Below are 55,986 nucleotides of genomic sequence, written 5' to 3'. Positions count from 1 at the left end.
CACCTTCTCCTGCGCCGGCATGGTCGGCGCCACCCCCGAACTCCTCATCCGCCGCACCGGCGGCGACATAGAATCCCTCGTCCTCGCCGGCACCACCGCCCGCGGCGACACCCCCGCCGACGACCACGCCCGCGCCGCCCGCCTCTTCACCTCCGCCAAGGACCGCGAAGAGCACCGCTACGCCGCCGAGATGGTCCGCGACGCCCTCACCCCCCTCTGCGCCCACCTCACCGTCCCCGACGAACCCGAACTGCTCACCCTCCCCAACCTCCTGCACCTCGCCTCCCCCCTGCGCGGACGCCTGGCCGCCGACCGCTCCGTCCTCGACGTCGTCGCCGCCCTGCACCCCACCCCCGCCGTCTGCGGCACCCCCACCGACACCGCCATGGACCTCATCCGCGAACTCGAGGGCATGGACCGCGGCCGCTACGCCGGACCCGTCGGCTGGGTCGACGCCCGCGGCGACGGCGAATGGGGCATCGCCCTGCGCTGCGCCGAGATCGACGGCACCCGCGCCCGCCTGTTCGCCGGCTGCGGCATCGTCGCAGACTCCGACCCCGACGCCGAACTCGCCGAAGCCCGCACCAAGTTCCGCCCCATGCAGTACGCCCTCCACGGCTGACCACCGCCCCCGCACCGGCACACTGGACCCATGCGCGCGAGCCGGCTGCTGTCCCTCCTCCTGCTCCTGCAGGCCAGGCAACGCATGACCGCCCGCGAACTGGCCGCCGAACTGGAAGTCTCGATCCGCACCGTCTACCGCGACGTCGAATCCCTCAGCGCCGCCGGCGTCCCCGTCTACGCCGACCGCGGACCCGACGGCGGCTACCGCCTCCTCAACGGCTACCGCACCCGCCTCACCGGCCTCACCGCCACCGAAGCCGAATCCCTCACCCTCTCCGCCCTGCCCGGCCCCGCCTCCCAACTCGGCCTCGGCGACGTCCTCGCCGCCGAACTCAAACTCATGGCCGCCCTCCCACCCGACCTGCGCACCCGGGCCTCCCGCATCCGCGAACGCTTCCACCTCGACGCCCCCGGCTGGTTCCGCACCCCCGACGACGTCCCCCACCTGCACGCCATCGCCGACGCCGTCTGGAACCAGCGCCGCATCGAAGTGCTCTACCGCCGCTGGCGCCACCCCCAGCAGGTCACCCGCCTCCTGGAACCCCTCGGCGTCGTCCTCAAGGCCGGCTCCTGGTACCTCATCGCCCGCCCCGCCCCCGGCGACCCGCCCCACACCGACACCGCCGACCCCGCCCCGCAAGCCCCCCGCACCTACCGCGTCTCACGCGTCCTGACCCTGCGCGCCCTCCCCGGCCACTTCGACCGCCCCGACGGATTCGACCTCGCCGCCTTCTGGTCCGCCTACGCCGAACGATTCGAAGCCGACGCCTACCGCGAACACGCCACCGTCAAACTCTCCCCCGACGGCCTCACCCGCTCCCAGATCCTCCTCCCACCCACCATGGCCCGCGCCGCCCTCGACACCGCCACCCCGCCCGGCCCCGACGGCTGGGTCCACGCCACCCTCCCCATCGAATCCGTCCGCCACGCCCACGTCGAATTCCTCAAACTCGGCGCCGACGTCGAGGTCATCGACCCGCCGCACCTCCGCGACATGATCGCCACCACCGCCCGCACCCTCGCCGCCCGCTACCGCCCCGACCAGGACTGACCGGCAACCGGACGCACTCCACGCTCACAAGGCGCCAGAGCCCCCGGCGCACAACGCGTGGTCGATCAAGTCGCCGGCCGCGTTCTCCTGCTCCAAGACGCGCTCCAGGGAATCACCGCGCGCCTCCGACATCGACACCACCGCGCTACGCCTCCCGCCACCGGTGACACCGTTCAGGACACGGCCGGCGGCTGGCACACCGGGCACCAGAACAGATTCCGCCCCGCCAACTCCACCGTCGCCACCGCCGTCCCGCACACCAGGCACGGCAGCCCCGCCCGCCGGTACACGTACACCTCACCGCCATGACCGTCCACCCGCGGCGCACGCCCCATCGCCTCCGGCATATGCTCCGCCCGCACCGTGTCGATCCGGCCCGCACGCACCCCCGCCGCCATCAACTCCACCAGGTCGTCCCACAGCGCCGCCCACCGCCGCGCGCCCAACCGCCGCCCCGGCAACCGCGGATCGACCCCCTGCCGGAACAGCACCTCCGCCCGGTAGATGTTCCCCGGCCCCGCCACCACCGACTGATCCATCAACAGCACCGCGATCGGCGTCCGCGTCCGGCTGATCCGCCGCCACGCCGCCTCCGGATCGGCGTCCCCGCGCAACGGATCGGGCCCCAGCCGGTCACGCAGCAGCTTCACACCACCCGGCTCGAGTAGCTCGCAGGTATTAGGACCCCGCAGATCCGCGTAACGCCCGCCGCCCTCCAGCCTCAGCCGAACCATCCCCACCGGAGCCGGCGCCGGCCCCTCCCCCAACGCGTACTTGCCATAGATGCCGAGATGCACATGCAGCGTCCGGTCATCGTCGAACCCCAGCAGCAGATGCTTGCCGTGCGCGTCCGCCGCCGACAGCACCCGCCCGTCCAGCCGCCGCGCCCCCTCGGCGAACCGCCCCTGCGGACTCGTGGCGGCGACGGCGAGGCCGCCGAACATCCACTGATGCTCGGCGGCCAGACGGTGAATCGTGTGTCCCTCGGGCATGGCCCGGAGCATAGCCGCGCCCTAGCGCACCGGCTCCCCGACCTCCCGCATGTGCCCCAGCGCCAACCGGTAGGACTCCACCAGCCCCGTCTCCGCGTACGGCAACCCCACCGCCGCGCAGTGCTCACGCACCAGCGGCCGCAGCCGCCGCAGGCTGCACCGCGGAACGCCCGGGAACAGGTGATGCTCGATCTGGTAGTTCAGGCCCCCCATCAGCCAGTCCGTCGCCAGACCGCCCCGCACGTTCCGCGACGTCAGCACCTGCCGGCGCAGATGCCCCCACCGCTCCCCCGGCTCCGGCATCGCCATCCCCTTGTGGTTCGGCGCGAACACCGCACCCAGGTGCACCCCGAACACCGCATGCTGGAGCGCGACCAACGCCAGCGCCTGCCCCACCGGAAGCAACGCGAACGCCAGCCCCAGATACCCCACCGCGTGGACGAGCAGCAGCCCGCCCTCCAGAACCTGGTCCCGCCGCGAACGCCCCCGCAGGAACAGCAGGCTCCCCAACTTGAGGTTCACGCCCTCCAGCGTCAGCAGCGGAAAGAACAGCGCGGCCTGGTGCCGCGCCACCCACCGCAGCACACCCCGCTTACCCTCCGCCTGCTCGCTCGTCCACGCCAGCACGCCCTCCCCCACATCGGGGTCCTTGCCGACATGGTTCGGATTCGCGTGATGCCGGTTGTGCTTGTCGTTCCACCACCCGTGCCCCATCCCCAGCAGCAGGTTCCCCAGCAGCAGGCCCAGCCACCGGTTCGCCCGCGCGCTCCGCGCGATCTGCCGGTGCCCCGCGTCATGCCCGAGGAACGCCGCCCGCGCCGACAGCACCGCCAGCGGAATTCCCAGCAGGACCGTCCACCAGCTGTCCCCCGCCCACGCGACAGCCGCCCACACCGCCGCGGTCGCCGCCAGATTCAACCCGATCACCCACGCGTAGTAGCCGCGCCGCCGATCCAGCAGCCCGCTGCCGCGGACGCGCCTCGCAAGAGGCGCGAAATCACTTCCGGCCGACCGCTCGGACGGCCGGGACGGAGCGGACAGGGTCGCGGGCATAGAGACTCCATTCACCAGGAGGCGGAACTTCGCGGGGAACGTGCGGAAGAAGACACCTCGAAAGCTACGGAGGGTGAGGCCACCGGGTCGCCCCGCTGCGGAGCCATTCACCGTCTGGCTCCCAGGTCTCGGTACCGCCCCGGCCTCTCACCCACCTAGTCGATCACCCGCGGCACACCGGCCCCTGCCCCAAAGTCCGGACAGGACGGCCATATAGGGTCACAAGTCATGGACGATGACTCTCGGTGGATCGAACTGGACGGTGCCGTCAACGCCCGTGACCTCGGCGGCCTCCCCACGGCCGACGGTCGCGCCACACGGCTCGGACGCGTCCTTCGCTCCGACAACCTCCAGGACCTCTCGGTCGCCGACGTCCGGATCCTCATCGACGACTACTCCCTCAAGAACGTCATCGACCTGCGCAGCGACGCCGAAGTGCACCTCGAAGGCCCCGGCCCCCTCACCCGCGTGCCGTCCGTGACGATCCACCAGCTCTCGCTGTTCGCCGAGGGCGGTCGCCACACCGACGTCGCCGCCGACGTCGCCAAGGCCCTGCCCTGGCAGGAAAGCTCGTCCAACGGCCCCGAACAGGACCGCTCGACCGGCCACTACCTCGGCTACCTCGCCGACCGCGGCGACTCCGTCGTCGCCGCCCTGCGCGTCATGGCCCGCACCGACGGAGCCGCGCTGGTCCACTGCGCCGCAGGCAAGGACCGCACCGGAGTCGTCTGCGCCCTGGCCCTCGACGTCGCCGGCGTCACCCGCGAGGCGATCGTCGCCGACTACGCCCAGACCGGCGAACGCCTCGAAGCCGTCCTGCGCCGGCTGCGCGGCAGCGACACCTACGCCGCCGACCTCGACTCCCGTCCGGCCGACAGCCACCAGCCCCACGCGGTCATCATGGAGAAGTTCCTCGCCCGCGTCGACGAGGAGCACGGCGGAACCATCGGCTGGCTCGCCGGGCACGGCTGGACCACCGAAGACACCGACACCCTCCGCGAACGCCTCCTCGGCTGACCTCGACGCCCCTTCTCGCTTGTGGCTCGTCGTTGAGGTTCTTCCTGTGTCGTGAGGTGTAGGCATCCAGCCCGATGCCTTTACATTGTAATTTGAAGGTTGAAGTAAGAGCGAGGGTCGGACCTTCGTCCGGTGTTCTTCCCGGTCAGGCGAGGACGTCGCGGACGGCCGCCTGGGCGGCCTGGCGGAGGTCGGCGTGCAGGGCCGCGTTCGCTTCCCTGTCGGTGCGGGCCTCGACGATCCGCAGCCCCTCCCCCGCCAGCGCCTTCGGCAGGTCCGCGGCGGCGGCGAGCCGCCGGTACGGGACGCCGTGCGCGGCGGCCACCGCCTCCAGATCCACCTGGTGCGGGGTACCGAAGACCCGCTCGAACGGGCCGTGCAGCGCCGCCTGCGGCAGCAGCGAGAAGATCCCGCCGCCCTGGTTGTTCACCACGAAGATCGCCAGGTCGGGGCGGCGCTCCCGCGGCCCCATGATCAGGCCGTTCTGGTCGTGCAGGAACGCCAGGTCGCCGAGCAGGGCGTAGGAGCGGCCGCTGTGCACCAGCGCCGCGCCCATCGCCGACGACACCAGCCCGTCGATGCCGCTGGCGCCCCGGTTGGCCATGATCCGGATGCCGCGCCGCGGCCGCATCACCTGGTCCAGATCGCGGATCGGCATGCTCGCCGCCGTGAACAGCAGCGACCCGCCCGGCAGCGCGGCGGCCATGTCGCGGGCCAGCCGCGGCTCGCTCACCTCCGGGACGGCGTCCAGGACGGCGTCCACCGCCGCGGCCGCGGCCTGGTCGGCCGCACGCCACGACTTCAGCCACACGTCGTCGCCCGACACCACCGGGATCTCGACCTCGGGCGCCACCTGCGTCGCCGACCGGACCGGATCGGGCCAGTGCGCCAGGTCCGGCGCCAGAACGATGTGCTCCTCCGCCCGGCGCAGCAGTGACAGCAGCGGACGCGACAGACCCGGCTTGCCCAGCGTCACCACCACCTCGGGACGGTGCCGCTCCACGAACTCCGGAACACCCAGCAGGAAGTGGTGCGACGACAACGCGTGGTCGCCGTAGCGGGCGTTGCCGTTCGGCTCGGAGAGCACGGGCCAGCCGGCCATCGACGCCGCCGCCACGTACCGCTTGACGTTCACCGCGCCGTCCCCGACCACCAGGACGCCGCGCCGCGTCGGCGGCACGTGCAGCACCGACCCGGGCGTCGCCGGACGCACCCTCGTCCACGCGCCGGTCGCGTCCCCGTCCAGGGGCTCGCACCACGTCTCGTCGCCGTCGGGGATCAGCGGCTCACGGAACGCCGCGTTCACGTGCACCGGCCCGGGGACGGGCGCCTGCGCCAGCCCCCACGCGCGGCTCACCAGCGACCGCCAGTACGCCACCATGCCCGGACGGTTCTCCGGGACGCCGATCTCGGCGCTCCACCGCACCGCCGTCCCGTACAGCTTCACCTGGTCGATCGTCTGGTTCGCGCCCGTGTAGCGCAGCTCCGGCGGCCGGTCCGCCGTGATCACGATGAGCGGGACGCCGGACTCGTGCGCCTCCACCACCGCCGGATGGAAGTTCGCCGCCGCCGTGCCCGACGTGCACACCAGCGCGACCGGGCGCCCCGACCGCTTCGCCATGCCCAGCCCGAGGAAGGACGCCGACCGCTCGTCGATCCGCACGTGCAGCCGCAGGAGGCCGGCCTCCTCGGCCGCGTGCAGCGCCAGCGCCAGCGGAGCCGACCGCGAGCCCGGCGCCAGCACGACATCGGTCATCCCGCAGCGCTGCAGCTCGTCGACCAGGACGCTCGCCAGTGCGGTCGCCGGGTTCACGGCGCCATCCCGACCACCGCGGGGCCGTCCAGATGGGCCTGCGCGGCCAGCGCCCGGCTCCGCCAGGACCCGCCGGGCACCTGCCAGCGGCGCAGCGCCTCCTCGTCCACCACGGGCCGGCGCACCTCCAGCTCCCCCGCGACCGGACGCAGCGGATCGCGCACGACGTCGCCCTCCAGCAGCGACAGTGTCCCCAGCCCGCACGCGTACCGCAGCTCGGGCAGCGCGGCGGCCAGCGCCACCCCCGCCGCCAGCCCCACCGACGTCTCCACCGCGCTCGACACCACCACCGGCAGCCCGCACGCCTCCGCGACCCGCAGCGACGCCGCGACCCCGCCGAGCGGCTGCACCTTCAGCACCGCCACGTCGGCGGCGCCCGCCGCGCGCACCTTCAGCGGGTCCTCGGCGCGGCGGATCGACTCGTCCGCCGCTATCGGCACGTCCACTTTCCGGCGCACCGCCGCCAGCTCCTCCAGCGTCGCGCAGGGCTGCTCGGCGTACTCCAGCCCCCACCGGTCCAGCGACCGGATCATCCGGGCGGCGCGGTCGACGTCCCAGCCGCCGTTCGCGTCGATCCGGACCTTGCCCTCCGGCCCGAGCGCCGCGCGAACGGCCTCAACCCGGGCGAGGTCGTCGGCGTCGGTCTGGCCGTGCTCGGCGACCTTCACCTTCGCGGTCCGGCAGCCCGACTCGCGCGTCATCACGAAAGCCCGCTCCGGGCCGACCGCCGGGATCGTCGCGTTGACCGGGATGCGGTCGCGGACGGGCGCCGGCCAGCCCTCCCGCGCGGCCTCGCGGGCCGCGGCCAGCCAGCGGGCGCACTCGGCCGGGCCGTACTCGGCGAACGGAGAGAACTCCCCCCAGCCGGCGGGGCCCCGCACCAGGGCGCCCTCCCGCTGCGTCACGCCACGGAACCGCGTCCGCATCGGGATGGAGTACACCCGCACCCGCCGACCCCCTGACCTGCCCGTCTAATCACTGCATTTCCGAATCACTCCGTGCGTTCGGACCCTTAGTAGTACCACGGGAAACGCGACCAATCGGGATCGCGCTTCTCCAGGAAGGAGTCCCGCCCCTCGGCGGCCTCGTCGGTGCCGTAGGCCAGGCGCGTCGCCTCCCCGGCGAACACCTGCTGCCCCACGAGACCGTCGTCGACGAGGTTGAACGCGTACTTCAGCATCCGCTGCGCCGTGGGGCTCTTGCCGTTGACCTTCCGCGCCCACTCCAGCGCCACCGCCTCGAGCTCGGCATGCGGGACGACGGCGTTCACCATGCCCATCCGGTGCGCGGCCTCGGCGTCGTAGTCGTCGCCCAGGAAGAAGATCTCCCGGGCGAACTTCTGCCCGACCTGCCGCGCCAGGTACGCCGATCCGAAGCCGCCGTCGAAGCTCGCCACGTCCGCGTCCGTCTGCTTGAACCGCGCGTGCTCCCGGCTGGCGAGGGTGAGGTCGCACACCACGTGCAGGCTGTGCCCGCCCCCGGCCGCCCAGCCCGGCACCACGCAGATGACGACCTTGCCCATGAAGCGGATCAGCCGCTGCACCTCCAGGATGTGCAGCCGCCCCGCCCGCGCCGGGTCGATCGTGTCCGACGTCTCGCCCTCGGCGTACCGGTAGCCGTCCCTGCCGCGGATCCGCTGGTCCCCGCCCGAGCAGAACGCCCAGCCGCCGTCCTTCGGCGACGGCCCGTTGCCCGTCAGCAGCACGCAGCCGATGTCGCTGGACATCCGGGCGTGGTCCAGCGCGCGGTACAGCTCGTCCACCGTGTGGGGGCGGAACGCGTTGCGCACCTCCGGACGGTCGAACGCCACCCGTACCGTCCCGTGGTCGACGGCCCGGTGGTAGGTGATGTCGGTGAAGCCGAACCCCTCGACCTCTTTCCAGGCATCCGCGTCGAACAGCTCCGAGACCATGTCTTCCTCTCCGTCGGGCGACCGCGCCGCGTGCCGGGGCGCGGCGCTCGGGCACCATTCAACCGGCCCCGCGTTTGAACGCGTTCAGCGGGGTCGTCTACGCTGATGAGATCATGGATCGCCCGCTGCACGCCGTCGTCCTGCCGCCCGGCCCCCGCCTGTTGGACGCCCTGGCCGGCGCCCTCGACGGCGGCCCCGCGATCTGCCCCCTGCCGCCGGACCTGCCCGAGGCCGCGCTGCGCGGCCTTTTGGACGCCCTGGCGCCGGATGTGATCGAGACGGCCGGCGGCATCGCCCCGCACTCCCCCGGCGGCCGGCGCGCACCCCTCGACGCCGGCACTGCCGTGCTCATCGCCACGTCCGGCTCCACCGGCGCCCCCAAGTTCGTCGAGCTGTCGGCCGGCGCGCTGCGCCACTCCGCCGCCGGCACGCTCGCCCGCATCGAGGCCGGGCCCGGCGACCGGTGGCTGTGCTGCCTGCCCACCAGCCACATCTCCGGCGTCCAGGTCCTCGTCCGCTCCCTCGTCGCCGGCACCGACCCCCGCATCGCACCCCGCTTCGACGCCGCCGCCGTGGCGGCCGCCGAGGGGTTCCACGTCTCGCTCGTCCCCACGCAGCTGCGCCGGCTGCTGGACGCCGGCGCCGACCTGGCGCGGCTCGGCGCGATCGTCCTCGGCGGCGCCGCCGCCTCGCCCGGACTGCTGGCCGAGGCGCGCGGGCGGGGCGCCCGGGTGTTCACCACCTACGGGATGAGCGAGACCTGCGGCGGCTGCGTCTACGACGGCACGCCGCTGGACGGCATGCGCGTCGCGCTCGGCGACGGCGGCCGGATCCGCCTCGCCGGCCCCTCGCTGTTCACCGGCTACCGGCTGCGGCCCGAGCTGACCGCCGGGGTCCGGGACGGCGACTGGTTCCTCACCCAGGACCTCGGCGTGATCGAGGACGGCCGGCTCCGCGTCCGCGGCCGCCTCGACGACGTGATCAACACCGGTGGGGAGAAGGTCGTCGCGGGCGAGATCGCCACCGCGCTGTCGCGGCACCCGAAGGTCCGCGACGTCGTCGTGGTCGGCCGCCCCGACCCCGAGTGGGGTGAGCGGGTCACCGCCGTCGTCGTCCCCGCCGCGTCCGGGCTGCCGGAGCTGACCGAGCTGCGCGCGTTCGTCCGCGAGACGATGCCCCCGTACGCGGCGCCGCACGAGCTGGAGCTGGTGGAGTCGATCCCGCTGCTGGCGTCCGGCAAGCCCGACCGGGCCCGGCTCCGCGCCCCCGCGTCCTGACGGCGGCGCCGCACGGGCGCGTCTCCGCCCGCACCGCGCATGGCACGGTGACCACCGGGGCAGAGGACGGATCATGGCGGCAGAGAGCGGCGGGCAGCGGCCCGAAGGGCGGCGGGACGGCGGCGGACCGCAGGACGAGAGCCTGCTGACCGTCGCCCTCGCGTTCGCCGCCAACCTCGGCATCGCCGTCGCCAAGGTCGTCGCCGCGCTGATCACGGGGTCGGCGTCGATGGCGGCGGAGGCCGCGCACTCGATCGCCGACACCTTCAACGAGGTGCTCCTGCTGGTGGGGCTGCGCCGCAGCGGGCGCCCCGCCGACCGCCGCCACCCGCTCGGCCACGGCAAGGAGCGCTACATCTGGACCCTGCTCGTCGCCGTCGCGATCTTCGGGATGGGCGCGCTGTTCTCCTACTACCAGGGCATCGAGACGCTCACCGGGCACCGGGGGGCCGCCGAGTCCGGAGCCATCGTCGGGTACGCCGTGCTCGCGGTGGCGTTCGTGCTGGAGGCGGTCTCGTGGCAGCAGGCCCTGCGGCAGGTCCGGGCCGCCGCGCGGGAGGAGGACCTGCCGCTGCGCGCCTACATCCGCCGCACCGACGAGCCCACGTCGGTCAGCGTCCTGCTGGAGGACTCCGCGGCCCTCGTCGGCCTGGTCATCGCGTTCGGCGGCCTGGGCCTGCACCAGCTCACCGGCTCGGCGACCTGGGACGGCGTGGGATCCCTGCTCATCGGCGTCCTGCTGACCGCCGTCGCGCTCGTCCTCGGCCGGCTCAACCTGAACCTGCTGATCGGCTCGCAGGCCGACCCCCGGCTCGTCGCCGACGTCCGCGTGCGCCTCGGCCGCGCGGACGAGGTGGAGTGGGTCGTGGACATCGTCACCGTGACCTTCGGCGCCGACCGCGTCCTGGTCTGCGCCCGGCTCGACTTCCGCGACTCCCTCACCGCCGCCGAGGTCGAGCGCGCCTGCGTCCGGATGGCCGGCGAGCTGCGCGGCGCGCACGAGGAGATCGACGAGGTGTTCCTCGAACCGGTCCCTCGCGACGACCCTGAGCTGCGCGAACGGGTCATCGCGCGTTATGGTCGGACATTGCGGCCCAAGGATTCGGAGATGTAGTGGCCTTTCTCACGTTGCCACGACCAGGGGCCTTTACGAAGTAAGGTCGGATAGGGCCGGTTCGGACGGTGTGAAACCGCTGGCCGGGGGCACCACGACCGTCTGGATCGCTCCTCCACGATCCCCGGCGGAGCGCCGCCCGGCAACGGAGCCGGGAACAACAGGCCCGTCCTGCGACGTTCCGTTAAGTGCGTGCGCCACGAGCGAACACAATCCGCGCCGCACTCACACACCGAAGGGAGGGGGGTGTCCTCATGCCGCGAAGCGCCGTCGAGACCCCGCTCACGGAGTCGCCGAGCCCCGCGCTCGACGATCTCCTGAAGCGTGGCCGCGCCCACGGGCGCCTCTCGCTCGACGAGGTGAGGGGGGCCTTCGAGACCGCCGGGATCAGCCCGGCCCAGGGCCGCTCCATCCTGCGCGAGCTGTCCGAGGCCGGCATCAGCCTGGCGGGCGAGTCCGACGCCGTCCGCAAGATGGCCGCGGCCGCCGACCACGCCGGCGGGGAGACCGCCCAGGAAAGCTCCGGCGCCCCCGGCGCCGCCAGGAAGCGCGCCGCCCGCAGGGGCACCGCCAGGAACACCGCCAAGGCCGCCGGCACGCCGGTGCGGCTGGGCGGCCAGGCCGACGCCGCCGTCGACGAGGGCTTCGAGGTCACCGAGGTCGAGGCCGAGGAGACCGCCGCGGACCTGGACGACCAGTCGACCACGATGGGCGACTCCGTCCACACCTACCTCAAGGCCATCGGGCGCCGCCAGCTCCTCACCGCCGAGCAGGAGGTCGACCTCGCCAAGCGCATCGAGGCCGGCCTGTACGCCGAGCACAAGCTGGAGAGCGAGGACCTGCCGCCCGCCGTGCGCGCCGACCTGGAGTGGGTCGCCGCCGACGGCCGCCGCGCCAAGGCCCACATGCTGGAGGCCAACCTCCGGCTCGTGGTGTCGGTCGCCAAGAAGTACTCCGACCGCGGCCTGTCGCTGCTGGACGTCGTCCAGGAGGGCAACCTCGGCCTGATCCGCGCCGTGGAGAAGTTCGACTACTCCAAGGGCTACAAGTTCTCCACCTACGCGATGTGGTGGATCCGGCAGGCGATCCAGCGCGGCTTCGCCGACTCGGCCCGCACGATCCGGCTGCCCGTGCACGTCCTGGAGATGCTCAGCAAGCTGAGCCGCGTCGAGCGCGACATGCACCAGCGCTTCGGCCGCGAGCCCACCCCCGAAGAGCTGGCCGCCGAGCTGGACAAGAGCCCCGAGCAGGTCCGCGAGCTGCTGCGCACCAGCCGCCAGCCGATCAGCCTGGACTCCACCATCGGCGAGGACGGCGAGACCCGCATCGGCGACCTCATCGAGGACACCGACAGCCCCGAGGCGTCGGAGCTGGTGGACCGCCAGCTCATGGCCGACCAGCTGCGCCGCACCCTCGACATCCTCTCCCCGCGCGAGGCCAAGATCATGGCGATGCGGTTCGGGCTGTACGACGGGACGCCGCGCACGCTGGACGAGATCGGCAAGGCCCTCGGGCTGACCCGCGAGCGGATCCGGCAGCTGGAGAAGGAGTCGCTGTCCAAGCTGCGGCACCCCAGCAACGCCCGCCCGCTGCTGGACTTCGCCGTCTGACCCGGCCGCCCGCCCGGCACGCGAAAGGGGCCCGCGGAGACCATGGCGGTCTCCGCGGGCCCTTTCGCGCCGCGCGGCGGCGGTCAGCAGCCCCGGACGGCGAACGCCAGGAACTGGGTGGCCTCGCGCTGGTCGAAGTTGTCGTCGGAGCCGACCACCAGCGTGCACTCCCCCGACCTCAGGCGCGGCCCCCACGCCAGCGCCTCCAGGTTCTGCGCGGGGTCGGCGTAGCGGCCGAGGTCGGCGACGAGGCGCTTGCGCGCCGGGCGGAACCGCCCGTCCTGGTCGAGGCGGTCGCGGCGCAGCACGTCCGTGGCGCCCCTCAGGTCGAACTCGTACAGCCGGGCCTTGTATCCGACGCCCTCCAGCCAGGACCGCTCCAGCGCCAGGAACCGGTGGCCGCCGGCGGCGAGGATCTCCGAGACGCCGCTGTCGGCGGCGCCGGTGGGCGGCTCCGGCGCGGCCGGGAGCCGGTCGACGGGGTAGGCGTACTGGGCGGCCACGCGTCCGGCGCGGTCCCACAGGGTGAGGCGGGTCATGGCGCCGTGCCGCACGGTCGGCGGCTCCCCGTCCTCGTACCTCGGGCCCTCGGCCATCGCGGCGATGCCGTGCGGGGTGAGCGTCAGGGCCTCGAAGCCGGCGTTGCGGCGCGGCCCCCGGTGCTCGTCGGTCAGCCGCAGCGACGGCGGGAGGGGCAGCGCCCCGGCGTACCGGCCGTCCCGCCCCGCCCACCGCAGCGACATCGGCGCCACGGGGATCTTCTGGTGCGTATCGTCCGGGCGGTCGCCCTCGCTGCCCCACAGGACACGCCGGGACCGCGGGTCGAAGCGGATCGTCTCCGGATCGACCGAGCCGGGCTTGCCGAACCCGGGGTAGGGGCGGCCGTCCGGGTCCCGCAGCGTGGACACCCCGGTGATGCTGACGCCGGTGAACGCGCCGGTGACGGGGTCGATGGCCAGGCGGCCGGTATAGAACCGGGCCGGATCGTAGCGCCACCGGTCGTCGGAGACCAGGTACCAGGTCCCGGTGCGCGGGTCGCGGTCGATACCCGACAGCCCGCCGACCGTGGTGCCCCTGAACTTCGCCATGTGCGGCAGGCGCCGCTCCCCCAGGAACCGCGTGATCCGCAGCTCCTGCGCCGCGGCCGCCGGCCGGGCCCTGTCCGCGGCCTCCGCGCGGAGCGGTCCGTCCACGGTCGCGGCGCCCGTCACCGCCGCCAGGACGGCGGTCGCCGCCGCCGCCCCGCGCCAAATCGTCCTGTGCCCGTTCACGTTGTCTGCCGTCACCCTTCGCATCCGACCGAGTGCGCTGCGTCGCGCACGCGGCCAGTATCCTTCATCACGGTGGGTGACGGCGGGGTTTCCTCAGTCGGCGCGGCGGAACTCCAGGATGGCCACGCCCATCAGCCCCACGCCCATGCCGAGGACGAGGAGGATCTCCAGCCAGATCGGGACCACCCAGCCTCCCCAGGTGACGCCCGGGTCGAACGTCCGCATCAGCCGCGGCGAGACGTCCAGGTGGGAGAACACCGCGTGCCGAAGCGGGTCGACGGCGTAGGTGAGCGGGTTGAACCTGGTCAGCACGGTCAGCCACGCCGGGAGCCCGCTCAGCGGGTACAGGGCGCCGGACAGGAACATCATCGGCATCATCGCCATCTGCATGAGGCCGAAGAACGACTGCATGCTGGTGATCCGCGCGGCCATCATGACGCCGAACCCGGTGAGCGCGAACGCCCCGACGAACATCAGGCCGAGCAGCTCCAGCAGCAGCCCCGGGTCGTAGGGGACCCCGGCGAGGCCCGCCAGCAGCACGATCACCGCGCCCTGCAGGGTCGCCACCAGGGCGCCGCCGATGCACTTGCCGACGACGATGGCGCCGCGGCTGACGGGGGCGACGAGCATCTCGCGCAGGAACCCGAACTCGCGGTCCCACACGATCGACCCGGCGGAGAACATCGCGGTGAACATCACCGACATCGCGCACACGCCGGGGAAGATGAAGGTCTTCAGATCGACGGTTCCCGCGGGCCCGCCGCCGCTGGCCATCAGGTTGGACAGCCCGGTGCCCATGACCAGCAGCCACAGCACCGGCTGGACGAGCCCGGACACCATCCGCAGCTTGTCGCGCCAGAACCGGATCAGCTCCCGGTGCAGGACGATCTTCACGGCGCGCAGGTCCTGCCGCAGGCCGCGCTCGGGCACCCTGACCCGGACGACCCCGGCGCCCGCCGCCCTCTCGGCCGTGCTCGCCATCGTCACCTCCTCATCGCGCGCATCGCCACGCGCATCCCGTCGCTCGCCGAGGCCTCGGCGTCGCGGATCGTGGTGCCGGTGAAGGACATGAACACGTCGTCCAGGGACGGCCGCGCAACGTTCACCGACCTGATCGGCACGCCCAGCTCGGCGAACAGCCGCGGGACGAACTCCTCGCCGGAGGCCACCGAGAACGCGACCGCACCCTCCGACACGACCGCCCGCAGCCCGAACCGGTCCGTCAGCGCCGCGATCGCGGCCTCGTCGTCGGCGGTCTGGATGCGGATCCGGTCCTCGCCGACACCGGCCTTGAGCGCCTCGGGGGTGTCCAGCGCCACGATCCGCCCCGAGTCCATGATCGCGATTCGCCCGCAGAACTCGGCCTCGTCCATGTAGTGCGTCGTCATGAAGATCGTGATCTCCTCGGCCTCCTGCAGGTGCCGGATGTACTCCCAGATCGACGCGCGGGTCTGCGGGTCCAGGCCGACGGTCGGCTCGTCCAGGAACAGCACCCGCGGGGAGTGCAGCAGGCCGCGGGCGATCTCCAGGCGGCGCTTCATCCCGCCGGAGTAGGTCTGCACCAGGTCGCCGCGCCGGTCCCACAGGTTGACCATCTCCAGCACCTGCCGGATCCGGTCGGCCGTCAGCGAGCGGGGCACCCCGTACAGCTCGGCGTGGAAGCGCAGGTTCTGCACGCCCGACAGGTAGCCGTCGAGCGTCGGGTCCTGGAACACCAGCCCGATGTTGCGGCGGACGTCGTCGCGCTCGCGCACCACGTCGTACCCGGCGACCCGCGCGCTGCCGCCGCTCGGGCGCAGCAGCGTGCACAGCATGTTGATCGTGGTGCACTTGCCCGCGCCGTTCGGGCCGAGGAAACCGAAGACCTCCCCCGGCCGCACGGTGAGGTCGATCCCCCGCACGGCCTCCACGTCACCGAACCTCTTGGTCAGGCCGTCGACCTCGACGGCCGGTCCCCCGTCCGGCATGGGGACCTCCCTCCGCGATGGAGTGAACACCCATATTTTGGGCCATCCAACGGTAGGGATAACCTATTTCTCAGGTCAAGAGAAATAGGACCGGCCAAGAACCCCGAGGGAGCAGACGTGGAGGACCGGCCCGATCCCCTGTGCGCGTCGCCCACCTACCTGCTGTTCGAGACGGGACGGCTGGTGCGGCGCACCTCCGTCCGGATGTTCCCCGATCAGCCGGGACTCCCCTACCTGATGGTTCTGTCGTGCGTGGCGCGGCACGGACCGCTGTCCCAGCGCCAGGTCGCCGGACGGCTGCGCATGGACGCCGGCGACCTCGTCGGCATCGTCGACGCGCTGGAGCGGGCCGGCCACGTCCAGCGCCGCCGCGACCCCGAGGACCGGCGCCGGTACGCGCTCGACGCCACCGAGAACGGGCGGCTTTTCCTCGGCGCGCGCCAGGACGACCGCGCAAGCCTCGACGACGCGCTGTTCGAGGCGCTGTCACCCGACGAGACGCACCTGTTGAAGGGTCTGCTGCTGCGGATCCTCGCCCACCACGACGAACGGTTCGCCGGCGTCCCGGAGCCGCAGCACCGGCGGGAAGGGCCGGGCCGGAACGAGGAGCCGATCCGGCAGGACGGGGCGGGTCAGCGGACCGGTACCGGGATCGCGAGCGGCAGCACGGCCTCGTCGTAGCGGCGCAGGACCAGCCGGGCCGCCGCGCCGTGCGCGCCGACCGGCGCGGCGACCGCGTCGGCGCCGCAGGCCAGCATCCGGTCGTGGAACCGGCCGGGCGCCAGCAGGTAGGACGCCACGGCGATCCGGCGGGCGCCGCCCCGGCGCAGCCCCGCGACGACCTCGTCCAGCGGCGGGCCGCCCGCCGCGACGAAACCGTGCGGGACCGGCAGCCCGAGCCTCCGCGCCAGCAGCCGGGCGGCCGCGCGCACATCGGCGGCGCCCGCCGGGTCGGCGGACCCCGCCGCGCCGAGGACGACGGCGTCCCGGCGGTGCGGCGAGGTCCGGTCCTGCTCTGCCAGCCGGGCGGCCAGCGCCCCTGCCAGCAGCGCGTCCGGGCCGAGCGGCCGGGACGTCACCGCCCCCGGCAGCAGGCGCCCCGCCCGGCCGGGGACGTCGATCAGCGCGTGGTACCCGCGCGCCAGCAGCAGCGGGACCACGACCACCGGGCCGCCGCGCAGTCCCTCCGCCGCCTCCTCCAGCGACGGCTCGGACAGCTCGCCGTAGGCCTCGGCCACGCGCAGGCCCGGCCGCATCGCCCGCACCCGGTCCAGCAGCGCCCGCACCACCGCGGGCCCCGCCGGGTCCCGGGTGCCGTGCGCGACCGCCAGCAGCGCGGGCGGCGCGGGCGCCGCGTCGACGGCCTCAGCCACCGGCGCCCGCCGGGAGCCGGTCGACGATCCGCGGGTCGCACGCCAGCCGGTAACCGCGCTTGACGACGGTCTCGACGATGCCGGGCCGGCCGAGGCCGCGCCGCAGCCGCGCCACCGCCATCTCCACCGCGTGCTCGTCGGCCTGCGGGCGGGCCTCCCGGGGCCGCGCCTCCCGCGCCCAGGCGTCCCTGATCCCGGGCGCGACGGCCAGCCGGCCCGGCAGCACCCCGCACAGCTCCGCCCGCGACACCACGTGCCCGGGGCGCCTCGCAAGGGCCCGCAGGATCGCCATGGGCGCGGGCGCGATGGGCCGCAACTGGCCGTCCAGGACGACGGCGTGCCCGCGCAGCTCCAGCGAGAACCCCCGCACCGACAGCCGCCGCGACCGGCGCCGCGGCAGGTCGGCCACCAGCGCCCTGACGAGCGCGCCGAGCCGGGCGCGTTCGGGCTGGACGGTCGGGACGCCGCGGTCGGTGAGGGCCTGCGCGGTGACCGGGCCGACGCACGCCGCCACGACATGGGTGCGCAGGGCCTCCAGCAGGGCCTCCTCCAGGTCGTCCTCGGCGGCGACGGCGAGCGTCGCGGCGACCGCCGGAGCGCTGGTGAAGGTGATCGCGTCGATCGTGCCCGCGACCGCCTGCCCGACGAGGCGGCGCAGCTGCGTGGAGTCCTCGGACCGCGACCACCGGTACACCGGGATCTCGATCACCTCGGCGCCGGCCGCGCGCAGCGCCGCTATCAGCTCCGGCTGGCGCTCCCCGTACAGCTGCACGGCCACGCGCGCCCCGGCCGGCTCCCGGTCCAGCAGGTGCCGGATCACCTCGGCGCACTCCTCCGAGTCCGGCGACCAGCGCTCCTGCAGGCCCGCCGAGCGGATCGCGCCGCGCGCCTTCGGGCCCCGCGCCAGGATGTCGGTCCCGGCCAGGCGGGCGATGAGGGCGTCGCGCATGCCGTGCCCGTCGGCCGCCTCCAGCCACGCCCGGAACCCGATCCCGGTCGTGACCACGACGTGGTCGAGCGGCCCGGCGAGGCACGCCCGGGTGGCCTCCAGCAGCTCGGCGTCGTCGGCGAGCGGGACCAGGCGGATGGCGGGCGCCAGCACGACTCTCGCCCCGCGCCGCTCCAGCAGCGTCGCGAGCTCCTCGTGGCGCCGGGCCGCGGTCACGCCGACGGCGAACCCGGCCAGCGGCTCACTGCCGGTGCTCATCGGTGAGCGCCACCTCCACCCGGTCCCCGGAGCGGCGGACCGGGAAGGTCGGCAGCGCCACCCGGGGGTCGTCCAGGCACGCCCCGGTCCGCAGGTCGAACACCTGCTTGTACATGGGGGACGCGACGGTCGGCGCCTCGTCCCTGGTGCCGAGGATCCCCCGCGACAGCACGTAGGCGCCGCTGAACGGGTCGAGGTTCGACAGCGCGTACAGGCCGCCGTCGAAGGTCCGGAAGATCGCCACCTGCGTGCCGTCCACCATCGCGCAGGCGCCCCGCTCGGGGGTCAGGCCGGCGTAGGAGCAGATGTCGAACCAGCGGGCCGCGGCGCGGCCCGCCCGCTCCCTGACGATCGTCGCTTCGGGTGTCGTGGTCATCGCGCGGCAACCTCCTGGCGGGGAACTGTCCGATGGTCCGATACTCGGAAGGGGCGGTTTCGCGGTTGGGTCTCCTTTGTCACCGCCGTGTTAAAAGGGGCTCACCGTGCGCCGGGGGCGCCGTCCCCCTCGGAAGGCAGGGGGCGCAGGCGGACGGCGCACACCTTGAACTCCGGCATCCGCGAGACAGGGTCCAGCGCGGGGTTGGTGAGCAGGTTCGCGCGGCCCTCCCCCGCCCAGTGGAACGGGATGAAGACGGTGTCGGAGCGGATCGCGCCGGTCAGGCGCGCGGTCACGGTGGCCGCGCCCCTGCGGCTCTCCACCCGCACGCCGGCGCCGTCCTCGATGCCGAGCCGCCCGGCCAGGTCGGGGTGCAGCTCGACGAACGGCCCCGGCGCCGCCTCGACGAGCGGCCGGACGCGCCGGGTCTGCGCGCCCGACTGGTACTGCGCGAGGACGCGCCCGGTGGTCAGGTACACGGGGTAGTCGGCGTCGACGTCCTCGGCGGCGCCGCGGTGCTCGACGGCGAAGAACCGGGCCCGCCCGTCCGGGGTGGGGAAGCGGTCGAGGTAGGGCCTCGGCGTGCCGGGGTGGTCCGGCGACGGGCAGGGCCAGAACACCCCGCCCTCGGCCTCGATCCGCTCGTAGCTGATGCCGGAGTAGTCGGCGGTGCCGCCCGCGCTGGCACGGCGCAGCTCCCCGAACACCGCCCGCGGGTCGGTGCTCCACTCCCCCGGCGCCTTGAGCCGCTCGGCGAGCGCGGCGAGGACCTCCAGGTCGGTGCGCACGCCGTCCGGCGGGCTGACGGCGCGGCGGCGCCGCAGCACCCGGCCCTCCAGGTTCGTCATCGTCCCCGACTCCTCGGCCCACTGCGCGGTCGGCAGGACGACGTCGGCGCGCCGCGCGGTCTCCGACGGCACGAAGTCGGCCACCACCAGCAGTTCGAGCGCGTCGAGCCGTTCCTCCACGGCCGCGGCGCGGGGCGCCGACACCACCGGGTTGGACCCGAACACCAGCAGCGCCTTCGGGCCGCCCGCGGTGCCGAGCGCCGACAGCAGCTCGTAGGCCGACCGCCCCGGTCCCGGCAGGTCGCCGGGGTCGACGCCCCAGACGCCGGCGACGTGCGCGCGGGCCTCGGGGTCGTCGATCCTGCGGTACCCGGGGAGCTGGTCGGCCTTCTGGCCGTGCTCGCGCCCGCCCTGCCCGTTGCCCTGCCCGGTCAGGCATCCGTAGCCGGAGCCCTCGCGGCCCGGCAGCCCGAGCGCGAGGGCCAGGTTGATGAAGGAGCTGACGGTGTCGGTGCCGCGGGCGTGCTGCTCCGATCCCCGCCCCGTGAGGACGTGGGCGCGGGCGGCGCGGGCCAGCAGCCGGACGGCCTCGCGCATCAGCGGCACGGGCACGCCGGTGATGCGCTCGGCGCGGCCGGGCCAGTAGGCGTTGGCGACCGTCCGGACGGCGTCGAACCCGGTGGTGCGGGCCGCGATGTACTCCTCGTCGGCCAGGCCCTCGGCGAGCGCCAGGTGCAGCAGCCCGTTGGCGAGGGCGATGTCCGTGCCGGGCGTCGGCTGCAGGTGCAGGTCGGCCTGGCGGGCGGTGGGGGTGCGGCGGGGGTCCACGACGATGAGGGCGCCGCCGCCCTCGCGCATCCGCGCCAGGTGCCGCATGAAGGGCGGCATCGTCTCGGCGACGTTGCCGCCCGCGAGCAGGACCGCGCCGGAGGCCGCCAGGTCGGTGACCGGGCCGGGCAGGCCGCGGTCCATGCCGAACGCCCGCCCGGACGCCGCGGCGGCCGACGACATGCAGAACCGCCCGTTGTAGTCGATCTGGGAGGTGCCGAGCGCGATCCGCGCGAACTTGCCGAGCTGGTACGCCTTCTCGTTGGTCAGCCCGCCGCCGCCGAACACCGCGACGGCGTCCGGCCCGTGCAGACCGCGCAGCCGCCCGATCTCGGCGGTGATCCGGTCGAGGGCCTCGTCCCAGCCGCACGGCTCCAGCGGCGCGTCCCGGCCCCGGCGCATCATCGGCGCGGTCAGCCGGTCGGGGACGGTGAGCAGTTCCGCCGCCGTCCACCCCTTCTGGCAGAGCCCGCCGCCGTTGGCCGGCACGTCGTCGCGCGGCACCACCCGAACGGGTTCGGAGCCGCCGTCGTGCAGGGACATGCCGCACTGCAGTGCGCAGTACGGGCAGTGCGTCGGAGTCGCGGCCATCCGCCGAGACTCCGCCCGCCCGGTTTCGCCGCCGAGTCCCGGGTGTGACCCCGGCGTTAAATGGCGTTCACGCCGTGCGTCCTCCGATGTCAAGGGATCCCGCCCGCGGGCCGCGACGCGCCTTGACGAACGCGTGTCAAGCGTTGTCGATCCCTGTCATGGCCTATTCGTTGCCTTTTGCCCGGTTGCCGAACGGATTCATGGTGGCCCGACGATCTCGCGAACGGATGCGGCCCCCGTCCCGGGACGGCCGGAACCGGTCCGGGGTGATCACGCCTAACCTCGGAGCATGCCCGACCTTGCCTACTACGCCTCCCTGCCGCGGGCCCGCGGCGCCGCGGCGGCCCTGCTGCTGGACGACCTGGGGCGGGTGCTGCTGGTCAAGCCCACCTACAGCGAGGGCTGGTTCCTGCCCGGCGGGGTGATCGAGGCCGACGAGTCCCCGCTGTCGGCGTGCGTGCGCGAATGCGAGGAGGAGCTCGGCCTCGTCCCCCGGCTGCACGGGCTGGCCTGCGTCGACTGGGGGTCCCCGCGCGACGACGGCGTCGACGCGGTCAACGTCTTCGTGTTCGGCGGCACCATCACCGGCGCGGAGATCGCGGCGATCCGGCTGCCGCCCGAGGAACTGTCCGACCACATCCTCGTGGCGCCCGAGAAGGTCCCCGAACTCGCCCCGCCGCACGTCTCGCGCCGGATGGAGCCCAGCCTGCGGGCCATGGCGGCCGGCAGCGCGGTCTACCTGGAGGACGGCCGCGAGCAGGCGTTCGGCACCGCCCGCGCCTGAGCCCGGGCGGCCGCCCCGTCGCCCCGCCCGCACCGGCATCTTGCCTGCACCGCGCCCAACCCTGCACCGCGCCCAACTCTGCACCGCACCCGACCCGCACCGCGCCTAACTCTGCACCGCGCTTACACCGGCACCGCGTCCTGGATCGTGCGGGCGCGTTCGGGCTCCGCGGCGCGGGCGCAGTGGGCGCCGCAGTAGAAGTGCCCGCCCACGTCCACGCCGTGCCCCATGATGCGGCACTGGCAGTGCTCGCAGATCGGCGCCATCTTGGTGACCGCGCACTCGAACGAGTCGAACGTGTGCACCTGGCCCTGCGCGTGCACCTCGAACGCCATCGCGTATTCGTTCCCGCAGACCTCGCAGGTTCCCATCGTCGCGCCTCCGTTCCCCCGCCGCCTCCCTCCCTGCGTACCCGGGCGCGCCCGGGTCTACCCCGCGCCTCACAGCGGGCGGGACACGCTGTGCAGCGGAGTTATCACTGCCGTATGACCGGTCACACACGCGCGAAACCCCGGATTCCTACGGTCGAGCCGTCGAAGCGACCCAAGGAGACCGACTGATGACCGCCACCACCGAAGCCGCGCGTGCCGAGCGCGCCCATCCGCTGAAGGGCCGCTGGATCGACGACTGGCGCCCCGAGGACCCCGCCTTCTGGGCCGCCGGCGGTGCCCGGACCGCCCGCCGCAACCTCGCCTTCTCGATCTTCTCCGAGCACATCGGGTTCTCGGTGTGGACGCTGTGGTCGGTGCTGGTGCTGTTCCTCGGACCCGCCTACGGCATCGACCCGGCCGGGAAGTTCACGCTCACCGCCGTCCCCGCCCTCGTCGGATCGGCGCTGCGCATCCCCTACACCCTCGCCGTCGCCCGGTTCGGCGGCCGCAACTGGACGATCTTCAGCGCCGCGCTGCTGCTCGTCCCGGCGGTGCTCGCCGCGGTCCTCATCGAGCCCGGCGTCTCGTTCACCACGCTGCTGGTCCTGGCGGCCGTCGCGGGCGTCGGCGGCGGCAACTTCGCGTCCTCGATGGCCAACATCAACGCGTTCTACCCGCAGCGGCTCAAGGGCTGGGCGCTCGGGATCAACGCGGGCGGCGGCAACCTCGGCGTCGCCGTCGTCCAGCTCGTCGGGCTCGCCGTCCTCGCCACCGCGGGCAAGGACCACCCCGGCCTCGTCGCGGGCGTCTACATCCCGTTCGTCGTCCTCGCCGCCCTCGGCGCCGCGCTCGCCATGGACAACCTCGCGCACGCCCGCAACGACGGGCGGGCCATGCGGGACGTCTGCCGGGACGGCCACACCTGGATCATGTCGGTGCTCTACATCGGCACCTTCGGATCGTTCATCGGGTTCGGCTTCGCGTTCGGGCAGGTCCTGCAGGTGCAGTTCAAGGCCGAGTTCGACACGCCGATCAAGGCCGCCTACCTGACGTTCCTCGGCCCCGCGCTCGGATCGCTGATCCGTCCGGCCGGCGGGTGGCTCGCCGACCGGATCGGCGGCGCGAAGGTCACCTTCTGGACCTTCGTGGCGATGGCCGTCTCGGCGGTCCTCGTGCTCGCCGCCTCGCAGCTGGGGTCCCTCGCGCTGTTCCTCACCGGATTCGTGCTGCTGTTCGCCTTCAGCGGCCTCGGCAACGGGTCCACCTACAAGATGATCCCGGCGATCTTCAGGGCGAAGGCGCAGGCCGGCGTCGCGAACGGCGGGGACCCGGGCGCCGCCGAGCACGAGGCCCGCCGCCTGTCCGGCGCGCTGATCGGCATCGCGGGCGCCGTCGGCGCGTTCGGCGGCGTGCTCGTCAACATCGCGTTCCGGCAGTCGTTCCTGACCTACGGGACGGGCGACGGCGCCTACATCGCGTTCATCGCCTTCTACGCCGTCTGCTGCGCGCTCACCTGGCTGGTCTACCTGCGGGCCCGCCCGGGGAGGCCGGCGGGCGTCTGACGGCGGACTGCCGGCCCGAACGCCGCCGCCGCGCCCGGCCGGGCCCCTCCCCGGGGTCCGGCCACCGCGGCGAGCGGCCCGAGGAGCGCAGCACCGCCTCCCACGCGTCCCCCGGCTCCAGCGGCAGGTGCGGGACGCCCCAGTGCCAGGCCGGCACCAGCAGGTCCGGGTCGCGCGGCCGGTAGTCGGCCCCGATCGCGCGGGCCATGTCCCAGGCGTGCAGGTGCCACTCCACGCAGGCCGCGCCCGCGTGGTCGCCGACCGTGTACTTGGTGCCCCGGTAGATCAGATGCGTCCGGTCCCACATGTCGGGCATCAGGTCGGCGTACGCCCCCGCCGAGACCCCGAACGCCAGGATCCGCTCCGGGCCGGCCTCGGGCGGCAGCACCGCCAGCTCCGCCGCGTTCTGCCGCGCCTGCTGCCTGATCAGCACCGCCGTCGCCGCCTCCTGCGCGAACAGCTTCGCCAGCCGGCTGTCGGGCGCGTCCTGGAGGTACTCCAGGAAGTTCTCCGCCACGCACCGCAGATGCCCCGCCAGGTCGATCAGCTGCCAGTCGGCGCAGGGAGTCGGCACGTCCCAGTCGGCGGCGGTCTCCGCCAGGGCGATGATCGCCTTCACCCCGTCCTGGTAGGACTCCAGTACGCGGCACCGGTCCGGCGGCGTGCGCTCCACGTGACATCCCCCAACGTCCAGAGCACCCTGTGCCCTCCCCGCCGGGACGCGCCGGCACCCGTCACGCTGGCGCGACGTGCGGCGCGAGAACCCCCGGCGTTCCCCGGAGAGGGCAGACTCTCAAAGTTCGGTGGCCCGTGCCACCCGGTGACGCCGTGTCGCCACGCGTCCGCGACGGCTCACACGCGCGCCGCGGGCCGCGCCCTGAAGCTCAGCCGGTGCGCCTCCCGCGCCGTGCGCAGCCGGTCGACCTCGTCCGTCCACGGGCGCACCGCCGGGCGCGCCTTGGCCTTGCGGTAGGCGATCTCGGCGGCGCGGCGCGCCTTGGCGTCCTGCGACTGCGTCGAGTACACCTTCGGGCCCATCGCGACCCGCTCGGCGGCCTCGGCCGCGGCGAGCACGGCCGTCATCGCCTGGTCGAACGCGACCGTCAGCTCCCGCAGCTCCGGTTCGGCGACGCCGGACGCCTGCGCGTCCCGCAGCGCCCGCTCCGCGTCGCCCGCCGCCGCGAGCCGGTCGTCGTACTCGGCGGCCAGCCGCTGGTCGGCCTCGTACGGCTCGGCGACGTCCTTGCTCACCCGGCGGCCCAGCGGCATGTCGGTACTCCCTCGACGGTCGTGCAGTGTTCGATCGGAGTAAGCGTACGCGGGGTCCCGGCGTGTCGTGGCGGCGGACACCCGGCTTCGGCCCTTTACGTAGTAAGGTCTGTCCTCATGGTCAGGCAGCCCAGCATCAACGCCCAGAACCGCGCCCCCTTGACCACCGAGCGGATCGTCGAGGCGGCCCTGCACATCGTGGACGGCCAGGGACTCGGCCGGCTCACCATGCGCCGGCTCGGCGACGCGCTGGAGGTCGAGGCGATGGCGATCTACCACCACCTCCCCCGCGGCAAGGAGCAGCTACTGGACGGCCTGGTCGCGCATGTCGCGGCGGCCCCGGCCGCGGCGCCGTCCTCCGGCCCCTGGCAGGACGCCCTGCGGGCGTGGGCGGACGCCTACCGCGAGCGCCTGCTGGCCCACGCGGGCGTCCTCCCCCTGGTCGTCACGCGCCGCAACCCGGCCGCGCTCGCCGCCACCCTCGCGTCGCTGCGGGAGGTCCTGCGCCGCGGCGGCGTCGCCGAGGAAGCCGCGGCCGTCGCCGCCCACACCCTGCTCGGGTACGTGATCGGCCACGCGGCCCTTGAGGTGCGCGGCACCGCCGAGGACGGCGCCGCCGCCCGGATCGCCTCCGGCGAGGGCGGCGAGGGCGGCGCGGTCGACTGGGACGCCCGCTTCCGCGCGGGTCTCGGCGTCGTCCTCGGCGGCGTCAGCTAGGACCGGTGAGTCCTCGATGGAGTGATCTCCAGATGCCAGGGGCCCAGGCCCGCCCCTGGAGGAACGCCCACCTCGCGCCCCAGCCGCTCCGGCGGAGCCCGTTCCCCCGCCGATCATCGTGGAATTTTCAGGCTCCGGCGGCGTGTCGTTCTTCGTCCGTTATCACGCGGGAGGGACGCTACTGCATGGCACTTCGGAGTGGGAGGGATCACACTCGGCCGGTACTCCGGTACCAATGGACAACCGTCCCAACGGGCTATGGCCGGTGGGGGCGAACCACTCCACACTGGGGTGCGTCAGAACAGGAAAGCACCACAACCGACCAGTAGTTGAGACCGGAGGCACGCCATGTGCCCGCACCAGCCGCCTTGTCCCTCCCACAACGCACCCGACCGCGACGCCGCACGCACGCTGGCCTCGCACCCCGAACAGGGGTGGAGCCTGCTGTGCAACGGGGTCGTGCTGTTCGAGGACACCGGTGAGCTGCTGCCCGACGGGGGAGTCATCGCGCCGCACCGGCCGACGGACGCGCAGGCCGCGTCCGCCGCTTGAGCGGTCTCCACGGGGGACTAGTTCAAACGGGTGATCATCCTCGGGGGCACGCCCACCCACCACCGGCCTCTGGGCCCGCACCGGGCCCGGGGCCAGTTTACTCCCGGCCCGTCCGCACCGGACGGGCCGCCCACCGTCTCAGCCACGGCTCCACCGCCCGGCCGACCGCCGCGGGGTCCTTGCCGAGGTCGTGCCGTTCCTTCGGCAGGACCGCGACCTGCGCCGCGTCCGCCGGGTCGGGCACGCCGAACGGGTCCCGGTCGCCGTTGACGACGACAACCTCGACCCCCGCCGACCGCAACTCGTCCACCCGGGTCTTCTCCGGCCTGCCCGGCGGGTGCAGCGGGAACGCCAGCGCCACAACGCCCGCCGCCCCGGCGGCGGCCGCGGTCCGGCACGCCACCCGGGCCCCGTTGCTGCGGCCGCCCTGCACCAGCGGGACGTCCCCGAACCTCTTCCGCAGGACCGCGACGACCTCCAGCCACGCCTCGTCCTGCTTGGCCGCCGGGCCGGGCGCCCGCCGCCCGGCGAGCCGGAACGGCTGCGTCACCCGTGCCACGGCGCCGCCGAGCCGCAGCGCCTCCGCCCGCACCGCCAGCAGGTCGGCCGCCTCCACTCCCCCGTTCGACCCGTGCGTCAGTACCAGCAGGAGCGCCGGGTCGTCCACCACGTCCAGCACCACCTCGGCGGGCCCGTGCGCCGTCGCGACCTTCATGTGACTCACGGTAGCGGCAGGCGCGGATGGGTCGTGCGGCAGACTGGGCCTATGGAGACGATGACCGACAGTGAGTGGCGCGCGTTCGTCATGGAGGGCACCCGCACGGGCAAGGCCGCCGTCACCCGCAAGGACGGGACGCCGCACGTGACGCCGATCTGGTTCGCCCTCGACGGCGACGACCTGCTGTTCAACACGGGCCGCCAGAGCGTCAAGGGCCGCGTCCTCGCCCGCGACCCGCGCCTTTCCGTCTGCGTCGACGACCAGACGCCGCCGTACTCCTACGTGCTGATCCAGGCCGAGGCGTCCCTCGTCGAGGACCTGGACGAGGTGCTCCGCTGGGCGACCGTCATCGGCGGCCGCTACATGGGCGCCGACCGGGCCGAGGAGTTCGGCCGGCGCAACGCCGTCCCCACCGAGTACCTCGTCCGCGCCCGCATCACCAAGGTGATCGCCGAGCGCGCCATCGCCGGCTAACCCTCGGTCCAGTCCGGGACGGCCGTGCCCGTCGCCAGGCGGAACCGCTCGGCGAAGCTCTCGTGCAGCAGCGGCCCCCACGCGTAGTCGCTCGGCACGCGCACCGCCCTGCCGAGGGTCTCGCGGGCGTCGCCCGCCCGGTGCTCGGCGTACCGGACGGCGAGCAGCGCGTACATGTGGTCGAGGGCGCCGAACGCCTCGCCGGCGAGGGCGGGGAGCGTCCCGTCCGACACGGCGTGCTCGACCACCGGCTCCCACCACAGGTCGCCGTCGTCGTCGGCGTCGCCGAAGTCGCGGCGCAGCCGCGCCCGCACCTGCCCCGCGGTGCCGGGCTCGGCGAGCGCCCGCCGCCACACCTCGCCCGCCTCGGCGCCCCGCCCCCGCAGCGGCAGCGTCCGCGCCAGGAGCTCGGTGGCCAGCGGCCCGACCTCCGGGTCGGGCGGCTCCTCCCCCAGCGCCGCGCCGAAGGCGCCGATCGCCTGGTCGAGGTAGGAGATGCCGAGCGCGACGGCGAGCCGCCCGTAGGCGTAGGGGGCGGTGCCCCGCTCGATCAGCCTGAGCCCGGCGGTCAGGACCCGCTGGGCGCGGGCGGGCTCATCACGCTCCAGCAGCCGCTGGGCCAGGTCGTGCGCGGCGGGCGGCCCGTACTCGGCGTCCCCGGTCGCGACCACCGCCTCCCAGTGGTCGCGGGCGGTGTCGAAGTCGCCGGCGTCGTCGGCGATCCGGGCGAGGGCCAGATGGGCGGGCGGCAGGTAGGCGGGATTGCCGAAGTCGACCACGACCCGCCAGGCGGGCGCCGCCCGCTCGTGCTCACCGGCCCGTTCATGGGTGAGCGCCAGGTGGTAGGCGGCGCGCGGCCCGTACTCGGGGTCGGCGGTGGCGATCGCGGCCCGGTCGGCCTCCCGGGCGCGCTCGACGTGCCCGGCGTCGTCCAGGACGACCGCCAGCCCCAGCGCCGCCCGCGCCCGGAAGGGGGTGTCGCCCAGCGCGAGCACCCTTTCGAACAGCAGCGCGGCCCGCTCCGCCTCACCGCTCTCGGCGAGGCCGCGGGCCTCCTCGCACAGTCGCGCCGCGTCGTCGGATACCGCGTCCGGAGACTCGATCATCGCTCTTCTGCCCTCTGGGGGTCGGGGTCCGCAAAGAGCGTAGCGATCCGCCCCCGCCGAGTCCCGCCCCGACACCCCGAAACCCCTGCCATGATCACAAATCCATTCGGCCCGACCGCCCCCAACCGGGGGGCGGCGGATGCCCAGCCGTACGAAACGCGAACGCCGCCCAGCCACCGCCCCGACCACCCACGACCAAACCACCGCGATCGCGTCCGAAGGCAGGTTCGAGCGAAGCGAGAACCTGATCGCGTAGCGAGCCGCTAGGCGAGACGAAGCGATGCCAGCGATCGCCCGTGGTCTTTTGGCTGAGGCGCCCCAGGCGCCTCAGCCAAAAGACCACAAATGAACACCCTTCAGTCCTCGAACGCCTCGGGGGGCGGGCAGGAGCAGACGAGGTTGCGGTCGCCGTAGGCCTGGTCGATGCGGCGGACGGGCGGCCAGTACTTGTTCTCCCGCAGGGCCGGGAGGGGGTAGGCGGCCTCCTCGCGGGTGTAGGCGTGCTTCCAGTCGTCGGAGACGAGGCAGGCGGCGGTGTGGGGGGCGTTCTTCAGGGGGTTGTCCTCGCCGTCGTAGCCGCCGTCGGCGACGCGCTGGATCTCCCTGCGGATCTCGATCATGGCGTCGCAGAACCGGTCGAGCTCGGCGAGGTCCTCGGACTCGGTGGGCTCGATCATCAGGGTGCCGGCGACGGGGAACGAGAGGGTCGGGGCGTGGAAGCCGTAGTCGATGAGGCGCTTGGCGACGTCCTCGGCGGTGATCCCCGTCTCCTTGGTGATCTTGCGGAGGTCGGCGATGCACTCGTGCGCGACGAGGCCGTTGCGGCCGGTGTAGAGGATCGGGTAATGCGGGGCGAGGCGGGCGGCGAGGTAGTTGGCGCCGATGATGGCGCCCTCGGTGGCGGCGCGCAGGCCGTCCGGGCCCATCATCGCGATGTAGGCCCAGGAGATCGGCAGGATGCCGGCCGATCCCCACGGGGCGGCGGAGATGGGGCCGACGCCGGTGCCCGGCCCGGCCTCCTCGCGCAGCGGGTGGTTGGGCAGGAACGGGGCCAGGTGCTCGCGGACGCCGATCGGGCCGACGCCGGGGCCGCCGCCGCCGTGCGGGATGCAGAACGTCTTGTGCAGGTTGAGATGGGAGACGTCCGAGCCGAACTCGCCGGGGCGGGCCAGGCCGACGAGGGCGTTGAGGTTGGCGCCGTCGACGTAGACCTGGCCGCCGGCCTCGTGCACGGCCGCGCACACCTCGGTGATCGTCTCCTCGAAGACGCCGTGCGTGGACGGGTAGGTCACCATGATCGCCGCCAGCCGGCCGCCGTGCTCGGCGAGCTTGGCGCGCAGGTCGTCGAGGTCGATGTTGCCGCCCTCGTCGCACTTGACGACGACGACCCGCATACCGGCCATGACGGCGCTGGCGGCGTTGGTGCCGTGCGCCGAGGAGGGGATCAGGCAGACGTCGCGGTGCTCCTCGCCGCGGGAGGCGTGGTAGCCGCGGATGGCGAGCAGGCCGGCGAGCTCGCCCTGAGAGCCGGCGTTCGGCTGGACCGACACCTTCGCGTACCCGGTGATCTCGGCGAGGAAGCCCTCCAGCTCGCCGATCAGCTCGACGTAGCCGGCGGCCTGGTCGAGCGGCGCGAACGGGTGGATGTCGGCGAACTGCGGCCAGGTGATCGGCTCCATCTCGGCGGTGGCGTTCAGCTTCATCGTGCAGGAGCCGAGCGGGATCATGGAGCGGTCGAGCGCGATGTCCTTGTCCTGGAGCCTGCGCAGGTAGCGCAGCATCGCGGTCTCGGAGCGGTGCGCGTGGAAGACCGGATGGGTCAGGTAGGGGCTCTCGCGGCGCAGCGCGTCCGGGAACGCCTCGGGGACCTCGCCGGCCGCGGCGGCGCCGAACGCCTCCAGCACGGCCGTGACGTGCGCGGGCAGCGTCGTCTCGTCGCAGGCGATCGCGACCCGGTCGGGCCCGTCCGGACGCAGGTTGACGCCGCGCTCGCGGGCCGCCGCGACGACCTCGCCGGCGCGGGCGGGCACGCGGGCCAGGACCGTGTCGAAGAACGAGTCGTGCACGACCTCGACGCCACCGGCGCGCAGCCCCGCGGCGATCTCGGCGGCCCGGCGGTGCGTCCGCTGCGCGATCGCGGCCAGCCCCTCGGGGCCGTGGTAGACGGCGTACATGCTCGCCATCACGGCGAGCAGGACCTGGGCGGTGCAGATGTTGCTGGTGGCCTTCTCGCGGCGGATGTGCTGCTCGCGGGTCTGCAGCGCCAGCCGGTAGGCGGTGGCGCCGTCCGCGTCGACGGACACGCCGACGAGCCGTCCGGGAAGCTGGCGCTGGATGCCCTCGCCGACCGCCATGTAGCCGGCGTGCGGGCCTCCGAACCCGTAGGGGACGCCGAACCGCTGCGCGGAGCCCACCGCGATGTCGGCGCCGGACTCGCCGGGCGGGCGCAGCAGCGTCAGCGCGAGCAGGTCGGCGGCCACGACGGCCTTGGCGCCGCGCTCGTGGGCCTGCGCGATGACCGGCTCGAGGTCGCGGACGGCGCCGGACGCGCCCGGGTACTGCAGCAGCACGCCGAAGAAGTCGCCGTCGGGGAGGCCGCGGGACAGGTCGGAGATGGCGACCTCGATGCCGAGCGGGATCGCGCGGGTCCGGACGACCTCGATCGTCTGCGGGAGGGTGTCGGCGTCGACGAGGAAGGTCCCGGGGTCCTTGCGCCTGGAGACGCGGTGCGCGAGGGCCATGGCCTCGGCCGCGGCGGTGCCCTCGTCCAGCATGGAGGCGTTCGCGACGGGCAGCCCGGTCAGGTCGCCCACCATCGTCTGGAAGTTCAGCAGGGCCTCGAGGCGCCCCTGGGAGATCTCCGGCTGGTAGGGCGTGTAGGCGGTGTACCAGCCCGGGTTCTCCAGCACGTTCCGCATGATCACGCCGGGCGTGGTCGTCCCGTGGTAGCCGAGCCCGATCATGGACGTCAGGACGGTGTTGCGGGACGCCAGCTCGCGGAGCCGGTCGAGCGCGGCGGTCTCGCTGAGCGCGGGCGGCAGCTCCAGGGGCCGGGACGTGCGGATCGCGGCGGGAACCGCCTGGTCGATCAGCGCCTCGGCGCCGGAGTATCCGATGGCGGCCAGCATCCTCGCCTGGTCGTCCGGCGAGGGGCCCACGTGCCGGTCGGCGAACGCCGACCGCGGGTGCTGCGGCGCGGCCACGGGGGCGAAGAACTGGGCGGTCATGGAAGGCCTCCTGGCTGCTGCGGTCGCTCAGGTCCGCCGCCGGCGCGGGCCGGCGGCCGGTCTCCCCCTCTGTCATCGGCACCTGAGAGCTTCACCCGCGCGGCGGGGTTTCCCCTTCGGTGAGCCGCCCGGCCCCCGCGCGGGGGCCGACGCCTGCTTTCCAGAGGTGCCTCGCCTCGCGGTCCTTTTGCCTGAGAGGTTCCGGGGAGGTTGCCCCTTCGGCGCCCCACGCTGGCGGCGTGGGGACTCTCCCGCACAGGGTCGACGGCATGTCCTAGGTCGAACCCTACCCAAAGGCGCGTCCGCGACGTCGTTCCGGTCCGCCGCAAGGGGCCGCGCACCCCGGCGGCGGTGGTGTACCGGCGAGTACCATGTGCTGACTCACCTGGGACGCGACGGTCCCGGGCCGCACGGGGGCGGGAGATGAGGCGGCGGGATGGACGCGCGTCCCGGCTGCGGCGGCCCCGCGACTCGACGGCGCGCCGCCGGGTCTGGGACGCTGATCACGACGGCGGATGGTCAGGGCGGCGGTACGGCGTGACACGGACCCACGACGGAGCGGTGCGCCCGGTGCAGGGTGCGACCGCCGGCGCGCCCGTCGACGAGCCCGCGCAGCCGTACCGGATCCGCCGGCCCTCCGACGCCATCCGGTTCGCGGCGTCCGTGGTGGCGCTGGCCGCGGTGATGCTGCTGGTGTCGATCGCGCAGCAGACGACCCACGGCCTGCAGACCGACATCGCGCAGGGCACCGCGCACGCGCCGCGGCTGCTGCTGACCCTCGCGACGCTGGTGTCCAGCTTCGGGGTGCTGGCCGTGCCGATCGCGTTCGCGATCGAGCGGCTGTTCCACAAGGACGGGATGCGCGTCGCGATCGCGTTGCTGGCCGCGATGATCGCCTTCGGCATCACGGTGGGCCTGGACGATCTGGTGGTGCGGGCCGCGCCCGGAGGAGTGCTCGACTCGCTGATCTGGGGCGGCACCGAGACCGCGCCGGTGCACACCGACATCGCCCCGGTGATCGCGTTCGTCAGCGCGGTCGGGATGGCGGGCCGCGCCCGCTGGCAGGCCGCGACCTGGACCATGATCGGACTGGCGGCGCTGACGGGGCTGACCGCGTCCTACGCCTCCGTCGCCGCGCTGGCGGCCACCTACCTGCTGGGCCGCGCCATCGGCCACGGCACCCTCTACGCGGTCGGGACCCCGAACCCGCGCCCGTCCGGCACGGCCGTGGTGGCCGCGCTCGAACGGCTCGGGCTGCATCCGCTGCGGGGGGCGCGCCTGGACGGCACGCACCACGCCGACGAGACCCGCCGCTACGGCGTCGCCCTCGCCTCCTGCCCGCAGGACGGGTACGGCGCCCGGCTCCCGGCGGGCCGCGGGCCGCACGGCGACTGGGACGTCGAGGTCCGCGTCCTGGACCGCGACCAGCAGACCGCCGGGCTGCTCTACCGGGTGTGGCGGCTGCTGCGGCTGCGCGGCGCCACGACGGGGCGGACGCTGCGGTCGCTGCGCCGGTCCCTGGAGCTGGAATCGCTGATGGCGTACGCGGTGGACGCCGCGGGCGCCCGGACGCCGCGGCTGGTCGGCACGTGCGAGGTGGGCACCGAGGCGGCGCTGCTGGCCTACGAGCACGTCCCGGGGCGGGGGTTCGGGGACGTCCCCGACGGGGAGATCACCGACGAGCTGCTGGCTGACGTGTGGCGGCAGTTCCGCTCCCTGCAGGCGGGGCGGCTCGCGCACCGGCGGCTGGAGGACGGGGCCGTGCTGGTCGGCGACGACGGCCTCGCCTACCTCACCGACCTGCGGTCCGGGGAGACGGCGGCCGGCGACCTGGCGCTGCGCCTGGACCTCGCTCAGCTGCTCACGACGCTGGCGCTGCGCGCGGGGCCGGAGCGGGCGGTGCGGACGGCGGCGCCGGTGCTGGGCGAGGAGGCCCTCGGCGGGGCGGTGCCGCTGCTCCAGCGGGTGGCGCTGTCGCGGGCGACCCGCACCGCGCTGCGGCACCACAAGGACCTGCTCACCCGCATCCGGGAGCAGATCGTCCGGCTGAAGCCGGAGACGGAGGCGCCCCCGGCCAAGCTCGAGCGGTTCCGGCCGCGGACCATCGTCAGCATCGTGGCGCTGTCGGTCGCGGCGTACATCGTCATCCCGCAGGTGACGAGCCTGGACATCGGCCGTCTGGCGGCCACGGCGAGCTGGCACTGGGTGGCGGCGGCGCTGGGGGCGGCGGCGCTCACCTACGTCGCCGCCGCACTCATGCTGATGGGGTTCGTGCCCGAGCGGCTGCCGCTCGGGCGCACGGTCCTGGTGCAGCTGGCCGCGTCGTTCGTGAAGCTGGTCGCGCCGGCGGCCGTGGGCGGCGTCGCCGTCAACACGCGCTACCTGCAGCGCTCGGGCGTCCGGCCCGCCCTCGCCGTCGCGAGCGTGGGCGCGTCCCAGCTGGTGGGGATGGTCACCCACATCCTGCTGCTGGTGCTGTTCGGTTTCCTGACCGGGTCGACGGCGAAGGCGACGCAGGACCTGGCCCCGTCCCGGACGATCGTGCTCGCGGTGCTCGGGCTGGGGCTGCTCGCGGCGCTCGCGCTGACGGTGCCGCGGGTGCGGCGGGTGGTCGCCTCGCGGCTGAAGGCCATGTTCTCGGGCGTGGTGCCGCGCCTGGTGGACGTGTTGCAGTCGCCGAGGAAGCTGTCCACCGGGATGGGCGGCACCCTGCTGCTGACGCTGGCGTTCACGCTGTGCCTCGACGCGTCGATCCGGGCGTTCGGCGGGTCGCTGCCGTGGACGACGGTGGTGCTGGTGTTCCTCACCGCGAACGCGGTCGGCTCCGCGGCGCCGACGCCGGGCGGGCTCGGCGCGGTCGAGGGGGCCCTCACGCTGGCGTTGACGATCTCGGGGCTCACGGCGGAGACGGCCACGTCGGCGGTGCTGCTCTACCGGCTCCTGACGCTGTGGCTGCCGGTCCTGCCGGGGTGGGGGGCGTTCGCCTTCCTGCAGCGCAAGGAGGCGCTCTGAGGGCCGGCCTCAGCCGGTGCGGCGGGCGCGCCGCCGGTCGGCGAGTTCGTCGTGGTGGTGTCCGGCGGGGTCGTCGTCGCCGGTGGAGGCGCGTTCGGCGGGCAGCTCCGCCAGACTGCCCTCCACCTCCTGCCACACCCGTCCGAGCGCGATGCCGAACACGCCCTGGCCGCCCTGGAGGAGGTCGACGACCTCGTCGGGTGAGGTGCACTCGTAGACGCTGACGCCGTCGCTCATGAGGGTGATCTGGGCGAGGTCCTGGACGCCGCGGTCGCGCAGATGGGAGACGGCCGTGCGTATCTGCTGCAACGAGACGCCGGTGTCCAGGAGCCGCTTGACGACCTTCAGGACCAGGACGTCGCGGAAGCTGTAGAGCCGCTGGCTGCCGGACCCCTGCGCCGACCGCACGCCGGGCTCCACCAGCTTCGTGCGGGCCCAGTAGTCGAGCTGCCGGTAGGTGATCCCCGCCGCGGCGCACGCCGTCGGGCCGCGGTAGCCGACATCCTCCGGCGGCACCGACACCTGGGTGTCGAAGAGCAGGCCCTGCTCTCCGGCACGGCGGGACGCCACGTGCCTGTCGGGGGTCGCCTTGCCCTCGCCGCTGCTCACCGCCACGCGGACCTCCGGCTTCTATCATCCCGCGGCGGTTCGTCAAGGGGGTTTGACGAATAACACCACGGGTGTTCCACCAGCACGGTAGGTGCCGGTCAGGGTGTGGTCAACGTTCATCGTCGGCGCGTCGCATGCCCGGATGAACCGGCTTCACGTGGGCAAACTGCGCACCTTCGCCACCCACGCAGTCCATACCCCGATGGTTCCCCCGCAAAAACCGCCAGGTCCGGCGCAATGGGCGACCAATCGCCCGATGGCATGAACTCGCACTCCAGAGTGACACACGCCACAGGATTCACCCGTCCCGGGGCGGGCGCGGGAGGGCCTATCCGGCGCGGCCGAAGTCCTCCGGGGAGATCGTGTCGAGGAACTCGCGGAACTTCTCGACCTCGTCCTCCTGCTCGTCGGGGATGGCGACCCCGGCCTCCTCCAGGACGTCCTCGCTGGCGAAGATCGTGGCGCCGGTGCGCAGGGCGAGCGCGATGGAGTCGGACGGGCGCGCGCTCACCTCGACGCCGTTGGAGAAGATGAGGTCGGCGAAGAAGATCCCTTCGCGCAGCGCGGTGATGTTGACGGTGCGGAGTTGGACGCTCAGGGCGTCCAGCACGTCGCGGAACAGGTCGTGGGTGAGGGGCCGGGCGGGCAGCACCCCCTGCTGGGCGAACGCGATCGCGGTCGCTTCGACGGCCCCGATCCAGATGGGCAGGTAGCGATCGCCCTCCGTCTCCTTCAACAGGACGATCGGCTGATTGGAGGGCATCTCGACCCGGACGCCGACGACCTCCATCTGCTTCACTGCGGCTCCCTGCTGGTTCTCGCTGTCTCGATCACCACGTGCAGCGGATCGATTCCTGACCGAACCATGTAGCCAACGTACACCCAGGCTCGGACAGCTCGCGGCGCGCGGGGGGCGGCAAAATACTCCACCGGCCGCGTGATCAGTGGTCGAGGCTCTCGCGCAGACCCGCGCCGACCAGGGCGGCGTGCAGCCGCACCGAGAGCGCGGCGATCTCCCGCGCGGTCTCGGCGGCCTGCTCGTGCGCGCCGCGGCCGCGGCGGCGCAGCTGCGGCGCGACCATCTGCTCGATCAGGCCGACCTGCCGGTCGGCGGCGGCCTTGACGGCGCGCAGGTGCCGGACCTCGAAACCGAACTCGCCGAGCGCGGCGGCCACGCGCGCGATGTTCAGCGCCTCGCCCTCGTAGTGCGCGCCGGTCCGGCGGACCAGGCCGTACTCCTCCAGGCGGGCGAGGAGGGCCTCGTCGATGCCGGCGCCGTCCAGGAGCTGGCGGCGGGTGAGCCGCACGGCGGGGTCCGGCGCGGTGGTGTCGGCGGCCACGAGCGTGCGGGGGCGCCGCCGGTCCGGCTCGGCCGGGCCGGGGGGCCGCGCACCGAGCGGCGGGACGCTCTCGCCGCGGTCGCGCGCCTCCAGGTGCTGCCGGATGACGCGCAGCGGCATGTAGTGGTCGCGCTGCGCGGTCAGGACGTACCGCAGGCGCTCGACGTCGGCCTCACGGAACTTGCGGTAGCCGGAGGGGCTGCGCTCGGGCTCGACGAGCCCCTCGGACTCCAGGAAGCGGATCTTGGAGATGGTGATGTCGGGGAACTCGGGCCTGAGCAGCCCGAGGACGTCCCCGATCGTCATCGGGGACCGGGCCGGCTCCGCGCTCAAGGGCCCTCCCATCGTTCGCCGCGACCTCGCCGCGTTCCGTCAGCCGTGGGCCGGGTTGGTCAGGAACACCAGCCGGAACTTGCCGATCTGGACCTCGTCGCCGCCCGACAGCCCGGCCTGGTCGATCCGCTGCCGGTTGACATAGGTGCCGTTGAGGCTGCCGGTGTCCCGGACGGAGAACACGCCGCCCTGCCGGGCGAACTCGGCATGCCGGCGGGAGACGGTGACGTCGTCCAGGAAGATGTCGCTCTCGGGGTGCCGTCCGGCGGACGTGCGGTCCTTGTCGAGCAGGAAGCGGCTGCCGGCGTTGGGCCCTCGCTTGACGACGAGCAGCGCGGTGCCCGGGGGGAGCGCCTCCATCGCCATCTGGTCGGGCCCGGCCGGCTCCTCGGCGCCGGCGTCGGTGTCCAGCGCCTCGAATCCCCCGATGGAGATCGTGGACGTGGACTCGCCCGGCGACTCCCGGGGAGGCGGCGGCGCCGAACTCCTCAGCGGAGTGCCGCAGTTCGAGCAGAAGCGGGCATCATCCGGGTTGGCGTGACCGCACTGCGTGCAGTAGACGCTCGGCATCGATCGGCTCGGCCTCCTACCATCGGCGTGCCGCCCGCCGACCACCCGCCGAAGCGGGGACCGCCTGCGCCACGCGCATCTTCACCAACCCCACGCCGGGGACCCGCCCCCGGCCACGGTCCAACTCACCGCCCCGCTCATGCGACGGTCGCCGCAACTTACGCGGGTATCACCCGAGGGGTCAACCGGAACGGTGAACCGGCTGCACCAAACTACATTCGTCGATGATCGCAGGTCCATGCCGCCGCGCGGACCGCCGCGATCACGACGTTCCGGCCCGGCGTCCGGTCACCGTCCCCCCGTTCCCTCTAGGGAGACCGTACCGCGCCGACGGCCACCTTCGCGCGCGGGGTGATCAGGACCCCGGCCCCGGCCCCCTCCAGCGTGCGGACGAGGCCGCCCGGGATGTTGAGCGCCGTCGCCATCGTGTGCGGGTCGCCGATCGCCAGGAACCGGTACGGGGCGGTGAGGAGCCTTCCGTCCGCGCGGACGCCGTTACGGTCGTCCAGAAAGTGGGTGTCGACGCCGACGCGGACGTCGCCGACCTGGATGACCTCGGCGCCGGCGTCGCGGAGCTCCTCCAGGGCGTCCAGCAGGTTGAGGGCCCTCACGCCGCGGCCGGGGTCGTCGATGCGCAGCTCGATGCCGGGGCCCTCGGCCGGCAGCGTGCCCGCCAGCAGGCCGTAGGTGGTCGCCCGCTCGCGCGCCTCCTGCAGGGCCGTCCCGCCCTCGGCGTCCCGCTCCAGCCTGGCCTTCGTCTCCTCCAGGTCGCGCAGGTCGCCCCTCAGCCGCTCGGAGCGCTGGCCCAGATCCGCCAGGATGCCGACGAGCTCGTCCTGCCGCGCGGTGGCGAACGTGGTGTCGCGCTCGGTCGAGCGCACCTGGGCGGCGACCGCGAACCCCAGCACGAGGCACAGGAGCCCGCCGACGAGCTGTCCCGGGCTGACCCGCGGGCGCAGCAGTTCGGCGAGGGCGCGCACCCCTCCGGGCCCCGGTGGACCCGGCTCCTCCTCGGGAGCCTGCTCCTCCTCCGGAACCTGATCGTCGGCCGGGGCCCGATCGTCGGCCGGGACGGTCTCGTCGTGCCAGGTGGCCTCGCCGCCGGTCATGCGCCGAACAGCTTCCGCCGGATGGCCGCCGCGTTGGAGAAGATCCGGATGCCGAGGACGACCACGACGCCGGTGGACAGCTGCGAGCCGACGCCGAGCTTGTCCCCGAGGAAGACGATCAGCGCGGCGATCACGGTGTTGCTGACGAAGGAGACCGCGAAGACCTTCTCGTCGAAGATCCCCTCCAGCCTGGCCCGGACGCCGCCGAACATGGCGTCGAGCGCCGCCACGATCGCGATCGGCAGGTAGGGCTGCAGCCAGAGCGGGACGTCCGGCTGGATCAGGAAGCCCAGCGTGACGCCGACCACGAGCCCGATCAGGGCGATCATCCCCGGTTCCCCCCTCCCCCGCTCACCGGCCGCCCCTCGCGCGGGGGACGGCGTACCGCAGCCGGACCGCGCCCGCGGCGGGCAGCCGGACCTCGCCCGAGCGGCGCGTGCCGTACCTGATCCCGAACCGGTCGTGCAGCGCCGCGAGCCGCCGGTCCGCGGGCGAGCCGGCGAAGGCGGCCCGCAGCCGCCCGGGGTCGCCGAGCGCCGTGACCTCGTAGGGTCCGCCGAGCGGCCGGTAGTCGACCATGATCGCCTCGCCGGCGGCGCGGATCGCGGTGGTCGGGGTGAGCCGCCGGCCGTTGACGCCGACGGCCCGCGCGCCCGCCGCCCACAGCCCGTTCACCAGGACCTGGAGGTCCTGATCATAGACCCGGCCGCCGGCGGCGGCGCGGCCCGGCGCGGCCGGGGCGCCGCGCGGGGCGTCGTCCAGGGTGACCACGAGGCCCTCCCCCGCGACGGGGGTGGCGGCCGCCGCGGCGCCCGCCGCGGCCACGTCCCGCCGGACGCGGCGGCCCTCGGCGCTGCGGGCCAGCGTGGCGGCCCGGCGGCGCTCGGTGTCGGCCCGCAGCCGGTCGAGCCGGCCCTGGAGGGCGTCGGTCTCGGCGGTGCGGGCGCGGATCTGGTCGACGAGCCCGGAGCGCCGCTCGGCGGCCACCGGCTCGCCGCGGTGCACCTCGACCCCGGCGACGGCGGCCAGGGCCCCGGTCAGGGCGAGGACGAGCAGGACGCCCGCGCCGCGTAGCCGGCCCGGCCGCGGCGCGGCCCGGCCGGAGGCGGCCCGGCGCGCCGCGGCCTCGGCGTAGCCCGGGTCGAGGTGCTTGCCGGCGAACAGGTCGGCGAGCAGCGACATGGAGGCGTCGGGGCGCCGGTCGGGCGGCCGCGCCCGGTCCCCGGGCTCGTCCTGGCGTTCGATCACCGGCCCATCATGGCAAGGACCGGCACATCGGCGCGGACCGCGGTCCCCGGTGGCCGCGCGGGGCGTGCCGGGTCAGGCGCTCGCGGGGCGCAGGCCGATGTGGACGGCGAGGGCGGCCAGCACCGAACCCATCAGGTAGCGCTGGGCGCGCCTCCAGCCGGGCCTGCGCGCGAGGAAGGCGGCGATGGAGCCGGCGCCGAGCACGATGAGGGCGTTGACGGTGACGGCGATCACGACCTGGACGGCGCCGAGCAGCAGGATCTGGACGGCGACGTGGCCGCGCCCGGGGTCGGCGAACTGCGGCAGCAGCGACACGTACAGGACGGCGATCTTGGGGTTGAGCAGGTTGGTGACCAGCCCCATGGCGAACAGCCGGCGCGGCGGGTCGGCGGGCAGGTCCGCGGGCGCGAAGGCGGTCGTGCCGCCCGGCCGCAGCGTCTGCCATGCCAGCCACAGCAGGTAGCAGGCGCCGGCCAGCTTGATCGCCGTGTAGAGGGGCGGCACGAGCGTGAAGACGGTGGTGAGGCCCGCGGTGGCGGCCGCGACGTAGACGAGGAACCCCGCGGCGACGCCGCAGAGCGAGATCAGCCCGGCGCGGCGGCCCTGCGTCACCGACCGCGACACCAGGTAGATCATGTTGGGCCCCGGGGTGAGGACGAGGCCGAGGGCGAAGAGGGCGATGGCCGCGACGGCCCCGTACGAGATCATTGCACTCCAGTCGATTCGAAGTTCTCCAAGAGTAGAAGTCGCGATATGCTCGGTGCAATAGCGACATTGTTCTCGGTGCAATCTGAGGTTCCTATGGACGACTTCCGGCGGGTCGCGGACGAACTGGCCGCCGACATCGCGGCGGGCCGGCTGCGCCCGGGCGAGCGGCTGCCGCCGCAGCGCGCCTTCGCCCGGCGCCGCGGCATCGCGGGCTCGACGGCCAACCGGGTGTACCGGGAACTGGCGAGGCGCGGCCTGGTGGTGGGCGAGGTCGGGCGCGGGACCTTCGTCAGCGCGGCCGAGCGCCCGCCGGGGCCCGCGCTCGCCGAGCCCGCCTCCGCACGCGTCGACCTGGAGCTGAACCACCCCGTGGCACCCGGGCAGGGCGCCCTGCTCGCCGAGGGGCTGGAGCGCCTGCGCCGCCCGGACGTCCTGGCCGCCGCGCTCGGGCCCGCCGGGGTCGCGGGGACCGCCGCCGCCCGCGAGGCCGCGGCCGCGCTGCTCGCCACGCCCGGCTTCCGGCCCGCCCCCTCCGAGGTGCTGTTCGCGGGGAACGGCCGGCAGGCCATCGCGGCCGCCGTGGCGGCGCTCGTGCCGGCGGGCGGCCGGCTCGGCGTCGAGGCGCTCACCTATCCGGTGATCAAGGGGATCGCGGCCCGGCTCGGCGTGACGCCGGTCCCCATCGCGATGGACGGGCACGGGCTGCGTCCTGACGCGCTCGCCGACGCCCATCGCGCCGCACCGCTCGGCGGCGTCTACGTCCAGCCGACGCTGCACAACCCCTGCGGGACCACGATGCCGCAGGAGCGCCGCGCCGAGCTGGCCGGCGCGCTGGAGCGGCTCGGCCTCCATGCCGTGGAGGACCGCGTCTGGGCGTTCCTCCCGGCCGGCGGGCCCGAGCCGCTGGCGGCGCACGCCCCGCATCGCACCGTGCTGGTCGACAGCCTCTCCAAGCGCCTGGCGCCCGGCCTGAGCCTCGGCTTCACCGTCCCGCCGGCGGCGCTCGCCGGGCGCCTCGCCACCGCGCTGCGCTCCGGCGCCTGGGGCCCGCAGGGCTTCGCGCTGGAGGCGGCCGCGGGCTGGATCGCCGACGGGACGGTCGAGAAGGTCGTGCGCGCCAAGCGCGCCGACGCCGCGTCCCGCCAGCGGATCGCGGCCGCGTGCCTGGAGGGCGCGGCCGTCCGGTCCGATCCCTGCTCCTACTTCTGCTGGTGGGAGCTGCCCCGCCGGTGGCGGGCCGAGACGTTCGTGGCGGCGGCCGCCCGGCGCGGCATCGCCGTCACCCCGGCCGCCGCCTTCGTCGTGGGCGGCGCCGCCGCCCCGCGCGCCGTCCGCTTCGGCCTGGCCTCCCCGCCGCCGGACGTCCTCGCGCGCGCCCTGCGGACCCTCGCCGGGATCGCCGCCGGGGACCCCGACGACGACGCCCCCGACTGACCGGATCCGGCGGCTGGACGCGCACCGGAAGATCGTCCATCGTCGGGGTGGGGTCGCCCGGCGGGAGGACAGATGATCGAGGTCCGCGAGGTGGGGCAGCGAGCGGCCGGTGGACGGCGGACGCTGCGGGAGGTGTCGCTGGCGATCGGCGCCGGGGAGCTGGTCGCGATCATCGGCGGCAGCGGCGCGGGCAAGACCACCCTGCTGGAGGCCATCGCGGGCGTCCGGCCGCCCGCCGAGGGCGAGGTCAGATTCGACGGCGGCGCGGGCGGCCCCGCCGCGGGCTCGCTGGGCTACGTCCCGCAGGACGACATCGTGCACCGGGAGATGCCGCTGCGGCGCACGCTCCGGTACGCGGCGGGGCTGAGGCTGCCCGCCGGGACGTCCCCCGAGCGCGCCGAGCGCGCCGTGGACGGCGTCCTGGAGGCGCTCGCGCTGACCGCCCGGGCGGGGCAGCGCGTCGGGTCGCTGAGCGGCGGCGAGCGCAAGCGGGCCAGCATCGCGGTCGAGCTGCTGACGCGGCCGCGCGTGTTCTTCCTGGACGAGCCCACGTCCGGCCTCGACCCGGCGACCGCGGCCGACCTGATGCGGCTGCTGCGCGGGCTCGCGGACTCGGGGACGACGGTGGTGATCACCACGCACCATCCGCCGGACGTCGTGGTGTGCGACCGGGTGGCCGTCCTCGCCCAGGACGGGCGGCTGGCCTTCTACGGCGAGCCCGACGAGGCGCGCGAGCGGTTCCGGGCGGACCGGATCGAGGACATCTACCTGCGGCTGGCCGAGGTGGAGGCGCACGAGTGGGCGGGCCGGTTCGGCGCGCCCCCGGCGCCGGCGACCGGCCCGGCGGTCGGCGCGTTCCGGCAGTGGGCCCTGCTCACCCGGCGCAGCCTGGACCTGCTCACCCACAACCGGCTCACCCTCGCCGTGCTGCTGGGGTCGCCGCTCATGGTGCTGGCGATGTTCGCGGTCCTGTTCCGGCCGGGTGCGTTCTCGCCGGAGTCCCCCAGCCCCGCCGCGACGGTGATGATCCTTTTCTGGATCGCGTTCGGCGGGTTCTTCTTCGGCCTGACCTACGGGCTGCTGCAGATCTGCAACGAGCTGCCCGTGCTGCGCAGGGAGCGGCTCACCGGGCTGCGGATCGCACCGTACGTGCTGGCCAAGGCGACCGTCCTGCTGCCGCTGCTGGCCGCGGTGGACGCGCTGATGCTCGGCGTCCTGCGGACCCTGGACCGGCTGCCCGCGATGGGGTGGGGCACCTACGGGGAGCTGTTCGTCACGCTGCTGCTGTGCTCGCTGGCGGCGCTGGCGCTGGGCCTTCTGGTGTCGGCGGCGGTCACCGACCCGGCGCAGGCCACGATGGCGCTGCCGATGCTCTGCTTCCCGCAGGTGCTGTTCGTGGGCGCGATCCTGCCCGTCCCGGTGATGGCGGCGCCCGGACGGTGGCTCAGCTGCGGCATGTCCAACCGGTGGGCGTTCGAGGGGCTCGGGCACAGCCTCGGGGTGGAGCGGCTCTGGGCCACCGGACGCTCGCCGCTGGGCCCGCCCCTGCTCGACTCCTACGGTGACACGTTCTCGCGGTCGCCTGCCGTGGACTGGGCACTGCTGGGCGGGTTCACGGCCCTGTTCCTCGCGGGAGCCTGCCTGGTCCTCACCCGAAGGACATAGAACCCCTTCCCCGTAGGCCATTTAAGGCCACCGCGGCGCTCTTGCATCACCCTTGCCAATTCCGGACTGTTGGGAGGAATGCGGCTTTTGCACACGGGGGTGCATGTTGAGCGCTTCGCCCGGTTTTGACGTCGACCTCATGCCCGGCTACGCGGAGACTCGCCGGCTGGACGACCTGCGGGCCGCCGAGTACGCCTACCTGGACGCGCAGACGTACCTGGACTACACCGGCTCGGGCGTCGCCGCCGCCGCGCAGATCCGCGCCCACACCGAGCGCCTCTCCGGGCGCTGCTACGGCAACCCCCACTCGGAGAACCCGACCTCCAGCGCCTCCACGGCACTCGTCGAGCGGGCCAGGCGGGCGGTCCTGGCGTTCTTCAACGCCGACCCCGAGGAGTACGCGGTGGTGTTCACGCAGAACGCCACCGGCGCGTGCCGCCTCGTCGGGGAGGGCTACCCGTTCGGGCGCGGCGGGCGGCTCGTCCTCACCGGCGACAACCACAACTCGGTGAACGGGATCAGGGAGTTCGCGAGGGCGCGCGGCGCCGAGGTCGCCCACGTCCCCGTCGGCGGGCCCGACCTGCGGGTCGCCGAGGCCGGACTCGCCGCGGCGCTGGGCGAGGGGCGCGGCCTGCTGGCCTTCCCCGCGCAGAGCAACTTCAGCGGCGTCCGGCACCCGCTGAGCTGGGTAGACCTCGCCCACGCGCACGGCTACGACGTGCTGCTCGACGCGGCCGCCTTCGCGCCCGCCTGCCGCCTCGACCTGAACCGGATACGGCCCGACTTCGTCCCCGTGAGCTGGTACAAGGTGTTCGGCTACCCGACCGGCGTGGGCAGCCTGGTCGCCCGCCGGGAGGCGCTGGCCCGGCTGCGCCGCCCCTGGTTCGCCGGCGGGACCGTCCAGGCGGTCAGCGCGCTCGGCGGCTGGCACGTGCTCGCGCCCGACGAGACCGCGTTCGAGGACGGCACCCCGAACTTCCTGTCCATCCCCGACGTGGAGTTCGGCATCCACTGGATCGAGGACATCGGCATGGACCTCGTCCACCGCCGCGTCGGGTGCCTGACCTCCCTGCTCCTGCGCCGCCTCGCGGACCTGCGCCACGCCGACGGCTCCCCCCTCGTCCGGGTGTACGGGCCGGAGGGCCCCGACGGGCGCGGCGGCACCGTCGCGTTCAACGTGCTCGACCGCCGCGGCGCGGTCGTGGACGAGCGGGTCGTGGCCCGCGACACCGCCGCCGCCGGCATCTCGATCCGGACCGGCTGCTTCTGCAACCCCGGCGCCGGCGAGGGCGCGTTCGAGATCCCCGAGCACGCCCTGCACCGGACCGCGAACCTGCGGGTGCGGACACTCGACGACTACCTGGGCGTGCTCGGGCTGCCGAGCGGGGGCGCGGTCAGGGCGTCCCTCGGCCTCGTCTCCAACATCGCCGACGTGGAGCACCTCATCGCGTTCCTCGGCGCCCGGTACGCCGACCGGGAACCCGACGGGGCGGGCCTGAGGCCCCGCGAACGCTGCTGAGGGCCGTTCAGGAGCCCGCGCGCTCGACGACGGCGGCCCACTCCGCCAGGAGCGCCTGCGCGGCATCGGCGTCCGGCCCCTCGGCCCACAGGTGCGTCACCGCCTCCGCGGGGTCGGGCAGCACGAGGACCCAGCGGCCGTCGCCCTCCACCACGCGCACGCCGTCGGTGGTGTCGAGCGTCCGGTTCCCCGCCGCCTCCACGACGTGGCGCATCACGCTGCCCTTGGCCGCCCACGGCGTCGGGACGGAGCGGCGCAGCAGGTGCGCGTCGGGGATGCGGCGGTCGATCTGCGACAGCGTCAGCCGTGTCCGCGCGACCAGGCCGACCAGCCGGACGAACGCCGCGATCCCGTCCACGGTGCCGCTGAACTCGGGCATCAGGAACCCGCCGCGCCCGTCGCCCGCGAAGACCACGCTCGGCTGCGCGGCCGCCTTGGTCAGCACGTCCTGGGACGTGGAGGTCCACTCGACCTGCACGCCGTGGAACCGGCACACCTGCTCGGCGACCCGCGTCGTCGTCACCGGCAGCGCCACCTTGCCGCCGCGCCGCTCGGCCGCGACCAGGTCCAGCATGACCAGCAGGGCCCGGTCGTCGCCCACCAGTTCGCCGTTCTCGTCCACCAGGGAGATCCGCTCCCCCACCGGGTCGAACCGGACGCCGAACGCGGCCCGCGACGAGGACACCAGCTCGCCGAGCCGCTCCAGGTCGCGCATCCGCTCGGCGAGCGTCTCGGTCGGGTTGGCCTCGTCCAGGCCCGCGTTGCGGGTGAGGACCTCCACGCCGACCTTCCCGAGCAGGTTCGGCAGCACGAGCGAGGCCACCCCGCCCGCGCAGTCCAGGACGATCTTCAGCCCCGCCTCGCGGACACCGCGGATGTCGACGCGGCGCAGCAGGTCGCGGGTGTAGGTCTCCACGACGCGCGGCGGGTAGGTCAGCTCGGCGATCTCGCCGGGGAACGCGCGGCGGTACTCCTGCCGGCCGAAGACGCGCTCCAGCTTGCGCTGCGCGCCCTGGGACAGGTCGGCGCCGTCCGCGTCCAGGAACAGGATGTCGACGCCCTGCGGGTCGCCGAGCGTGGTGCGGATGTAGATCCCGCCGACGCTGTCCTCGCGGCCGGTCTCGAACCGGGCGACGGTCAGCGGCGTCGCCTCCAGGTCCTGGACGTTGATGGCGCTGGCGGTGAGGGCGCTGTTCACGGCGCGTTTCAGGGTGCGGGCCGCGCGCGAGACGTCCCGCCCCGTGACGACGGTCGTGCCCTTCTTCAGCGTCGTCGCGTAGGCGGAGGCGAGCCGCACCGCCAGCTCGGGGGTGATCTCCACGTTGACGAGGCCGGACACCCCCCGCGGCCCGAACAGGTTGCGCTGCCCCCGCGACTCCCAGATCACGCTGGTGTTGACGACGGCGCCGGCCTCGATGGTCTTGAACGGGTACACCTTCACGCCGCTGGACACGTACGCCTCGGCCTCGATGACGCACTCGTCCCCGATGACGGCGCCCTCCTCCACCCGGGCGCCGGCCATGATGTCGGTGTTCTTGCCGACGACGCAGCCCCGCAGGTTCGTGGACGGCGCGACGAAAACGTTGTCGTGGACGACGGCGCGGTGCAGGAACGCGCCCTCCTTGACGACGACGTTGCTGCCGAGCACGGTGAACTCGCGCAGCTCGACGCCCGCCTCGACCTTCGCGTAGTCGCCGATGTAGAGCGGCCCCTTGAGGATGGCCTCGGCGTCCACCTCCGCGCCCTCGGCCACCCACACGCCCGGCGACATCTCGAAGCCGTCCAGGTCGATGCCGACCTGCCCGGACAGCATGTCCGCCTGGGCCTTGAGGTAGCTCTCGTGCGTGCCGACGTCCTCCCAGTAGCAGTCGGCCACGTACCCGAACAGGCGGGCGCCCTCGGCCAGCAGCTTCGGGAAGACGTCCGCGGACCAGTCGACCGGCTCGCCCTCCGCGACGTGCTCCAGGACCTCCGGCTCCATCACGTAGATGCCGGTGTTGACGGTGTCGGAGAACACCTGGCCCCAGGTGGGCTTCTCCAGGAACCGCTGCACGCGGCCCACGTCGTCCACGATGATGATCCCGAACTCCAGGGGGTTCGGAACGCGCTTGAGGCCGATGGTGACGAGGGCGTCGTTCTCCTCGTGGAACCGCACCATGTCGGTCAGGTCGATGTCGGTGAGCGCGTCCCCCGAGATCACCAGGAAGCGGTCGTCGCGCAACGCCTCCTCGGCGTTCTTGACGCTGCCGGCGGTGCCGAGCGGGACCTCCTCGGTCGCGTAGCTCAGCGACATGCCGAGCTCCTCGCCGTCGCCGAAGTAGTTGCGGATCAGCGCGGCCAGGAACTGGACGGTGACGACGGTTTCGCCGAACCCGTGCTTCTTCAGCAGCCGCAGGACGTGCTCCATGATCGGCCGGTTGACGAGCGGCAGCAGGGGCTTCGGCTGGTTGGCGGTCATCGGACGCAGCCGCGTCCCCTCGCCTCCCGCCATCACGACGGCCTTCATCGGGGGGTCCCAGCTCCCTTCTGGTCGCCGGCCGGCGGTTCCGCGCCCGGACCGCCCTCGGTCCCCTGATCGCCCGCCTCGGACGCGGGGCCCGGCCCGGAGGCCGGCGGCGAGGCGCGGCCGGCCAGCACCAGTTGCCGCGTCTGCACCCAGTAGAGGACGGCCGCCCACCAGTACAGGGCCGTCCCCCAGCCGGCGAAGGCCCAGCCGACGACCCGCGCCGCGGTGCCCGCGCCGCCGTCGTGGTCGCCGAGCAGCAGCAGCGGGAAGGAGTACAGCAGGCACATCGTCGCCGCCTTGCCGATGAAGTGCACGGGCAGCGTGCCGCCGTATCCGAGCCGCCGCACGATCGGCGCGATCGGCAGGATCGACACCTCGCGGGCGACGAGCGCGAGCACCAGCCACAGCGGGATGATGTCGCGGATGGTGAGCCCGACGAGCGTGGCCAGGATGTAGAGGCGGTCGGCGGCCGGGTCGAGGACCATGCCGAGCTTGCTCGTCTGGTTGAACGCCCGCGCCAGCTTCCCGTCCAGCCAGTCCGACAGGCCCGCGAACACCAGCAGGCCGAGCGCCCACCAGTCCGCCTCGATCAGGACGAGCCACAGGAACAGCGGGACGCCCAGGAGCCGGGCGAGGCTCAGGATGTTGGGCACCGTGACGATCCGGTCCTGCGGGGCCTCCTGCAAAGTGCTCACCGACGTGTCGCCTCCCCTGGTCCCCTTGATCCTGACCCTATCCGTAAGGGGTGGAAAGCCCCCCGGCGGTGTCCGTGTCGGAATCGGGAGGGTCCCGGCGAACGGGCGCTACCGGATCCCCCCGCGGGCGCGCGTCACGCGGGGCGCGGGGCGACGGCGTCCGCGAGCGGGAGGACCGCGGTGACGACGAACCCGCCGGACTCGCCCGGACCCGCGTCCAGCGTCCCGCCCACGCTCCGTGCCCGCTCGATCATCCCGAGGACCCCGAACCCCTCGGGCGGGCCGCCGGAAGGCCCCCTGCCGTCGTCGGCGACCCGGACGACGAGCCCCCCGCCGTCGCGTGCCAGGCTCACCGTCGCGCGCTTCGCGCCGGCGTGCTTGACGACGTTGGTCAGGGCCTCCTGGACGATCCGGTACGCCGCGACCCCCGTCTGCGGGGGCAGCGTCCCGACGTCCCCCTCCCGCAGGTCGATGTCGATCCCGCTGCTGCGCGCCGCGTGCACGAGGCCGGCGATGGCGTGCGGGCCCGGCAGCGTCTCGGGGGCGCCGACGTCGGTGCCGCGCAGGACCTGGAGCGTGCCGCGCAGCTCGGTCCGCGCGTCCCGGCACGTCGAGGCGATGGAGGCGAGCGCGTCGGCCATCTCCTCCCGGTCGAGGGGCCGGTCCCCGCGCGCGAGATGGGCCGCGGCGCCGGCCTGCACCCCGATCAGGGTGATGCTGTGCGCGAGGAGGTCGTGCAGGTCGCGGGCGATCCGCAGGCGCTCCTCGGCGACCCGCCGCCGCGCCTCCTCCTCCCGCGTGCGCTCGGCCCGCTCGGCCCGCTCGGTGATCGTCGCGAGCCGCGCCCGGTGCACCCGCCACACCTGGACGGCGATGACGACCGACACCACGGCCTCGATGACCGCGATCTGCTCGCGCAGGGAGCCGCCGCCCGCCCGCATCGCCATGCCGACCACGCAGACGGCGAGCAGGGACGCGACGACGCCGAGGACGACCCGCACCCGGCGCCCGAGCACCGCGTAGGCGAACAGCGCGACCACCTCGACGGGCACCAGCGCGTGGTGCTGGTACTGCGCGAGGTGGTAGGGCAGCACCAAGACCACCAGCGCCAGCAGGCCACCGGCCGGCCACCGCCGGATCACCGCGAGCGGGACGTGCGCCGCCACCAGCAGCAGCGCGCCCGGCACGTCCAGTGCCCGGACGCCCGGCCACAGCACGGCGGCGGCGGCCGCCGCTCCCGCCAGCGCCGACGCCGCCAGGGCGTCCCTCACCGTCACATCGCCCGGGGGCACCGTCACCACGCGCCCATTGTCCTCCACTCGGATGATCTCCGCGCCGCGGCCCGCCCCCGCACCTGAATGATCTTTCCCGGCGGCCCCTGCTGGACCGGAGGCCCGCCCTATAGTTCTGCAGACCCCGTCACGAAGGGCTGACAGTTGTCCGTCCCCCCGCCTGCTGTCCCCTCGCCTGCCGTACCCCCGCCCGCACTCCGGATGACGCTCGGAGCGCGCGCCTACCGATGGCCGTTCCGCGTCCTGCTCGCCGCGCTCGCTGCCGGCGCGGCCCTCGTCCTGGCGACCGGCCCCTGTACCGGAATCCTCGATCCGGAGAAGGCCCGCCAGATCCTGCCGCCCTGCGGAGGCGGCTGCCTGCTCGCCGCCCTCGCCGCCGTTCTCCGGGCGGCCCGGCTCCACCGGACCCGCCTCATCGTGACCATCGGCGAGAAGGGGGTGGTCCTCCGCCGCGGCGGGCGGGAGGCGGCCATCCCGGCCGGAGCCGTGGACGCGGTGGGGATCAGATGGCCCGTCGGCGACCCGGTATGGACGCTCTGGCTCGACCCGGAGCAGGCGCCGGGCGCCGGGACGGTCGCCGAGGCCGACGGGAAGGCGGTGACGCTGCTCAGGGGCGGATCGCTCCCGTCGGGATGGCTCCCGGCCGTCCGGACCGCGACCACGGACACCCTCGGCGCCGCCTGGCGGGTCGTCGACGACGGGGGCGAGGAGGTGCCGTCGCCCGCGGCCGGCGCCCTGGCCCGGGCCGGCCACATCGTCGTGGACGACAGGGGCCGGTACCGCGACCGGCGAGGCGGCGCGGTCCTCGCCGTGGCCTGCGGCCGGCGCGGCGGGCGGACCGTCGTGCTGCACGACCCCCACGCCGCCGTCCTGCTGGAGGTCCGGGGCCCGTCCCGGCTGCCGGGCCGCGACCGCGTGCGCGTCCTCGACGCGGACGGGCGCCCCCTCGGATTCGTGCGCGGCCGGCGCGAGCCGTCCTTCCACACCGCCGGCGGGATGCTCCTCGGCAGTACCCGCGCGACCGGCGAGGGCCACGTCGTCACCGGTATCGACGGCCGCCGCTCGGCCACGCTGCGAACCGGCGGCGGCGCCGACGCCCGGATGGAGCTGGAGCGGTCGCCGTCGGCCCCGGACCTCCTCCGCACCCTGACCCTCGCGCTGCCCGCCGCGATCCGCCCGGGCGCGCTTTATCCCATGGGCGGCGGTTGCGGCAAGCGGGGCCGCCCGGGTTAACGTCGTGGCGACAGATCGCGGGGGCCCGGCGAACCGGGCTGAGATAGCGGCTGGGACGGCCGCTGACCGCATGAACCTGACCGGGTAATGCCGGCGTAGGGAGAGATCGAGTCGTCATGACCGAACCTGTGGTTCCAGCTGCCCGCAAGACCTATCTCCAGGGCTCGCGCCCGGAGATCCGGGTCCCGATGCGGGAGGTGCCGCTGACCAACGGCGACGTCGTCGTCCTGTACGACACGTCCGGGCCGTCCACCGATCCCGAGCAGGAGACCGACGTGCGCAGGGGGCTGCCGCCGCTGCGGGAGGCCTGGATCGCCGAGCGCGGCGACACCGCCCCCTACGAGGGGCGGGCGGCGCGCCCCGAGGACGACGGGCGCGGGTCGCCGCCCCCTGCCGTCCCCGCGGGCGCGGGAGGCCGCCTCCCCCGGACCGACGGCGAGGGCGCCCTGCCGCGGCGGCCGCGGCGCGCCACCGGCGGCGCGGTGACGCAGCGCGCCTACGCGCGGCGCGGGGAGATCACGCCGGAAATGGAGTTCGCCGCGCTGCGCGAGGGCGTGGCCCCGGAGTTCGTCCGGGACGCGCTGGCCGCCGGCCGCGCGGTGCTGCCCGCCAACGTCAACCATCCCGAGATCGAGCCGATGGTCATCGGGCGCGACTTCCTGGTCAAGGTCAACGCCAACATCGGCAACTCGGCCGTCGCGTCCTCGATCGAGGACGAGGTCGAGAAGATGGCGTGGGCGACCCGCTGGGGCGCCGACACGATCATGGACCTGTCGACCGGCCGCGACATCCACACCACGCGGGAGTGGATCCTGCGCAACTCGCCCGTGCCGGTCGGGACCGTCCCGCTGTACCAGGCGGTGGAGAAGGTCGGCGGCGACCCGGCGGAGCTCACCTACGAGGTCTTCCGCGACACCGTGATCGAGCAGGCGGAGCAGGGCGTGGACTACATGACCGTCCACGCCGGGGTGCTGCTGTCCTACGTGCCGCTGACGGCGCGGCGCAAGACGGGGATCGTGTCGCGGGGCGGATCGATCATGGCGGCCTGGTGCCTGGCGCACCACGAGGAGAACTTCCTCTACACCCGTTTCGAGGAGCTGTGCGAGATCTTCGCCGCCTACGACGTGACCTGGTCGCTCGGGGACGGGCTGCGTCCCGGCTCCGTCGCGGACGCCAACGACGAGGCCCAGTTCGCCGAGCTGCGCACCCAGGGCGAGCTGACGCGGATCGCGGCGCGGTTCGGCAACCAGGTGATGAACGAGGGCCCCGGGCACGTCCCGATGCACAAGATCAAGGAGAACGTGGACCTGCAGCAGGAGTGGTGCGACGGGGCGCCGTTCTACACGCTCGGGCCGCTGACCACCGACATCGCGCCCGGCTACGACCACATCACCTCGGCGATCGGCGCCGCGATGATCGGCTGGCACGGCACCGCGATGCTCTGCTACGTCACGCCGAAGGAGCATCTCGGGCTGCCGGACCGCGACGACGTCAAGGCCGGCGTGATCGCCTACAAGATCGCCGCGCACGCCGCCGATCTCGCCAAGGGCCATCCGGGCGCGCAGGCGTGGGACGACGCGCTGTCGGAGGCGCGGTTCGACTTCCGCTGGGAGGACCAGTTCAACCTGTCCCTGGACCCCGGCACCGCCCGCGCCTTCCATGACGCGACGCTCCCGGCGGCGCCGGCGAAGACCGCGCACTTCTGCTCGATGTGCGGGCCGCACTTCTGCTCCATGAAGATCACGCGGGACGTGCGGAGGTTCGCGGCCGAGCGCGGTCTCGCCGACGGGGAGGCCCTCGCCGCCGGGATGCGGGAGAAGGCCGAGGAGTTCCGGTCCGCCGGCGGCCGGCTGAACCTCCCGGTCTCGCCGGCCGACACCTGACCGGCGGCACCGCCCAGAGCCGCCGAGGAACCGGGGTACGCGACCGGGCCCGCCGCGCACCGCGCGCGGCGGGCCCGACCTGCGTCCGGCGTATCCGGACGCAGGTCGGGCCACCGGCGCGGATAGGATCGAGGGACCGTTCCAAAAGCCGCGGATCCTCCCGATACGCCGCCGGCCCGTTCCACCCCCGGGAAGGATCGACGACCCAGGTGACCAGCGACGACACGCCGAAGGCGCGCCCGGTGCGGGCCGACGTGCGCCGCAACCGCGCGCGGCTTCTCGCCGCGGCGCGCGAGACCTTCCAGCGCCAGGGCGCGGGCGCCTCCCTGGAGGGAGTGGCGCGGCTCGCGGGCGTCGGCATCGGCACGCTCTACCGCCACTTCCCCACCCGCCAGGACCTCCTGGAGGCGGTGCTCGCGGACGTCTACGCCGGGCTGGCCGCGGCCGCCCGCGACCTGCTTGACTCCCCCTCCCCCGGCGAGGCCCTGCTGGCCTGGCTGCAGACGTTCGTCTCGGAGATCACCGCGTTCCCCGGCATGGCCGCCTCGGCGATGGTGTCGCTGCGCGACCCCCGGCTCGACCCCTCCGGCTCCCGCGCGGCGATGTCCGAGGCGGGCCGGGCGCTGCTCGTCCGCGCGCAGCGCGCCGGGGACGCGCCCGCCGGCGCGGCGTTCGGCGACGTGCTGCGGCTCGCGGGCGCGATCGCGACGGTCGCCGAGCGTGACCCGGACGCCGCCGCCCGGCTGCTGTCGCTCACCGCCGCCGGCGTGGCGCCGGGCGGGGTCCGCTAGGGCCCGGTCAGCCGGTCTCGGGGACGGGCAGGACCCGGCGGGGGCCGCGCGGCGCGTCGGCCCGCCGGCGCCACTCGCGCGGGTACCCGACCGACACCTCGATGTGGGGAACGCCTCCGGTCCAGATCGTCCGGGGGATGTGCAGGTGCCCGTAGACGACGGACACCGCGCCGAACCGGCTGTGCCAGTCGGCGGTGCGCTCGGTGCCGCACCACTGGGCGAACTCGGGGTACCAGAGGACGCGGGTGGGTTCGCGGACGAGCGGCCAGTGGTTGACGAGCACGGTCCGCGTCCCCGGCTCCAGGCCGCACAGGCGTCGCTCGGTGTAGGCGATCCTGGCGTCGCACCAGGCGTCCCGGCCGGGATACGGGTCGGGGTGCAGGTAGACCTCGTCGGTGCACACGACGCCGGCCTCGTGCGCGGCCTCGAGGGCCTCTTCCTTGCTGGACGTCCCGTCCGGCCGGAACGTGTAGTCGTACAGGATGAAGAGCGGCGCCACCGTGACGGCGCCGTCCGGGCCGGCCCAGACGGGATAGGGGTCCTCGGGGGTCAGCACGCCCAGGCCGCGGCACATCTCGACGAGGCGGCGGTAGCGGGCCTCGCCGCGCAGCTGCACGGGGTCGCCCTTGACGGTCCACAACTCGTGGTTGCCGGGCACCCACAGCACGGTGGCGTAGCGCTCGCCGAGGGTGCGCAGGGTCCACTCGACGTCGGCGAAGCGCTCGCCGACGTCGCCCGCCACGATCAGCCAGTCGTCCTCGGACGCGGGCCGCAGGCCCTCGACGAACGCGCGGTTCTCCGGGAACCCCACGTGCAGGTCACTGATCGCGTAGACGCCGCCCATCAAGCGATGGTAAGCCCCGCCGCGGCCGCCGGTGGGGTCTTCATCCCGCGGGGGTTCCGCTGGGGCGTGCCGCTCCCGCGAGCGTGACTCGGCGGGCCGGGGCTGCTTGCATGACAGCGACAGTCCCCCGCCATTCCCCAGGGAGCCCCGATGCGACGCCGAATGACGGCCGCGCTCGCCGGCGCGGCAGCCGCGTTCATGCTGTGGTCGGTGCCGGGCGCGGCCGCCGCCCGCCCGGCCTACGGCCCGTCCGACCCCGGCCCGCTGTACGCGCAGGTCAAGGACCGTGACACCCGGCTGCAACTGCAGGTGCTCGGGCGCCCGGACGGCAAGGACATGCTCTACCGGATCTCGGGCTTCGTGTACGTGGACGCGCCGGGCGACACCCTGGCGCCCGCGCTGCGGCACGGGACGAGGCTGTTCGGCTTCGAGGGCTACAACATCCGGCGCCTGTACCGCGAGCCGGGCACGAACAGGCTGTACCAGCTCAGCCGCGAGATCGTCTTCTACACCGACCCGCAGGACCCCGCGCGGGTGCTGCGGGAATGGCGCAACCCGCTGGACGGCAAGACCTATCCACTGATCCCGGTGAACAACGACGACGTCGATTTCGGGCCGTTCCCGATCACGCCGGAGTTCAGGCTCGGGCCGCTGGCGGACGTCCAGCGCAATCTCGCCCAGGTGTCGGACATCCCGCCGCGCACCGATCTGAAGGCGCTGACCGGGGACGACTTCGGCCTCCCCGGCGGGATCTACACCGCGTGGGAGATGTTCGACTTCTACATCGGGAAGCGGGAGGCCGAGCACCGGGCGCACGGCGTCCCGAAGGGCGCGATGGAGGTGGCCGACAGCTGGACGCGGTCCAGCCCGTTCATCCCGTCGATGTGCGTCGCGGACAGGGACGTGCGCGCCCGGCTGACGTTCCATGCCCGGAGCTGGACCCTCGGTTCCTGGGACGAGCTGGAGCCCTGGCTGAAGGCCGAGGTCCAGCGGGACCACCCGCTTTACCGGAGGGCCCCCGACGCTCCGGCGCGGTCGGAGACGTCCTGGACGTCCTTCTACCGGAAGCAGCTCCAGGGCGGCGCCCTGAAATGGGCTGAATGGTGCGCGAAGAACGGCCGGTAGAGGTACAGGGAACGAGGCCCGTGCCCCTTTTCGGAGCGCGGGCCTCGCGGGTTCGCCGATCAGTTGTTCTTGCCCCAGACGTAGACGGCCAGGCTCATGGCGAGGAGGCTCGCCCAGCTGGACACGGCACGGACGGTGTTCCACGCCGTCCAGCGGCCGGAGTAGTCCGACCAGATCCTCGCCGCCTCGGTCACGTCCTTGGGGATCGTGACGCCGTCCAGGTCGTTGTTCATCGGGATGTTCACCGCAAAGCTCGGGAGGAGCGCGCCCACGAAGTACAGGCCGGCAGCGGCGAAGAAGAGCAGGGCCGCCGACTTCTGGTCCAGGGTGAGCAGCAGGACCCCCGCCGCGGCAGCCAGCACGGGAACCAGGAGGAACATCGCCACGAAGACCGGGTTCTGGATCCTCTGGTTGATGCCCTGCATG

At 74.1% G+C, this 55,986-nt stretch carries 51 protein-coding genes and 2 riboswitches (2 of these 53 cut by a window edge); of the genes, 20 read left to right on the top strand and 31 right to left on the bottom strand.

The window, feature by feature from the left end:
* Positions 1 to 622, top strand: the 3' portion of a protein-coding gene (locus CHC11_RS32380) for an isochorismate synthase (RefSeq protein ID WP_179279111.1). It extends 692 nt beyond the left edge of the window; only the last 622 of its 1,314 coding nucleotides appear in the window; its start codon lies beyond the left edge, outside the window; it ends in the stop codon at positions 620 to 622.
* A 30-nt stretch (positions 623 to 652) separates the two neighbouring features.
* Complete coding sequence (locus tag CHC11_RS32375; protein WP_089315666.1) at positions 653 to 1,675, top strand: helix-turn-helix transcriptional regulator; 1,023 nt, start codon at positions 653 to 655, stop codon at positions 1,673 to 1,675.
* A gap of 173 nt (positions 1,676 to 1,848) precedes the next feature.
* On the opposite strand, the gene CHC11_RS32370 is transcribed toward CHC11_RS32375, so the two are convergent.
* Positions 1,849 to 2,667, bottom strand: a complete 819-nt coding sequence (locus CHC11_RS32370) for an Fpg/Nei family DNA glycosylase (protein ID WP_089315731.1) — start codon at positions 2,665 to 2,667, stop codon at positions 1,849 to 1,851.
* A gap of 21 nt (positions 2,668 to 2,688) precedes the next feature.
* A complete protein-coding gene (locus CHC11_RS32365) occupies positions 2,689 to 3,720 on the bottom strand; it encodes a fatty acid desaturase family protein (protein WP_089315665.1) in 1,032 nt (343 codons plus the stop codon).
* 228 nt (positions 3,721 to 3,948) lie between these two features.
* On the opposite strand from CHC11_RS32365, the gene CHC11_RS32360 reads away from it, so the two are divergent.
* A complete protein-coding gene (locus tag CHC11_RS32360; protein WP_089315664.1) occupies positions 3,949 to 4,737 on the top strand; it encodes a tyrosine-protein phosphatase in 789 nt (262 codons plus the stop codon).
* A gap of 145 nt (positions 4,738 to 4,882) precedes the next feature.
* Here CHC11_RS32360 and menD read toward each other — a convergent pair whose 3' ends face one another.
* From menD to CHC11_RS32345, 3 genes are all read right to left on the bottom strand, one after another.
* Positions 4,883 to 6,550 (bottom strand): 2-succinyl-5-enolpyruvyl-6-hydroxy-3-cyclohexene-1-carboxylic-acid synthase, encoded by a 1,668-nt coding sequence (menD, locus tag CHC11_RS32355; RefSeq protein WP_089315663.1) that lies wholly within the window; start codon positions 6,548 to 6,550, stop codon positions 4,883 to 4,885.
* A complete protein-coding gene (locus CHC11_RS32350; protein WP_089315662.1) occupies positions 6,547 to 7,497 on the bottom strand; it encodes an o-succinylbenzoate synthase in 951 nt (316 codons plus the stop codon). The genes menD and CHC11_RS32350 overlap by 4 nt, the downstream gene beginning before the upstream one ends.
* 65 nt (positions 7,498 to 7,562) lie before the next feature.
* The gene (locus CHC11_RS32345) at positions 7,563 to 8,462 is read right to left on the bottom strand and encodes a 1,4-dihydroxy-2-naphthoyl-CoA synthase (RefSeq protein ID WP_089315661.1); all 900 of its coding nucleotides are present in this window, start codon (positions 8,460 to 8,462) and stop codon (positions 7,563 to 7,565) included.
* Positions 8,463 to 8,575: 113 nt separating this feature from the next.
* On the opposite strand from CHC11_RS32345, the gene CHC11_RS32340 reads away from it, so the two are divergent.
* The 3 genes from CHC11_RS32340 (at position 8,576) to CHC11_RS32330 (ending at position 12,463) form a co-directional block, all read left to right on the top strand.
* Positions 8,576 to 9,739, top strand: a complete 1,164-nt coding sequence (locus CHC11_RS32340; RefSeq protein WP_179279110.1) for an AMP-binding protein — start codon at positions 8,576 to 8,578, stop codon at positions 9,737 to 9,739.
* 73 nt (positions 9,740 to 9,812) lie between these two features.
* Entirely contained in the window at positions 9,813 to 10,853 is a 1,041-nt protein-coding gene (locus tag CHC11_RS32335) for a cation diffusion facilitator family transporter (protein WP_089315660.1), read from the top strand.
* A 254-nt stretch (positions 10,854 to 11,107) separates the two neighbouring features.
* A complete protein-coding gene (locus tag CHC11_RS32330; RefSeq protein WP_089315659.1) occupies positions 11,108 to 12,463 on the top strand; it encodes an RNA polymerase sigma factor in 1,356 nt (451 codons plus the stop codon).
* An 83-nt stretch (positions 12,464 to 12,546) separates the two neighbouring features.
* Here the strand turns inward: CHC11_RS32330 and CHC11_RS32325 are convergent, their stop codons facing one another.
* The 3 genes from CHC11_RS32325 to CHC11_RS32315 all read right to left on the bottom strand — a co-directional run bounded on the left by CHC11_RS32325 (position 12,547) and on the right by CHC11_RS32315 (position 15,701).
* Positions 12,547 to 13,749, bottom strand: coding sequence for an esterase-like activity of phytase family protein (locus tag CHC11_RS32325; protein WP_245920042.1), 1,203 nt, complete (start codon positions 13,747 to 13,749; stop codon positions 12,547 to 12,549).
* A gap of 78 nt (positions 13,750 to 13,827) precedes the next feature.
* A complete protein-coding gene (locus CHC11_RS32320; RefSeq protein ID WP_089315657.1) occupies positions 13,828 to 14,715 on the bottom strand; it encodes an ABC transporter permease in 888 nt (295 codons plus the stop codon).
* Positions 14,716 to 14,717: 2 nt separating this feature from the next.
* Entirely contained in the window at positions 14,718 to 15,701 is a 984-nt protein-coding gene (locus tag CHC11_RS32315; protein WP_089315656.1) for an ATP-binding cassette domain-containing protein, read from the bottom strand.
* Between the two features lie 117 nt (positions 15,702 to 15,818).
* Between CHC11_RS32315 and CHC11_RS32310 the strand changes: the two genes are divergently transcribed.
* A complete protein-coding gene (locus tag CHC11_RS32310; RefSeq protein WP_089315655.1) occupies positions 15,819 to 16,382 on the top strand; it encodes a MarR family winged helix-turn-helix transcriptional regulator in 564 nt (187 codons plus the stop codon).
* Here the strand turns inward: CHC11_RS32310 and CHC11_RS32305 are convergent.
* From CHC11_RS32305 to CHC11_RS32290, 4 genes are all read right to left on the bottom strand, one after another.
* Positions 16,334 to 17,074, bottom strand: a complete 741-nt coding sequence (locus CHC11_RS32305) for a sirohydrochlorin chelatase (RefSeq protein WP_089315654.1) — start codon at positions 17,072 to 17,074, stop codon at positions 16,334 to 16,336. The genes CHC11_RS32310 and CHC11_RS32305 overlap by 49 nt on opposite strands.
* The gene (locus CHC11_RS32300; protein WP_089315653.1) at positions 17,067 to 18,281 is read right to left on the bottom strand and encodes a uroporphyrinogen-III synthase; all 1,215 of its coding nucleotides are present in this window, start codon (positions 18,279 to 18,281) and stop codon (positions 17,067 to 17,069) included. The genes CHC11_RS32305 and CHC11_RS32300 overlap by 8 nt, the downstream gene beginning before the upstream one ends.
* Positions 18,265 to 18,657: a nitrite reductase small subunit NirD gene (gene nirD, locus CHC11_RS32295; RefSeq protein WP_089315652.1), complete on the bottom strand. Its 393-nt coding sequence runs from the start codon at positions 18,655 to 18,657 to the stop codon at positions 18,265 to 18,267. The genes CHC11_RS32300 and nirD overlap by 17 nt, the downstream gene beginning before the upstream one ends.
* Before the next feature lie 101 nt (positions 18,658 to 18,758).
* A complete protein-coding gene (locus CHC11_RS32290) occupies positions 18,759 to 20,864 on the bottom strand; it encodes a molybdopterin oxidoreductase family protein (RefSeq protein WP_089315651.1) in 2,106 nt (701 codons plus the stop codon).
* A 289-nt stretch (positions 20,865 to 21,153) separates the two neighbouring features.
* Here CHC11_RS32290 and CHC11_RS32285 point away from each other — a divergent pair, with 289 nt between their 5' ends.
* Positions 21,154 to 21,648 (top strand): NUDIX domain-containing protein, encoded by a 495-nt coding sequence (locus CHC11_RS32285; RefSeq protein ID WP_089315650.1) that lies wholly within the window; start codon positions 21,154 to 21,156, stop codon positions 21,646 to 21,648.
* Between the two features lie 122 nt (positions 21,649 to 21,770).
* Here the strand turns inward: CHC11_RS32285 and CHC11_RS32280 are convergent, their stop codons facing one another.
* Positions 21,771 to 22,019: a hypothetical protein gene (locus tag CHC11_RS32280; protein ID WP_089315649.1), complete on the bottom strand. Its 249-nt coding sequence runs from the start codon at positions 22,017 to 22,019 to the stop codon at positions 21,771 to 21,773.
* A 188-nt stretch (positions 22,020 to 22,207) separates the two neighbouring features.
* Between CHC11_RS32280 and CHC11_RS32275 the strand changes: the two genes are divergently transcribed.
* The gene (locus CHC11_RS32275; protein WP_089315648.1) at positions 22,208 to 23,581 is read left to right on the top strand and encodes a nitrate/nitrite transporter; all 1,374 of its coding nucleotides are present in this window, start codon (positions 22,208 to 22,210) and stop codon (positions 23,579 to 23,581) included.
* On the opposite strand, the gene CHC11_RS32270 is transcribed toward CHC11_RS32275, so the two are convergent.
* The gene (locus tag CHC11_RS32270; protein WP_089315647.1) at positions 23,529 to 24,254 is read right to left on the bottom strand and encodes a maleylpyruvate isomerase N-terminal domain-containing protein; all 726 of its coding nucleotides are present in this window, start codon (positions 24,252 to 24,254) and stop codon (positions 23,529 to 23,531) included. The two genes, CHC11_RS32275 and CHC11_RS32270, sit on opposite strands and share 53 nt — an antisense overlap.
* A 179-nt stretch (positions 24,255 to 24,433) precedes the next feature.
* Entirely contained in the window at positions 24,434 to 24,850 is a 417-nt protein-coding gene (locus CHC11_RS32265) for a plectin (protein WP_089315646.1), read from the bottom strand.
* Between the two features lie 117 nt (positions 24,851 to 24,967).
* Here CHC11_RS32265 and CHC11_RS32260 point away from each other — a divergent pair, with 117 nt between their 5' ends.
* Positions 24,968 to 25,567 carry a TetR/AcrR family transcriptional regulator gene (locus tag CHC11_RS32260; protein ID WP_089315645.1) on the top strand — a complete coding sequence of 200 codons (600 nt, stop codon included), beginning with the start codon at positions 24,968 to 24,970 and terminating at the stop codon, positions 25,565 to 25,567.
* Positions 25,568 to 25,915: 348 nt separating this feature from the next.
* Positions 25,916 to 26,119: a DUF5999 family protein gene (locus CHC11_RS32255; RefSeq protein WP_089315644.1), complete on the top strand. Its 204-nt coding sequence runs from the start codon at positions 25,916 to 25,918 to the stop codon at positions 26,117 to 26,119.
* Positions 26,120 to 26,216: 97 nt separating this feature from the next.
* Here the strand turns inward: CHC11_RS32255 and CHC11_RS32250 are convergent, their stop codons facing one another.
* Positions 26,217 to 26,834 (bottom strand): alpha/beta hydrolase family protein, encoded by a 618-nt coding sequence (locus CHC11_RS32250; RefSeq protein ID WP_089315643.1) that lies wholly within the window; start codon positions 26,832 to 26,834, stop codon positions 26,217 to 26,219.
* A 60-nt stretch (positions 26,835 to 26,894) separates the two neighbouring features.
* Between CHC11_RS32250 and CHC11_RS32245 the strand changes: the two genes are divergently transcribed.
* Entirely contained in the window at positions 26,895 to 27,311 is a 417-nt protein-coding gene (locus tag CHC11_RS32245; RefSeq protein WP_425427368.1) for a PPOX class F420-dependent oxidoreductase, read from the top strand.
* On the opposite strand, the gene CHC11_RS32240 is transcribed toward CHC11_RS32245, so the two are convergent.
* Positions 27,308 to 28,417 (bottom strand): tetratricopeptide repeat protein, encoded by a 1,110-nt coding sequence (locus CHC11_RS32240; protein WP_089315641.1) that lies wholly within the window; start codon positions 28,415 to 28,417, stop codon positions 27,308 to 27,310. The two genes, CHC11_RS32245 and CHC11_RS32240, sit on opposite strands and share 4 nt — an antisense overlap.
* A gap of 356 nt (positions 28,418 to 28,773) precedes the next feature.
* The gene (gene gcvP, locus CHC11_RS32235) at positions 28,774 to 31,644 is read right to left on the bottom strand and encodes an aminomethyl-transferring glycine dehydrogenase (protein WP_089315640.1); all 2,871 of its coding nucleotides are present in this window, start codon (positions 31,642 to 31,644) and stop codon (positions 28,774 to 28,776) included.
* 169 nt (positions 31,645 to 31,813) lie between these two features.
* Positions 31,814 to 31,908: riboswitch (glycine riboswitch) on the bottom strand.
* A 306-nt stretch (positions 31,909 to 32,214) separates the two neighbouring features.
* Here gcvP and CHC11_RS32230 point away from each other — a divergent pair.
* Positions 32,215 to 34,656 (top strand): lysylphosphatidylglycerol synthase transmembrane domain-containing protein, encoded by a 2,442-nt coding sequence (locus CHC11_RS32230; RefSeq protein WP_245920040.1) that lies wholly within the window; start codon positions 32,215 to 32,217, stop codon positions 34,654 to 34,656.
* Between the two features lie 9 nt (positions 34,657 to 34,665).
* Here CHC11_RS32230 and CHC11_RS32225 read toward each other — a convergent pair whose 3' ends face one another.
* The 8 genes from CHC11_RS32225 to CHC11_RS32190 form a co-directional block, all read right to left on the bottom strand.
* Positions 34,666 to 35,271: a MerR family transcriptional regulator gene (locus tag CHC11_RS32225; RefSeq protein WP_089315638.1), complete on the bottom strand. Its 606-nt coding sequence runs from the start codon at positions 35,269 to 35,271 to the stop codon at positions 34,666 to 34,668.
* Positions 35,272 to 35,593: 322 nt separating this feature from the next.
* Positions 35,594 to 36,064, bottom strand: coding sequence for a bifunctional nuclease family protein (locus tag CHC11_RS32220; RefSeq protein ID WP_067468341.1), 471 nt, complete (start codon positions 36,062 to 36,064; stop codon positions 35,594 to 35,596).
* Between the two features lie 142 nt (positions 36,065 to 36,206).
* A complete protein-coding gene (gene ftsR / locus CHC11_RS32215; protein WP_089315637.1) occupies positions 36,207 to 36,938 on the bottom strand; it encodes a transcriptional regulator FtsR in 732 nt (243 codons plus the stop codon).
* Between the two features lie 39 nt (positions 36,939 to 36,977).
* Positions 36,978 to 37,508, bottom strand: coding sequence for a double zinc ribbon and FHA domain-containing protein (locus CHC11_RS32210; RefSeq protein ID WP_089315636.1), 531 nt, complete (start codon positions 37,506 to 37,508; stop codon positions 36,978 to 36,980).
* A gap of 308 nt (positions 37,509 to 37,816) precedes the next feature.
* Complete coding sequence (locus CHC11_RS32205; RefSeq protein ID WP_089315635.1) at positions 37,817 to 38,617, bottom strand: DUF881 domain-containing protein; 801 nt, start codon at positions 38,615 to 38,617, stop codon at positions 37,817 to 37,819.
* The gene (locus tag CHC11_RS32200; protein WP_089315634.1) at positions 38,614 to 38,946 is read right to left on the bottom strand and encodes a small basic family protein; all 333 of its coding nucleotides are present in this window, start codon (positions 38,944 to 38,946) and stop codon (positions 38,614 to 38,616) included. Before CHC11_RS32200 ends, CHC11_RS32205 begins: the two co-directional genes overlap by 4 nt.
* Positions 38,947 to 38,968: 22 nt before the next feature.
* Positions 38,969 to 39,865 (bottom strand): DUF881 domain-containing protein, encoded by an 897-nt coding sequence (locus CHC11_RS32195; RefSeq protein WP_089315633.1) that lies wholly within the window; start codon positions 39,863 to 39,865, stop codon positions 38,969 to 38,971.
* Positions 39,866 to 39,937: 72 nt separating this feature from the next.
* A complete protein-coding gene (locus CHC11_RS32190) occupies positions 39,938 to 40,573 on the bottom strand; it encodes a LysE family translocator (RefSeq protein WP_089315632.1) in 636 nt (211 codons plus the stop codon).
* A gap of 93 nt (positions 40,574 to 40,666) precedes the next feature.
* On the opposite strand from CHC11_RS32190, the gene CHC11_RS32185 reads away from it, so the two are divergent.
* The 3 genes from CHC11_RS32185 (at position 40,667) to CHC11_RS32175 (ending at position 45,191) form a co-directional block, all read left to right on the top strand.
* The gene (locus CHC11_RS32185; RefSeq protein ID WP_089315631.1) at positions 40,667 to 42,007 is read left to right on the top strand and encodes an aminotransferase-like domain-containing protein; all 1,341 of its coding nucleotides are present in this window, start codon (positions 40,667 to 40,669) and stop codon (positions 42,005 to 42,007) included.
* A 72-nt stretch (positions 42,008 to 42,079) separates the two neighbouring features.
* A complete protein-coding gene (locus tag CHC11_RS32180; protein WP_089315630.1) occupies positions 42,080 to 43,672 on the top strand; it encodes an ATP-binding cassette domain-containing protein in 1,593 nt (530 codons plus the stop codon).
* A gap of 103 nt (positions 43,673 to 43,775) precedes the next feature.
* Positions 43,776 to 45,191 (top strand): aminotransferase class V-fold PLP-dependent enzyme, encoded by a 1,416-nt coding sequence (locus tag CHC11_RS32175; RefSeq protein WP_089315629.1) that lies wholly within the window; start codon positions 43,776 to 43,778, stop codon positions 45,189 to 45,191.
* Positions 45,192 to 45,198: 7 nt separating this feature from the next.
* Here the strand turns inward: CHC11_RS32175 and CHC11_RS32170 are convergent, their stop codons facing one another.
* The 3 genes from CHC11_RS32170 to CHC11_RS32160 all read right to left on the bottom strand — a co-directional run bounded on the left by CHC11_RS32170 (position 45,199) and on the right by CHC11_RS32160 (position 49,693).
* Positions 45,199 to 47,697 (bottom strand): mannose-1-phosphate guanyltransferase, encoded by a 2,499-nt coding sequence (locus CHC11_RS32170; protein WP_089315628.1) that lies wholly within the window; start codon positions 47,695 to 47,697, stop codon positions 45,199 to 45,201.
* Positions 47,694 to 48,392 (bottom strand): cardiolipin synthase ClsA, encoded by a 699-nt coding sequence (clsA, locus tag CHC11_RS32165; RefSeq protein WP_179279108.1) that lies wholly within the window; start codon positions 48,390 to 48,392, stop codon positions 47,694 to 47,696. Before clsA ends, CHC11_RS32170 begins: the two co-directional genes overlap by 4 nt.
* Positions 48,393 to 48,526: 134 nt before the next feature.
* Positions 48,527 to 49,693, bottom strand: a complete 1,167-nt coding sequence (locus CHC11_RS32160) for a sensor histidine kinase (protein WP_089315627.1) — start codon at positions 49,691 to 49,693, stop codon at positions 48,527 to 48,529.
* A 192-nt stretch (positions 49,694 to 49,885) separates the two neighbouring features.
* Here CHC11_RS32160 and CHC11_RS32155 point away from each other — a divergent pair, with 192 nt between their 5' ends.
* The 3 genes from CHC11_RS32155 to CHC11_RS32145 all read left to right on the top strand — a co-directional run bounded on the left by CHC11_RS32155 (position 49,886) and on the right by CHC11_RS32145 (position 53,591).
* A complete protein-coding gene (locus CHC11_RS32155; RefSeq protein WP_089315626.1) occupies positions 49,886 to 50,917 on the top strand; it encodes a hypothetical protein in 1,032 nt (343 codons plus the stop codon).
* Positions 50,918 to 50,924: 7 nt separating this feature from the next.
* Positions 50,925 to 51,038, top strand: a riboswitch (TPP riboswitch).
* A complete protein-coding gene (thiC, locus tag CHC11_RS32150; RefSeq protein ID WP_089315625.1) occupies positions 51,034 to 52,800 on the top strand; it encodes a phosphomethylpyrimidine synthase ThiC in 1,767 nt (588 codons plus the stop codon). (Overlaps the previous riboswitch by 5 nt.)
* Before the next feature lie 209 nt (positions 52,801 to 53,009).
* Complete coding sequence (locus CHC11_RS32145) at positions 53,010 to 53,591, top strand: TetR/AcrR family transcriptional regulator (protein WP_218826340.1); 582 nt, start codon at positions 53,010 to 53,012, stop codon at positions 53,589 to 53,591.
* A gap of 7 nt (positions 53,592 to 53,598) precedes the next feature.
* On the opposite strand, the gene CHC11_RS32140 is transcribed toward CHC11_RS32145, so the two are convergent.
* Positions 53,599 to 54,435, bottom strand: coding sequence for a metallophosphoesterase family protein (locus tag CHC11_RS32140; RefSeq protein WP_089315624.1), 837 nt, complete (start codon positions 54,433 to 54,435; stop codon positions 53,599 to 53,601).
* 150 nt (positions 54,436 to 54,585) lie between these two features.
* Here CHC11_RS32140 and CHC11_RS32135 point away from each other — a divergent pair, with 150 nt between their 5' ends.
* A complete protein-coding gene (locus CHC11_RS32135; protein ID WP_089315623.1) occupies positions 54,586 to 55,560 on the top strand; it encodes a DUF1838 family protein in 975 nt (324 codons plus the stop codon).
* Between the two features lie 59 nt (positions 55,561 to 55,619).
* On the opposite strand, the gene CHC11_RS32130 is transcribed toward CHC11_RS32135, so the two are convergent.
* Positions 55,620 to 55,986, bottom strand: partial view of an anthrone oxygenase family protein gene (locus tag CHC11_RS32130; protein WP_089315622.1) — the 3' portion only. It continues 137 nt past the right edge of the window; only the last 367 of its 504 coding nucleotides appear in the window; its start codon lies off the right edge, out of view — the gene reads right to left on this strand; it ends in the stop codon at positions 55,620 to 55,622.

The organism is Actinomadura mexicana, assembly GCF_900188105.1.
Classification (GTDB): Bacteria; Actinomycetota; Actinomycetes; order Streptosporangiales; family Streptosporangiaceae; genus Spirillospora; species Spirillospora mexicana.
This window is presented reverse-complemented; position numbering and strand designations above follow the sequence as displayed.

Excerpts from the sequence above, each read along its gene's own strand:
- CHC11_RS32210 (WP_089315636.1), bottom strand. The coding sequence starts at position 37,508 with ATGCCGAGCGTCTACTGCACGCAGTGCGGTCACGCCAACCCGGATGAT.
- CHC11_RS32370 (WP_089315731.1), bottom strand. The coding sequence starts at position 2,667 with ATGCCCGAGGGACACACGATTCACCGTCTGGCCGCCGAGCATCAGTGG.
- CHC11_RS32140 (WP_089315624.1), bottom strand. The coding sequence starts at position 54,435 with ATGGGCGGCGTCTACGCGATCAGTGACCTGCACGTGGGGTTCCCGGAG.
- CHC11_RS32240 (WP_089315641.1), bottom strand. The coding sequence starts at position 28,417 with ATGATCGAGTCTCCGGACGCGGTATCCGACGACGCGGCGCGACTGTGC.
- CHC11_RS32190 (WP_089315632.1), bottom strand. The coding sequence starts at position 40,573 with ATGATCTCGTACGGGGCCGTCGCGGCCATCGCCCTCTTCGCCCTCGGC.
- CHC11_RS32265 (WP_089315646.1), bottom strand. The coding sequence starts at position 24,850 with ATGCCGCTGGGCCGCCGGGTGAGCAAGGACGTCGCCGAGCCGTACGAG.
- CHC11_RS32335 (WP_089315660.1), top strand. The coding sequence starts at position 9,813 with ATGGCGGCAGAGAGCGGCGGGCAGCGGCCCGAAGGGCGGCGGGACGGC.
- thiC (WP_089315625.1), top strand. The coding sequence starts at position 51,034 with ATGACCGAACCTGTGGTTCCAGCTGCCCGCAAGACCTATCTCCAGGGC.
- CHC11_RS32290 (WP_089315651.1), bottom strand. The coding sequence starts at position 20,864 with ATGGCCGCGACTCCGACGCACTGCCCGTACTGCGCACTGCAGTGCGGC.
- CHC11_RS32345 (WP_089315661.1), bottom strand. The coding sequence starts at position 8,462 with ATGGTCTCGGAGCTGTTCGACGCGGATGCCTGGAAAGAGGTCGAGGGG.
- CHC11_RS32255 (WP_089315644.1), top strand. The coding sequence starts at position 25,916 with ATGTGCCCGCACCAGCCGCCTTGTCCCTCCCACAACGCACCCGACCGC.
- CHC11_RS32320 (WP_089315657.1), bottom strand. The coding sequence starts at position 14,715 with ATGGCGAGCACGGCCGAGAGGGCGGCGGGCGCCGGGGTCGTCCGGGTC.
- CHC11_RS32300 (WP_089315653.1), bottom strand. The coding sequence starts at position 18,281 with ATGAGCACCGGCAGTGAGCCGCTGGCCGGGTTCGCCGTCGGCGTGACC.
- CHC11_RS32285 (WP_089315650.1), top strand. The coding sequence starts at position 21,154 with ATGCCCGACCTTGCCTACTACGCCTCCCTGCCGCGGGCCCGCGGCGCC.
- CHC11_RS32135 (WP_089315623.1), top strand. The coding sequence starts at position 54,586 with ATGCGACGCCGAATGACGGCCGCGCTCGCCGGCGCGGCAGCCGCGTTC.
- CHC11_RS32155 (WP_089315626.1), top strand. The coding sequence starts at position 49,886 with ATGACGCTCGGAGCGCGCGCCTACCGATGGCCGTTCCGCGTCCTGCTC.
- CHC11_RS32260 (WP_089315645.1), top strand. The coding sequence starts at position 24,968 with ATGGTCAGGCAGCCCAGCATCAACGCCCAGAACCGCGCCCCCTTGACC.
- CHC11_RS32360 (WP_089315664.1), top strand. The coding sequence starts at position 3,949 with ATGGACGATGACTCTCGGTGGATCGAACTGGACGGTGCCGTCAACGCC.
- nirD (WP_089315652.1), bottom strand. The coding sequence starts at position 18,657 with ATGACCACGACACCCGAAGCGACGATCGTCAGGGAGCGGGCGGGCCGC.
- CHC11_RS32330 (WP_089315659.1), top strand. The coding sequence starts at position 11,108 with ATGCCGCGAAGCGCCGTCGAGACCCCGCTCACGGAGTCGCCGAGCCCC.
- gcvP (WP_089315640.1), bottom strand. The coding sequence starts at position 31,644 with ATGACCGCCCAGTTCTTCGCCCCCGTGGCCGCGCCGCAGCACCCGCGG.
- CHC11_RS32375 (WP_089315666.1), top strand. The coding sequence starts at position 653 with ATGCGCGCGAGCCGGCTGCTGTCCCTCCTCCTGCTCCTGCAGGCCAGG.
- CHC11_RS32180 (WP_089315630.1), top strand. The coding sequence starts at position 42,080 with ATGATCGAGGTCCGCGAGGTGGGGCAGCGAGCGGCCGGTGGACGGCGG.
- CHC11_RS32280 (WP_089315649.1), bottom strand. The coding sequence starts at position 22,019 with ATGGGAACCTGCGAGGTCTGCGGGAACGAATACGCGATGGCGTTCGAG.
- CHC11_RS32205 (WP_089315635.1), bottom strand. The coding sequence starts at position 38,617 with ATGACCGGCGGCGAGGCCACCTGGCACGACGAGACCGTCCCGGCCGAC.
- CHC11_RS32245 (WP_425427368.1), top strand. The coding sequence starts at position 26,895 with ATGACCGACAGTGAGTGGCGCGCGTTCGTCATGGAGGGCACCCGCACG.
- CHC11_RS32175 (WP_089315629.1), top strand. The coding sequence starts at position 43,776 with ATGTTGAGCGCTTCGCCCGGTTTTGACGTCGACCTCATGCCCGGCTAC.
- CHC11_RS32340 (WP_179279110.1), top strand. The coding sequence starts at position 8,576 with ATGGATCGCCCGCTGCACGCCGTCGTCCTGCCGCCCGGCCCCCGCCTG.
- CHC11_RS32365 (WP_089315665.1), bottom strand. The coding sequence starts at position 3,720 with ATGCCCGCGACCCTGTCCGCTCCGTCCCGGCCGTCCGAGCGGTCGGCC.
- CHC11_RS32185 (WP_089315631.1), top strand. The coding sequence starts at position 40,667 with ATGGACGACTTCCGGCGGGTCGCGGACGAACTGGCCGCCGACATCGCG.
- CHC11_RS32170 (WP_089315628.1), bottom strand. The coding sequence starts at position 47,697 with ATGAAGGCCGTCGTGATGGCGGGAGGCGAGGGGACGCGGCTGCGTCCG.
- CHC11_RS32200 (WP_089315634.1), bottom strand. The coding sequence starts at position 38,946 with ATGATCGCCCTGATCGGGCTCGTGGTCGGCGTCACGCTGGGCTTCCTG.
- CHC11_RS32250 (WP_089315643.1), bottom strand. The coding sequence starts at position 26,834 with ATGAAGGTCGCGACGGCGCACGGGCCCGCCGAGGTGGTGCTGGACGTG.
- CHC11_RS32315 (WP_089315656.1), bottom strand. The coding sequence starts at position 15,701 with ATGCCGGACGGGGGACCGGCCGTCGAGGTCGACGGCCTGACCAAGAGG.
- CHC11_RS32275 (WP_089315648.1), top strand. The coding sequence starts at position 22,208 with ATGACCGCCACCACCGAAGCCGCGCGTGCCGAGCGCGCCCATCCGCTG.